The sequence below is a fragment of the Pseudofrankia coriaricola genome, assembly GCF_001854805.1.
Lineage (GTDB): Bacteria > Actinomycetota > Actinomycetes > Frankiales > Frankiaceae > Pseudofrankia.
Map to the genome: position 1 here is coordinate 57,672 of NZ_MBLO01000276.1, position 42,266 is coordinate 99,937.

The following is a 42,266-nucleotide window of genomic DNA, read 5'->3' on the forward strand; positions in this document are numbered from 1 at the left end:
AGGTCAGGGGCAGGTCCCGGGCCAGCGGGATCAGCCGGCCCAGCCGGGCCGCCGGCCGCCGCCGGCTTGCCTTCGGCCGCGCTCGCCCGTGCTCCGGCGCGGCCGTCGGCGGGCGCGGCCGGCCCGAAGCCAGGTACGAGGTTCGCCGCGTCCGAGGAGTAGCCGTCACCCGCGGCGGACCGGCGCGTGCCGCTGGCTCCGCCACGGCCGCCAGGGTGGTCCCGGCTGCGGCCGGCCCGACGGCCGCGCGGGCGGTCGTCCCGCCCGGGCTCGACGGTGGGTGGCCGCAGACCACCCGGGCCGTAGTGCGTCCGGCCCGAGCGGCTGGACAGCACGACGAAAACCGTGGCGCCCACGACGAGCACGACGATCAGCATGATCGGTAGCAGTGAGCTCTTCATGGCCTCCGTACCCCACCACCGCGCCGTCGATCAAGCCGACCTGACGCGGACCGCCATTCGGCGAAACTGATCGTGCCGGTCATGCTGCCAGATCGCGGGCATGCCCGACCGCCGGTATCTGTCCCGTTGGTCCTAACAAAGACGCCAGACCATGGCCCCGAGGGAAAGTGTCGGAACACCGACACCGGCTTGGTCATCTAGCCATCTTCCACCTGAACCGCCCGCGCGCATGACAACCCCCGCGTATTGGCGGGCCCGTCACCCTTTCGCGGTGCTCGAAGAGCGGTCTCAGGCCAAAGGCGCTTCCCAGGAGATCGGGCTGGCGCCGATCCGCGGATCTCCGTCCGGAGCCCGGGGTTTCGCCGGCCGGAGGCAGCCCCGGATACCCAGGGGCCGCCCGCGGCGACAAGGACGAGGCCTCGCGCGCGCCCGAAGGCCCGCACATATCGGCGCGCACGTTTTGTCAGTACGCACGTTTGTCAGTGCACGCGCTGGTCGGCAGGGCAGTCCAGGGCGCTGGCCTTGGTGAGGCCGTCGACGGACAGGCGCGCCGACAGCCGCACCGGTCCCGGGGACTCGGCAAGGATCCCGGTCCAGTCGCCGGCGGCGCGGAACACGCAGACGTTGCCCTCCGTGATCGACCAGAGCGAGGTGAAATGCACCAGGACAGTCGCCACGCCCGGCGACTGGAAGTCGACCGCGACGGAGCTGACGCCAAGCTCGGTCAGCGTGGCCGGCCCCCGCACCAGCCCGCTCGAGTCGGTGACGATCCAGACCTTCCAGTTGTCGTCCTGCCAGGCGAGGTCGAGGTAGGGCAGGCCGGAGCGCAGCAGCTTGGCCTCGGCCTGCCCCGACGCGTCGAGCGGCACATTCGGCAGCGCCACGTAGGTGACGCCCCGGGTCAGCAGCCAGTCGTGGTACGTGCTGGCCGTCAGTGTCCCGTCGTAGAAGAGCGCGTTGTCCTTCGTGTCCAGCTGCCGCAGCCAGCCGCGGGCCATCTCGGCGTGCGGCGCGACGTAGCGGGCCTCCCAGTGGGCCTTGGTGAACGGGATCTCGACCCGGCCGGCCGGGACCAGGCCGTCATCACGATCGAGATACGTGAGCAGCCCGGTGTAGTAGCCGGGGGAGGCGGATGGGTCGCCCTGGGTTATCAACGCGCCGTGTACCGGCCCGATCGACCAGCCGATCAGCGGTATCGCGACGACCAGCAGAACCCGCGGCCGGCGGGCGAGCAGCACGGCGGCCATCGGTCCGGCGAGCAGCGTCGCCGGACGGGTGATGTTGCCGCCGACGGACGAGGGCACAAAGAAGAACACCGTCGCCGACGCCGCCCACAGCAGCAGGCCGCGGCGCACGGCCCGCTCGCGGCGCGGCACCACCAGCAGGCCGCCGCCGATCAACGCCAGCAGGCAGAGATAGGTGAGCGCGGGAAAGGGCTGGACGCCCTCCTCGGGAAAGACCAGCGACACCACGAGGCCGCTGACCGCCCCCACCATCGGCAGGATCCGCCGCCACGGCAGGCTGCCGACCAGCGCCGCGGCCACCAGCAGCACGAACGCGCCGGCCAGCGGCGAGGACAGCGACGCGCCAATCGCCCCCACCCAGGCGACCCAGGCGCGCCGCTCCCGCACGCCCACCAGCGCGAGCGCGCCGAACGCCATCCCCAGCGCGAAGGCGCCGCGGCCGACGACGAGGTTCGCGACGGTCACGGCGGCGAACCAGAGGACCGCGAGGTCGTGGTGGCCGCGGCGGCGGCGCGGCCCGCGCAGCAGCCGCGCCACCAGCACCGTCGACGCGACACAGGACAGCGCCCCGAGCAGCCGCGTCCCGAACAGCGCTCCGAGCGGCGGGAACAGCACGCTGTAGCCGAGCACCGTGTGCCCGCCGTACCACTGGTTGTCCCAGAGCCGCGCGCCGCCGTGCTCGAACAGCCAGACCCGGTACTCCTGCGCCGGCGTGTCCGGCCCGGTGAGGCCGAGGCCCAGCGTCAGCGCGCACAGCGCGGCGGTCAGCAGCCAGGGCCGCGCCCGCACCGCCCGGCCGACGAACAGCCCGGACCGGACCACCGCTCGCCGGACGGCCCCCCAGCCGCCGGGGCGTCCGTAAGGGGGCCGGAACGCCCCGGGCGGCGTGGGCACCGATGATGGAAGCCCGGCCAGCGCCCCGACGGCGCCCGCGGCCGGGGCCGCCGGGGCCGGGGCCGCCGCCTCCAGAGCCGCGGCCGCCAGGATCCCGGCATCCGGGGCCCCGACGGCCGGGAGGCTGGCATCAACGAGTGAGGAGGTCGGCGGGAGTGACGGAGCCGGATCATCGCCAGGTGCGGCATGGCTTGGCCCCTGGTCCGTCCGCGGCTCCACGGCCTCAGGAGACGGCCCGGCCGGCGGCGCCGGCGGCGCGGGAGAGGCAGCCGGAGACGGCGCCTCCTCCTCGGGCTCCGACGGCGGGCGACGGCGATGAGGGCCCGTCGAGGATCCGGGTATGGCGAGCGGTCCTGCCACCCGGTGCTACCTCCCAGACGTTCCCAAGTCCTCGCCCACTCCCCGTCCGGGCGACCAAGCGGGCGACCTCCGCGACCGCCTGGCTGCTCGTCGCGGGCGCTGGCGCGGCCATTGCCGCAGTTACGGCGGAAGGCCGGCTCGGGCCGCGTGATCCGCGCGCAATCGACCCGACACCCTGGTGGGGCATTCTCCCACCAGCTCCGCCCACCGGCACCACAAGGGGCGCCCTTGCCGGAATCGCCGCACTCGCGGTCATCACCTTGTGCGTGTGCTGGATCACCCTGGTCCGGCGGGCATTGTCTGGCCGAGCGGGCCCACGCGCCGCCCTGACGGCCGCCATCGCCTGGGGAATGCCGTTCGCCCTCGGGCCGCCGCTGTTCAGCCGGGACGCCTACGCCTACGCCGCGCAGGGCGAGCTCGCCCGGCGCGGCCTCGACCCGGCGACCCACGGAGTGGCGGCCTTGGCGGCAGGCGGGCCCACCTCCCTGGGCGCCGCGTTCAGCAACGCCGTCGACCCGCGCTGGCGGGATACGCACACCCCATACGGCGGCGGGGCGGTGGCCGTGGAGAAGCTCGCCGCGACGGTCGGCCACCTGCTCGGCGGCGGGCCGACGGTGGCGCTGGTGACGTTGCGGGTCGTCGCGGTTCTCGCGGTGGTGGCGATGGTCGCGTGCACCGTCCGCCTCGTCGACCGCCTGCCGCGCGCCGCCGACCCGGCCGGCGACGCCGGGCGGGCGGGCGCGAAGGAGGGCGCATCAGGCCGGGCCGTCGTGCTCGCGCTCGTCGCCGCGAACCCGGTGACGGTGATCCACCTCGTCGGCGGGATGCACCTGGACGCCCTGGCCGCCGGAGCGCTGGCGGGCGCGCTGCTGATCGACCGACGCCGGGTCACGCACCGGCCTGGACGACCGCCGTTCACGCGGTTCCCGGGGTTCCCGTGGGGTCGGCGGTCCAACAGGTCCGCCGGCGGGCCCGTTCACCGGGCCGTTTCCGGCGCGGCCATGGCGGCGACGGCGCTGGCCTGCTTCGCGGGCACGATCAAGGTGACGACGCTGCTCGGATTCGCCTGGCTGGTCGTGGCGCACGCCCGCGACGCCGCACGGCACGACCCGCTCGCCGACGGCTCCCGGCCCGCGGTCTCGGGACTAGCGGTCTCGGGACTACCGGCGGCCGAGCCGGGCGGCCGGCCCCTGGCGGCCGGCCGGTGGGGGCTGGCGGCGGTGGCCGTGGCGGCCGACCTGGCCGTGGCGGCGGCCGTGCTCGGGCTGAGCGTGCTGGCCAGCGGGTTCCCACCGACCTGGATCAAGGCACTGGCCACCTCGGGGGAGCTGACGACGGGGATCGCGCCCGCGTCACTCCTCGCCTCACTCGTCGCGGCGGTGGCCGGTCTCGCGGACCAGCAGGTCTCGGCTGGGCGCGATTCGGCGCTGCTCACCGACTGTCGCACCGTGACCCTCGCGGCCGCCGCGGCCGTCGTCGTCGTCCTGTTGTGGCGGGCCTGGCGCCGCCCGGTCACCGGGGCGGCCGACGGGCGGGACGGGCTCGCCGTGCTGGGCATCGGCGGGTTCGCGGTGGCGCTCGGAAGCCCGGTGCTCTACCCCTGGTATCTGGGCCCGGCGCTGCCGATGCTCGCCATCCTCATCGCGGACGCGCACGTCGCCCACCAGCGCGGCGATGGTCCCATGATCCGGGAGGGCCTTCGGGGCGACGAGGCCGAAGAGCCCACCGGGTCACGGGACGAGGCCGGGTTGGCGCGGAGGCGGTGCCGGGTCGGCGCGGGGATCGTGTGCGCGACCTCGGTGTGGCTGTGCGGGGCGACGCTGTCTCCGCTGGCGCAGACCTGGCGGCTGCTCGGCCCTCACGGGCCGGCCTTCCCCGCTCCGCTGGTGGGGACGCTGGCCGCGGTGGCCGCGCTGCTCGTCACGGCCGCCGGCGCCGTGACGGCGCGGCGGCCTGGCTGGTGGGCCACGCCAGGCTGACCCGGACGGCGTGCCAGGTGGCGACGAGCAGCAGCACGTTGCGCCCCACGAGAACCAGGCTCATGACGATCCGGCCCTGGATGACGTCGTTGTACCGCCAGGGGTAGACCAGTTGGCTGACCGCGACCGCCGCCAGCAGCACGATCAGCCCCACCCACCGTCGCTCGCGGGCGTCCCGGCGATCCTGCCGGCAGATCTCGGGCCTCGCCGAACCGGGAGGGACCCCGCCGGTCCCGCCCGCGAGCGCGACGCCGGTGACCGCGACCGCCAGCACCCACAGCAGGTACTGCGGGCTGAGCACCCGCGATGTCATGAGTACGACGAGCAGCAGCGCCAGCAGCCGGTCGCAGGCCACCACCGCCCAGCCGGCCGAGGTTCCGTCGGCGTCGCCGGAGGCGGGCGATCTGGCGGGCAGCAGCCACCAGCGGACCACGACGGCCGCGACCACCACCAGCTCGACCACGGTGCAGACGGTGGCGACCGTGCGCGCGGCCGAGTCGCCGAACTGCAGGGAGCCGTAGGAATACCGGGCCGTCTCCCCCGCCCCGGACATCCGGATGACGACGAAGACGGTCGCCGGCACGGCCTCCAGCTGCAGCCCTCGGGCCCGCTGGGCGCCGAGGAAGCCGAGCAGGTCACCGCCCGCGCCGGCCGCGACGAGCACCAGCCCCACGGCCACGGCGGCGCAGGCCGCCCCGATGGCCATCCGGGCCAGTACGCGGGCCGACGGCCGGCCCACGGCGCCCAGCAGGAAGGCCGGCCAGACCTTGACCAGCGTGCCGGCCATGACGGCGAAGCCCACCCGGCCGGGCCGCCCGGCGCGCAGAGCGAGCAGTGCCGCGACGACGCAGGCCGCGGGTACCAGGTCGAACCGGGCGAGCGTCACCGGCCCGAGCAGGAGGGTGCCCACCAGCCATACCCGCGCCCCCGGCCCAGGAGGTCCCCCCTGGCAGACCCGCAGGATCGCCGACCTTCCAGTAGTGCTTCTGGGGACGGCGGCCTCCGGAGATGCGAAGGAGGAGCATTTTCGCACCTCCTTTGGCCCTCTAGGAATCCCAGGTGAAACCGGCTCGGCAGAGCTTCCGGTAGCTCTGCCGGCGGTTCCCTGACCGTCGGCCCCCCGGCCGGCTCGGGCGAGGGCGGCGGTCACCGCGGCGTCGACGGCGACCATGAACAGCGGGAAGCCGACCCGATAGGACAGGCCCGCCACCGCGCGCGCGAGCGCCGGGACCGCGAAGACGAGGACCGCGCCCGGTGGGTATTGCCAGGTCTCGTCGCCCACCGGCAGCCCATGGCCGTGGACGAACGACTCCCCCCAGCCGGCGTAGAGCCGGATGTCGCCGAGGACGCCCTGCTGGGCGCCGAGCACCCGGCCGGCGAAGACCAACGTCAGGAGAACCGCCCGGCTCACCGCCCAGAACGTCCACAACCGCCGCCGTGACCAGGGCTCGCGCCAGCGGCCCACCATCTGAGCAAACCCGCCGCGTCTCGCGCCGGCGCCCGCCGCCCCGGCCGGCGGGACCAGCCCGGTCCCGCCGGCCGCCGGAGTGCCGTCTCCGGACGGCACCGCGCCGCGGCCGTGAACGGCGAGATCGGCGGCACGCTCGGGGTCGACACGCTCGAGGTCCTTCACCACGCCACCGGCCGTGTCCCGATGTCGGCCACGGCCGCCGCCCGAGGGGTCGTCTCCCCTGCCGTCCGGCGGCGAGCGGCCGCGTCGCGCTCCGTCGGCGTGTTGTCTCGCCGTGGCGAATCAGGCCGCATATCGCGGACCGTACCGGCCGACCACGCCGGGCCGCGTGGAGGGGACCGCTCAAGGCGGGTACCGTGCGTGACCTAGTGCATCAACGGCGATGCGCTCGCGGGGGCTCTCCCGCCACGGGGTTCACGGGGTCCCCGGGATCGGCAGAGCCGGTCAGGTAGGTCGCGGGCCAGCCCGGCGCCACTACCTGCCGGGTGGCTCTCGCGGCGGGTCTTCGTCCCCGCGGGCCACATAGGAGGGCCAGTGAGCCTCGGGGCATCACCCTGGGACACCGCCTGCGTCCAGCTTGCGGACGCCGCGCGGCACCTGGGTCTAGACGACGGAATGCACGACCTGCTGCGCATGCCGCGGCGGTCGGTCACGGTCAGCGTCCCGCTGCAGCGCGATGACGGGCAGCTGCTGGTGCTGACGGGATACCGGGTTCAGCACAACCTGGCGCGGGGGCCGGCCAAGGGTGGCATCCGCTTCCATCCGTCCACCGACCTCGACGAGGTCAAGGCGCTCGCCATGTGGATGACCTGGAAATGCGCCCTGATGGGAATCCCCTACGGCGGCGCCAAGGGCGGGATCGCGGTGGAGCCCGCCATGCTCTCCGACCGGGAGCGGGAACGGATGACCCGCCGCTACGCCGCCGAGCTGGTGCCGCTGATCGGCCCGGACAAGGACATCCCGGCCCCGGATGTCGGCACGGACGAGCAGACCATGGCCTGGATCATGGACACCTACTCGACGCACACCGGCCACACGTCGCACGGCGTCGTGACCGGCAAGCCGCTGGCGGTCGGCGGTTCCGCGGGCCGGGCCGGCGCCACCAGCCGCGGCGTCCAGCTGGCGATGTTCGCCGCGCTGCGCGAGCGCGGCATCGACCCGAAGAGCATCACCGTGGCCGTGCAGGGCTTCGGAAAGGTCGGCGCGCTCGCCTCGCAGTACCTGCACGACGCGGGCTGCCGAGTGGTCGCGGTGTCCGACGTGAAGGGCGGGGTCTACAACCCGCGCGGGCTCAACCCGACGGCACTCATCCGCCATCTCGCCCGCGGCGCGGACACGGTGGTCGGCTATCCCGGTACCGACACCCTGACCAACGGCGAGCTGCTCGAGCTCGACGTGGACGTGCTGGTGCCGGCGGCGCTCGAGGGTGTGGTGACGGCGGAGAACGCTCCACGGGTGCGCGCCAAGATGATCGTCGAGGGCGCGAACGGCCCGGTGACGGCGCAGGCCGACCCGATCCTCGCCGACAAGGGCGTCGTCGTGGTGCCGGACATCCTGGCCAACGGCGGCGGCGTCGCCGTCTCGTACTTCGAGTGGGTGCAGGACCTGCAGGCCTATTTCTGGTCCGAGGACCAGGTGAACGAACGGCTGGCCGAGCTGATGGAGCGCGCCTACGCCCAGGTGTCGCGGCTCGCCACCGAGCGCGGGCTGACGCTGCGCGAGGCGGCGCACGTCATCGGTGTCGGGCGGGTCGCGGAGGCACACCGCACTCGCGGCCTCTACCCGTGAGGCGGCGGGCGCTGGACGTGCGGCGTGCGGCGCTGGACGCGCGCCCTGCCTGTCGGACGCTGAGCGTCCTCTCTGCGTGGTGCCGGGCATAGGCGTATGGCCGTGGTTCAGGTGGTGCCGGGCTGAGGACGTGGCTGGGTTGGCGCAGCGCTAATGGCGCCGTCACGAGCTGTGGCTGGGTGTCGCTTGCCGCTTGCTGGGGCGGTTCCGGGTTGGGGGGCCGCTTGCTGGGGCGGTGCCGGGCTGGGGGTGCCGCTTGCCGCTTGCTGGGGCAGTCCGGATGCTGGGGCGGTTCCGGGCTGAGGGGGCCGAGCGGGGTTCCGGGCTGAGGGGGGTGCTGGGCTGGGCGCGTCCGTACGATGAGCGGCTATCGCCGTCGGCGCCGTTCTCTGGCGCCGGCGGCGGCACTCGGCGCGGTGCTGTCGATGCCGCCGGCGATGGCGGCGCTCGCCGCCTCGGCCGCCAGGCTCAGCAGGGCGGGCTGGTCGTCCGCCGGCGAGGTCCGGTTGCGCCGACGGTGGCCGCAGCGCTCGCAGACGTGGGTGAGCACCGTGTCATGGGCACGGGACTCGACCGCGACCGGGCGCATCAGGCCGCCGCAGCCGGCCTCCCGGTCACCCGGCTGGACGTCGACGTGCCGGGACCACAGGCAGTGTGGGCAGTGGTTCGTGTACCCATCGCCTCGCACCGAGGCGCCGCACACCAGGCAGTCGAAGTCCTCGGTGGTGCGGGTGAACCGGCGTGCCACGGGTCCACGGTAGCCCGCGCGACGCGGCCCACGGCGGCTGGAACGGGCGATTCGCGCACTTCGGCGGACGAGGCAGCCACCGGCAGGCACGGTGCCACGACCGCCGCGGGCGGCGGGCGAGCCCCATCAGCACTCGGTAAGCGCCGGTTAACTGTCTAATTCTTCATCCAACATCAACAGAAGGTCTCTAGCACTCGGCAAACACGGGGTCACCTCGCGTCGCGACCAAACGCCGGACTATCGTCTGCCGGAATCGGCCAGGAGGTCAGAAGTGTCCCGTATGCGCCGCTCGCGCCCCCGACCCCGCACCGTCCGGCCGAAACGCCCGGGCCGGTTACGAATAACCGCGCTGCTCGCCACGGTCGCCACCACCGCCGCCCTCGCCGCCGGTTGTGGGACGTCTGGTAACGCAGCCTCCGGACCGGTGCCCTGCACCACCCCCGGCTTCAGCGCGGACGCAATCAAAATCGGCTGGGTCTACCCGGACACTGGGCCACTGGCCCAGGCTCTGGGAGCGGCCCGTTCGGGCTTCATCGCCCGGGTCGAGCAACAGAACGCCGCGGGCGGAATCCACGGCCGAAAACTCACGTTCGTGTGGCGCGACGACGCGGGCAGCGCGCCCCAGAACCTCGAGGCGATGCACGACCTCGTCGAGAACGAGCAGGTCTTCGGGGTCGTGGAGTCGACGACGGCCGCCTCGGGCAGCGCCGACTACCTGCACGCGAAGGGTGTGCCGGTGGCGGGCCTGCCGGCGGAGGCCCTCTGGGCCGACCACCGCTACGACAACATGTTCGCCCACGGCTATGTGATCACCGATGGCCCGTCGGTCGACACCTTCGGCACCTTCGTCAAGGCCCGGGGCGGCACGAAGGCCGCCATCGTGCTCAGCGACGCCGACCAGGTCTCCAACCAGATCAGCCAGAAGGTCGCCGACAGCCTGCGGGCGGCGGGCGTCGAGGTGTCCCCGGAGAAGTTCATCTACAACCCGACCCACACCGACCCGGTCCAGCTGGGCCAGCAGCTGAAGGAGGCCGGCGTGGACACGGTCGTCGGCGCCCTGTCCGCCGTGGACACCAGCGAGGTCATGGAGGGCGCGCGCGCCGCGGGTGCCACGGTGAAGGTTTTCCTGTCCGCCGCCGGCTATGACCGCGGTGTGCTCCAGGAGAAGGGCCCGGCGATGGCCGGGCTGTACACCTACATGAACTACGTGCCGTTCCTGAACCGAACCCCCGCTCACGACCTCTATATGGACGCGATGCGCGCGTATGCGCCGGAGCTGCAGCCGCCGGACCAGGAACTCGCCCTTGTCGCCTACCTCAGCACCGACATCTTCCTGACCGGCCTGCTCCGGGGCCCCGCCTGCCCGACCCGCGCCAGCTATATCGAGACCCTGCGGGGCGTCACCGACTACAACGCCGGCGGCCTGCTTCCCGGCCCGGTCGACTTCAAGAACTGGGGACAGCTGAACCTCTGCTACACCTTCGTGCGGGTCAACAACCAGGGCACCGACTACGAGCTGGTCAAGGACCCCGACGGCGCCGACCGTTGGTGCGGCAACCGCCTCCGGAGCAAGTAACCCACGCACTCGCCCGCCCCCCGGCGATCGCGCGCCGCGTCCCTGACCGTTCCCCGGCCGCGCCGCGCTCCCCCTCCTCCCAGCCCCGGCGGCGGCCGTGTGTGCCAGTGACGGGCACCGGCCTGCTTCCTGGGCTCCTGGCACCGGCGTGCGGGTGGGGCTCCTCGGTTTGTCGTGCCCGCGGGGTGAAATAGTGACGTCCAGCCCGATAGCCGCGTTCGCGGGAATCGGGCGGCGGGGCGGGAGCCAGTCCAGCCCACGCGGGTTCCGAGTCGCTTGAGAGGCCGAAGGGGGGTCGCGCCGTGGATGATGGCGAGCCGACGGCGGTCACCGGAATGTCCGGACCGGCCGTGCCGGGGCTGTCCGAGCGTGACAGCCGGGTGCTGCGGTTCGAGCAGCGCACCTGGCGGTACCCGGCGGCCAAGGATGAGGCCATCCGTGCCGAGTTCGGCCTGTCCCCCGCGCGCTACTACCAGCTCCTCAACGCGCTGATCGAGTCCCCCGCGGCTCTGGCCGCCGAGCCCATGCTGGTCGGCCGCCTGTCCCGCCTGCGCGCCGCCCGCCGCCAGGGCTGGTCCCCGGCCACATCCGCGCCGGTCACAGCTACCAACGGCTCCCAGGCGGACGACCGAGCATGAGCGAAGGCGACCCAACACCCGGCCCGCACGCCGGCGCCGCCCGCGCTGGCACCGGCACGGCCGGCGCCGCCCCCGGCCGCGACGGCTCCGCTGGCGCCGCGAGTGGTGGCGGCGGCCGCCCACCGCCCAGCCGTCCCGGGCTGCGCAGGCTCTGGGGCGGCCTGATCGCCATCATCGCCGTCGCCGCCGGCATCCTGCTGGTCAACCTGCTTCACAATCCGGACGACGGCGCCGATCAGGCGGCCGCCCGCCCGTCGGCGTCGGCCACCGCGGCGACCACCACCCCGGCCGGCACGGCCACCACCGCCGCGCCGGGAACGAGCCCGGCAGGCACCCCGTCGGCCGGCCCGGCCACCACCTCGGCGCCGACCACCCGCCCGCCCGCCCCAGCCGGGGGTGATCACGCCCTCGCCCCGGTTGTGATCCTCAACGACTCCAAGATCGAGGGACTCGCCGAAGCGGCCCGCAAGCCGGTAGAAGACGCGGGCTTCACCGTCGACCGCGTCGGAGGTTACGTCAGCACCTATGACGTGCCGGTCACCACGGTCTTCTACGAGGAGGGCCTCAAACCAGCGGCGGAGGCGCTCCAGCGGCTGGTCCCGGGGGTCACGAAGACCCAGCAGATCACCGCGAACTTCAAGCTGGTCGAACCCGGCAAGCTGATCCTCGTGGTCACCAGGGACTTCCCCACCCCCGCACCGTAAACGAGCACCCGACCGATGATCTCCCGTCTCGGGAGCATCGGCGACGCGGCCGGCCGGCCGGCCTTTCGACCAGGCGGGGTGGGGCGGGGCGGTTCGCCTGCACCCAGACCCTCCGAAGACCGCCGGCTGGGCATGCGGATCGGGCTTCCGACCGGCCGGTGACGCGTCCGGGACACGCTTGGCGGGGGCCGGGAGGGGCGACACGTGTGGCAACTCTGAGGTCTAGCGGGATGGTCGGTGCGTGGCCGGCCTGACGCCACCGGCACACTTGTTGCCATGGTCGCCCAGGTACGCCCAACTGAGGCAGCGTCATGACAACTCTTCCCGCCCCTGCCCCACGCACGCCCGCCGGTGGCGCCGGGCTCGCGGCATTGATCACGGCGCCGAAGACCGCGCTGGTCGCGCTGGACTATGACGGCACGCTCTCGCCGATCGTGCTCCGGCCGTCGGACGCGGTGCCCGTCCCCGGCGCCCTGGACGCTCTGCGAGTGCTCGCGGGTCGGGTGGGCACCTGCGCGATCATCACCGGTCGCCCGGTGGACGTGGTCCTCGAGCTCACCGGCCTCGTGTCCGGCGGTGCCCGCGCCCAGGGCGGTGGTTCCGGGAAGAACGCCGCCGCCGGCAACGGCGCCGCGCCGGAGGCGCTGACGAACCTGACGGTCCTCGGCCAGTACGGGCTGCAGCGCTGGGATGGCACGACCGGGGTCACGACCAGCCCCGAGCCGCTGCCGGGGGTCGCCCGCGTGCGCGCGCTGCTGCCCGAGGTGCTGCGCGACGCCCCGCCGGGCGTGACCGTCGAGGACAAGGTCCAGGCCCTGGTCGTGCACGTCCGGCGCGCGGCCGACCCGGACGCGGCGCTCGGCGCGCTGGCGCCGGCCCTGCGCCGCCTCGCCGAGGACCACGGGCTGGAGGCCGCGCCGGGCAAGAAGGTGCTGGAGCTGCGCCCCCCTCACCACGACAAGGGCAGGGCGCTGCGCGAGCTGGTCGCGGAGCGGGCCGCCCGCTCGGTGCTGGTCGCGGGCGACGATCTCGGTGACCTGCCGGCGTTCGACGCGGTCGACAGGCTGCGCTCCGCCGGCATCGCCGGTCTCACCGTCTGCAGCGACGGTCCGGAGGTCCCCGCCGTCCTGCGCGACCGCGCCGACCTGGTTGTGGACGGGCCCGCCGGTGTCGTCGCGCTTCTGCGCGTCCTCACCAACCGCCTTCGCTGACCCGGATCGGCCTCCGCTCGCCGCTGGCCCACGGACCCGTCACAACGGTCGGTCCACCAAGTTAACTTTTGGCACCGTCGTGTAGCGCTACTTGGTCAACGACGGGGTCTCACTCGTCTAGGGTGCCTATGTGCCATACCTGACCCGGGCCGCGGTGGCGGGGCCCGACCCGGAGACCGCCGGCACCGCGCGGGTGCTCGTCGCCTCCAACCGAGGTCCAGTCGCTTTCTCCTTCTCGGAAACCGGCGCGTTGGTGGCTCGGCGCGGCAGCGGCGGGCTCGTCAGCGGCATGCAGGAAGTGATCCGCGACGCCGCCGCGACCGCGGCGGGCGCCGTGGGCACAGCCGGGGCCGTGGGCACGGTCGCCGGGCTGGGCGACGCGGTCGAGGGCGACTGTGGTGATCACCCCTCCGGCATCGTGTGGGTCTGTGCGGCGCTCAGCGACGCCGACCGCAAGGCGGCGCGCGAGTCACCGGACGGGCGGCTGGACCGGGCGAGGTTCGACACCGGCGGCGCGGCGGTGCGGATGCTCGACGTCGACCGTGTCGTGTTCGACCGGGCCTACAACGGGGTCGCCAACCGCACGCTGTGGTTCGTCCTGCACCTGCTGTTCGCCCCGGCGGCCGAGCCGAGCTTCGGCGCGGTGTTCTGGCGGGACTGGGAGGCCTACGAGGCCTACAACGCGATGTTCGCCGACGCACTGGCCGCGGAGGCCGCGCCCGGCGCCGCGGTGCTGATCCAGGACTACCACCTGACGCTGGCCCCCGGCTTGCTGCGCAAGCTGCGTCCGGACCTGCGGATCTCGCACTTCACCCACACTCCATGGGCACCTCCGGACTACTTCCGCATCCTGCCGGATCGGGTGTCGCGCGCGGTGATCGGTGGCATGCTCGGCGCCGACCGACTCGGCTTCCTGACCGCCCGCTGGGCGACGGCGTTCCGCGACTGCGTCCGCGCGCTGTTCGGTGACGACATCGAGATCGAGATCGACGATCGGCTTCAGATCGACGGCGAAAGCCCGACCGTCGTCGCTGCGGTGGGGATCTCGGAGGCGGTCGCCGTCCATGAGCAGCTGGCGGTGAACGGCGAGCGGGCGCTCGTCATCGACCGCGGCGTGACCGAGAGCGTCCCCATCGTCGAGCAGCGGACCGCCCCCGATGAGGAGGACGGACACCGCGGTGGCCCGGACGGCCCGGACGGCCCACCGCGGCCGGCGGCGAACGGATGGGCCGCCGCGAACGGGCGCCCGCGGGCCGCGGACGGTCTCGGTCTCCCGGTCGAGACCGCCGGCCAGGCCAAGATCGCCCGGCCGGGCGCCGGGGGCGGGCACGGGGACCGCCGGGTCAGGATCGGAATCCACCCGCTAGGAGTCGACGCGGTCGCGCTTCGCGCGCGGGCCGCGGCGAAGGACGTGATCACCCGTGCGGCCGAGCTGCGCGAACTGGTCGGCGACCGACGGCTGATCGTGCGGGTCGACCGCACCGAGCTGTCGAAGAACATCGTCCGTGGCCTGGACGCCTATCGGGAGCTGTTGCGCAACCACCCGGTCTGGCGAGGCCGCGTGACCCACCTGGTCTGTGCGTACCCCTCCCGGCACGACCTGCCCGAGTACCGCGAGTACACGGCGGCGGTGCAGCGGATCGCGACCGAGATCGAGGACGAGTTCGCCACCGACGGCTGGCTGCCACTGCGCCTCGAGGTGACCGACGACTACCCGCGCTCACTGGCGGCGCTGACGCTGGCCGACGTCCTGGTCGTGAACCCCATTCGCGACGGCATGAACCTCATCGCCAAGGAGGGCCCCGCGGTCTCCGGCCGCGACGTCGCGCTGGTCCTGTCCCGGGAGGCCGGTGCCTACGCGGAACTCGCCGCGGACGCGCTGGTGGTCAACCCGTTCGACGTGGCCGAGACCGCCGAGGCGATGGACGCGGCCCTGCGCATGTCACCCGCCGAACGCCGCCGACGCGCGCTCCGCCTGGCCGCGCTCGCCGCCAGGCTCCCTCCCGGCGACTGGTTCCGCCAGCAGCTGGCCGCCCTCCCCGCCCCTCCCGACCTCCCCCAACCCCTGGCAACGAACTAGCGCTGTTCCCGCACCGTTTGCCCGGCCCTCGTCACGGAGGATCGCCGGGGCTGTACCCGGACCCGAGCTATTGGCCCCGCGGGGTCTTTCCGCGCCAGCCACTCCGCGGGGTCCCCGCCGATTGGCTGGCAGTTGGGGCGGGCGGCATCGAACTGATCAGGACCGAGCCAGCCCCTAGCCAATCGGTGGGGTAGGCCGGGTCGCGACCGCGGCGCGGACGGCGCTCGCCCAGCCGAGGGTGACCGGCTCCTTCTCCACGACGACGTTGTCGTAGGCGGAGAGCAGCGCCGCAATGTCCGGGTGGCGCAGGGCATTGGCAACCAGGTGCATCTGGCCCACGTGGCGCGCCATGGTCAGGTCGCTGGCGGAGTCTCCGATCGCGATGGCCTCCGACGGGTCGATGCCGCGCCGCTTGAGATCCCAGCCGACCGCCTCACCCTTGCCGACGCCGTCGGGCACGAGGTGGTAGACGTGCGGGTTGACGCCGAGGTCCGGCATGTGGGCCGGCGAGATCAGCCCGTTGTCGCGCAGCGAGAGCCAACCGTAACCGGCGGCGCGCAGCCAGGCGTCGGCGGCGACGATATCGATCTTGCCGCGGAACATCACGTCCAGCTCACGCCCGGTGTGCCATGGGGTGTGTAGTTCCAGACGGCCGGGATGGGCGGCGATCAGCTCGTGCAGTAGGTCCTCGGGTACCTGGGCGAAGCGCTCGGGCATCGCGCCGCGCAGGATCTCGCTCTGGCGGCCCTGGTCCCAGCCGACGATGGCGCCGAGCTCGCCGATGAATCCGTCGGCACCGAAGATCGCCGCGGCCTCGACCAGCTGCGGCCGGGTCCGCCCGCTGACCAGTACCAGCGTGATGCCGGCGGTGTGCAGGTCGACGAGCGCCCGCGCGGCCGCGAGCGTCAGCGTCCCCGGGGAGCCGCGACGTGCGTCGTCGGGGGTCGCTTCGGCCAGGAAGAACGAGCCCTTCGGGCCGACCATGGTCCCGTCGAGGTCGGTGTAGACGACACGGACGCTCACGCGCGCTGCTCCTCCCGAGGGCCCGCCTGCCGCGCGTCCGATCGTCGGACGCAGCGGCCCACAGGCCCGGATCTGCAATGTCCCAGCAACTCTGGTGGGCTTCCGGTGGGCTCGCGCTCGGCCCGGCAGTCCCATCCGACAGCATCCGCCAAGAGAGCCCGCCGATGCCCGGACGAGTGGACCGACGCAAGCCGCATCACAGTGCATACGACAAGAAGTGCGGTGCGCGCGATGGTGGGGCGGTCTAGAGTACGGAGACACAACTGAAGATGGCTCATCCAGAGGGGCAGAGGGAACGGCCCAGTGAAGCCCCGGCAACCGAGCGGATGAGTGTGCTCGCCGCCCTTCGGGCGGTTCGTCCTGGCCGCGATCTCCCCCCTGGGAGGCGGCCCCTGGACCCCGGTGTCGCGCTCCGCGCGATGGGGACAGGCAGGGCGACCGGACGAGGCGGGTACACCTCCGCGGCAGGTGCCAATTCCGACCCGTGGTGCCATGGCGGCCCCGGGAAAGATGAGGAGTTCCAATGACTCTTGCGCCGGAGCGCTCTGCCCAGTCGGGCTTCACCTCAGATGACACCGCGAACCCAGCCGTAGCCCTGTCCTGTCGCAACTGTGGCGCTATCTACCCGCTGGCACCATCGCACGTCTGCATCGAGTGCTTCGCTCCGCTGGAGATCTCCTACGACGAGGACCGGCTGCGCCGGGTGACCCGGGCGTCCATCGAGGCCGGCCCGCGCAACCTGTGGCGCTACGTCGGTCTGCTGCCCGCCGGGCACGACCCGGCCCGCCGCGTCTCGCTCGGCGCCGGCTTCACCCCGCTGCGCCCGGCACCACGGCTGGCCGCCGAGCTCGGCATGAAGACCCTCTGGGTCAAGGACGACAGCGCCAACCCGACGCACTCCTTCAAGGACCGGGTCGTCTCCGTCGCGCTGTCGGCCGCCCGCGATCTCGGCTTCACCACCGTCGCCTGCGCCTCCACCGGCAACCTGGCCCACTCCGTCGCCGCCCACGCCGCCCACGCCGGCCTGCGCTCGATCGTGCTGGTCCCGCACGACCTGGAGGACGGCAAGACCGTCTCGACCGCCGTCTACGGCGGCACCCTGGTCGCGGTCAAGGGCAACTACGACGACGTCAACAAGCTGTGCAGCCAGCTCGCCGACGAGTACGAGTGGGCGTTCGTCAACGTCAACGTCCGCCCGTTCTACGCCGAGGGCTCGAAGACGCTCGGTTACGAGGTCGCCGAACAGCTGGGCTGGCGCCTGCCCGAACAGGTCGTCGTGCCGATCGCGTCCGGCTCGCTGCTGACCAAGATCGACAAGGCGTTCCGTGAGCTGATCAAGCTGGGCCTGGTCGAGGAGACGCCGTACAAGGTGTTCGGCGCGCAGGCCGCCGGCTGCAACCCGGTCGCGTCGGCGTTCGCCCGCGGCACCGACACCGTCGCGCCGGTCCGCCCGTCGACGATCGCCAAGTCCCTCTCGATCGGCAACCCCGCCGACGGCCCGTACGCCCTCGACGTGGCCCGGCGCACCGGCGGCGCGATCACCGACGTCACCGACGACGAGATCGTCGAGTGCATGCGGCTGCTCGCCCGCACCGAGGGCATCTTCGGCGAGACCGCCGGCGGCGTCACCGTCGCCAACCTGCGCCGCCAGCTGCGCGAGGGCCAGCTCGACCCCGAGGCGGAGACCGTCATCTACAACACCGGCGACGGCCTGAAGACCCTCGACCCCCTCGTCGGCAACGCCCTCCCCACCGCCACCATCCCCCCGAGCCTGTCCGCATTCGAGGCGGCCGGGCTCGGCGACGACTGATACCGGGCACAAGCCCACACGCTGGCTGCGTCGAGTCGGCGCCCAACGTCCGGCCGGCCTGTCAGATCGGCTTCACCGATCTGACAGGCCGGCGACGCCAATCTGCCTTAACTTCGCGCCACTTTCGGCTAGCATGGACAGCGTGACCGTGCTGCCATTCACCGAGGCGCGCAACCGCCTGTCGGATCTCATCGATGAGGTGGAGCGGACGCACGACCGGGTCGAGATCACGCGACACGGCCGTGCCGTCGCCGTCCTCATCTCCCCCGACGACCTGGCGGCGATCGAGGAGACACTGGAGGTGCTCGCCAGTCGCGAGACGATGCGTCAGCTGGCGGAGTCCCGCGCGGCGGTCGAGGCCGGTGACGTTCTGGACGCCGAGGAGCTCGCCGCGCTCATGGCCAAGCGCGCCCGCGGCGCCGGCCGGCCGGAGGTGTGAACCACGGCGGCGAGCCCTACGAGCTACGGATCGCGGGCCCGGCGGCTCGCGCACTCGCCAGCCGGCTCCCGGAAAAGATCGCCGCCGCCGTTCACGAGTTCATCACGACGACTCTCCTGGAAAACCCGCATCGCCTGGGCAAGCCGTTACTCCTGCCGCCCTACCAGGGGACCTGGTCGGCACGCCGCGGCACCTACCGAGTTCTGTATGAGATCGACGACGAGAGTCGAACAGTACTAATCACCGCGGTCGAACACCGATCCGACGCATATCGATCACGCCGACGCACGACGACCAGCGACGACAGCCTGCGGACCCTCGACGGCGGAGTGCCGCGGCCAGGGCCGTGACGCGGGGGTCACCGAACCAGAGCGCTGGGACGCGAATCCGGTGGCATTGAGGGCGGGGCGCGACCAAGGCCCCGAAGAGATCCGGTTCAACGCGACAGCGCCGAAAAAATCGAAGCTAGAACGCGTTTCCACTTACCGAAAGAGTTACGAAAAGTACCAGTAGAAGAATCATGACGCCGGCGACAACCCAGCCGAGGTAGGACAAAATCAAGTTACTTTGCGCGAGTACCGTCCGATTGTCGGATCGATTTTTGGTGTGCCGGGAACCGGCACCATCGATTTCAGGATGGAGACTGGCCGCAGCACGGGACCGCGCTACCTTATCGAGCTCTTTCTGCTGGAGGAAAAAGGCAGCTTTGAGGGCCTCCAGTTCACTGTTAAGATCGTCGATCTGTCTACTGGAATTCACGAGGATCTCGGCGTAAGGGGTCTCCGGATTCTTCTCCTCCTGCCGCTGACGGAGTCGATCGATGAGAGGTTCGAGTTTCTTGTACTCGACTATCTTGCTTTCTATTATTTCGAGCTGCTCGCTCAAGGGGAGACTTGTGTCCAGGGATTCGTTCCTGGTGATTTTCTTGGTGATGCTGACGATGATTGGGTCCAGTTCGTGCTGAACCTGGCCCGACTGAGAGGAACGGCCGGTCTGCCGGCGGCCGGAAAATCCACCCGATGGCTGTCCGTCTGACCGGGTCTTCCTCCCGCGACTACCGGTCTCCGAGGGTGGCTGACCGCGACCACCACCCCGAGAACCTGCGTGACGCCGGTCCTGGTTGTCGTCGTAGCCAGTTAACGCTGGCTTCCAGCCTGAGATCTTTCCGCCGTGCCCGTGGTCTCCGGCGTAGTCGTCATCCCCGCCGCCGGCATCGCCATCAGTTTGCGGCGAGGCATAGCGGTCGTCCCGCGGCGGCGCGGCGCGGCCTGCCCGGGATCGCTGGCCACCACCGGTTCGTCGCGGCTCGGCCGGCGGCGCGGGGGTGGATGTCGTGTCGAGCCTAATTTGCTGGGTCGGTGGGTCTCGGGTGGCCGATCTCTGGCCGGTTGCCGTGGCGATCTCAGGGTCGACGGGGGCACCTGGCTGGTGGGGTCGGGCCTGTTCGGGAGCCACGTGCCCGAGCGGAGGCGCAATCGCGAGCTGTGGGCCGGTAACCGACCGCACCGGGCTCGGCGGGGGAAGCGGGGGAAGCGGGGGAAGCGGGGGAAGCGTGACGCCTTCTCTCCCGAGCAGCTTCGCGCACCAGTCGGCAACATCCTGGGCAGATGCCCAGACGATCGGACCGGCCGCCCGGAGATGCGCGGTGAGCGGCCGGCTGGCACTCGCCTCGGTGGACCACGCCGCGCGGCCACCGAAGTCGGACTCGATGTCCGGAGACGCGCCGCCATAGCGGGCAGCTTCGGGACCGCCGTAGTCATACCCCGGTGCGGGTTCGCCGTCGTGATGGCCGAACTCGCGGACGCCGTCGCTTAGAAGCCCGCTGGGGTAGGACTCGGAGCCGGTGGAGCCGACGCCATCGAGCCCGACATCGTCGAATCCGGTGTCATCAAAGCCGATGCTGCCCGGCGCGGGTTCGTCATAGCGGAAGAAGTCGTCGCGGTCGAAGATGGCCAGTTCGACTCGATAGTGGGCAGCGAGCATGGCACCGGCATCGTCGAAGATCTCGTGGTCGGCCCGCCAGCCCGGAGTGATCCGCGCGCACAGGTGCTCCTGGCCCTGCAGCTCGAACCTCGGCGGGTGGGTGCAGATCACCCGAGGGGCGAGGATGGCCGCCGCCCGAGGCAGCCGTCCCACCTGGGAGAGCGAGAAGGTCAGCTCGGCGTCCTCGCTGCTCTCGACGCCGTCATCGCCGGCCCGGCGGCCGAGACCACGAAAACGCCCGCGACCACCACCGTCCATGCCCTGCTCCCGTACCCGCCGGAGCAAATCGTCAAGGCACCACAGCAGGAGCTGGTTGTCGGCCGTCTGCCGGTCCGGCAGCAGCAGGTGCCAGTGCCGGTCCTGGGAGGACCCGTAGCGCAACGCGGCGGCGGCCAGCCGGCCCAGGTCGCCTTCGTCCACCGTGAAGCGCCGCGCGTCCAGCGCCGCGGCCCGCGAGGCGAGGCCGCGCAGGCTCTCGGCGGTTGGCGTCTCCGATCCTCTGACCTGGCTCAGCAGGCGGTCGATGGCATCGGCAAGGCTGCCGCCGGCGTCGACCTCGCCAGGTACGGTTCCGGCTGGGACCTCTGACGGTTGCAGCGACAACGCGAGCGTGGAGGTCAGGTCACTGGGGTGGCCGAGGAACAGGCATCCATAGCGCCCTGACCGGTCATCGGCAGGAGACGCGAGGCGGGTCGACTTGTACCGGTCTCGGATCCGTACGCCGACGACGGCCCACTGCCCGTCCCGCACCCGGCAGACGCTCACGTTGCCGCCGCCGGCGCCGGACGGGTTGGCGTACCGCTCGTATCGCCCGCTGCAGGCGGCCAGCGCGTCACCGGTCAGCGAGGAGGCGATGGGTATGAAGCCCTGACCGCCGACCTCCCGCACGCCGCGCGCACGATCGGTCTCATCCCGGTAGAGGATGTAATGGACCCGCGATGCCTCCGGCGTACCGAGTATTTCGTCCAGCGGCTGCGCGGCGGTCACGACCATCAGAGATCACCGCCCTGCGCTGTCCGCGGAGGTTCCGGCCAGACCCCGACCTGGAGCCCGGCCGGGCCGAAGAGCCCGCTCATCGCCAGCACGGACACGAGCGGGTCGAGCACCCTCTTCGGCCGCACTCCGTTGACGAACCGGACATACGGGGTGCCGAACTGGTCCTCGGCCCCAACGCCCTGCGAGCCGGTGGCGGAGACGAAGTGCATCGTCACTTGCCGGAACACCGAGTACGGCTCCAGCCACTTGCCCATATCTCGTTGGAAAAGGTATGCGTAGGCGTCCCGGCTCTCCTGCCAGAGCAGCTGGCGGTCCGGGTTGCGCGCCTGGCGGAAGGCCGCGAGCTGGGGCCGGCGAAGCCACCGCATCACCGGGTCCTCGAACCGCACCTCGTCACACTTGTTGATCGCGATCGCGACGGGGAGGTCGTGCCGGCGCCCGTCCTGGTTCTGCAGCCGGCGCAGGGTCCAGCTGACCGCGGCATGGATGTCCTCGCGCCCCACGCGAGTTCGGTCCCAGTCCGCGACCACGATCATCGCGTCGATGGCGAGCAGGAACTGGTTGCCGAGATCCCGGCCCGACGCGAGCACCTCGCCGGACACATCGAAGAACACCACCGGTCGGGTCACCGAGCCGTGCGTGACGACGAACCCGTCGAGGAACTCCGCCGGCGCGTTGCGCTCTGGCGTGGTCGACTCGATCGCCCGGTTGTACCGGAAAAGCGGGTCGACGAAGGTGGCGACGTAGTTGTCATGCTCCTCGTGGTCGAGCGCGTCGGCACGGGCCCCAATCGCGTCCAGCGCGCCGCGTTCGATCTCCCGCACCATAGCCGCGAGCAGGTGGGACTTGCCCGCGTTGCTGCCACCCACGAACGCGACGACCAGCGGGCGGCCGTACTGCCCGTAGCGCGCCGGGAGGAAGTGTGGGTTCTCGCTCTCCCGCAGCGGCGCGGCGCACTTCTTCCAGGCACCGAGCTGCCGGTCTCGGAGCACCCGTTCGGGCTCCCCGTCGAGTTGGAAGATCGGGATGAACTGGCGGCCTTTGGTCCGTTCGTACAGCGTCGGGTCGGCGTTCCAGTCGAACTCGTGCAGGCAGGTCGGGCAGAGGACGACGGTGGCGTCGTTCCTGGTGAACGGGGTGGTCATTCTCGCCAACTCCTGGATCCGCCGCCGCTTCCGCCAGCGCCGTCGCCACCGGACCGCGCACCTCCGGATCCTGCTGGCTCCTTGGCGCGGCTTATCCGGTCGAACTCGTCGATGCCCTGCCGGAACCGCCTCTCGTTCAGGACTGCCTCCGGGTAGCTGCCCGGAGGCACGAACTGGTCCGACGCGTTCAACTCCTCCATTATCAACTGAATCGACGGCCGGTCCCACGGTTCCGGCCGGAACACGCCATCCAGCGTCTGGTCGAGCCCGGCGGCGATCCCCCGCAGCTCCGGCGGGATCTCGTCGCCGTTGCGCAGCCGACCGTTGAGCACGTGCACCATGACCAGCCCGGCGCTCCAGAGGTCCTCTGCGGGGTCGGCAATCGCGTCGGGCTGGCGCGCCTCCGGCGCCGACCACAGCCAGTCGGGCGCCGGCCGGCATGGCTCACCGGTCAGCCGCGCGTTGCGGAAGTCTGTGATCTGAACGTTCTTCCCGGTCCAGCGGACCGTCATCGGCCAGATGCTGCGGTGCACCACGCCGGCCGTTTCCAACATCGACAGTGCCCGCAACAGGCTGACCTGGAAAGCCTCGACCGTCGGTATCCTCTCCACGAACCGCTCGACCGGGTCCCCGAGCTCCTCCCACAGCATGAACGGCGCGGCCTCGGCGGGGTTGTAGCCGATCAACCGGGACAGCTCCACCGGATAGCGCTGGCCGGCGGCAGTGGTCGCGCGGGCGAGCTGAAGACCGACCTGCACCTCGTTGTCGTACGCCTCGAACGCGTCGGCGGAACCGGATTCGGCGAGATCCTTCGGCAGCTTCTTGTAGAGGTAAGACCTCTTGGTGCCGACCTCGTCGACGATCAGGGTCTCCAACGGCCCCTGGCCTTGGCGGCCGGCCGAGCCGTTCCGGCTGGCGCGGGGCTCCAGCGGCCGCGGCTGGACGAGCAGTCTGCGCACGTTGCCTCGCGGGTCGACGTACTCGATCTCGTCCGGCTCGTCGAAGCCCCCGTCGCCGGCGCCGTATGGGACGTCCGAGCGCGGCCTGCGGCCGGCACCTGGTGGCGACGCCGCCATCACGCCTCCCCGGCGGTGGTCGTGCGCACCGCGCCAGGGCGCAGGCTGACCAGTCGCAGAACTCCGGCCACCTGGCCTCCCTCCGTCCACGCCAGGTCGGCGGGCACCGGCACCGCCGACGCGGGCTCGTGCCCGAGCCTGCCCAGCACGCCCCGCGCGGCCCGCGGGGCGAACCGGGCGACCGCCGCGCGCGCGGCGGAGACGTCGAGGAAGGAAAGGTCCTCGGCGCCGTTGAGCTGCAGGATGTCGTCGTCCGATACCTGGGCGCCAAGCACGTCGCCAACCCGGCGCGACCCGGTCCACACCGCGTCCACCAGCTCCTGGCGCGGCCCGTGGTCCTCGCGGCCGAACGGTGGCTGCTCGTGGATCCCCCGCAGCTGAAGGTGCTGGCCGTACACCTCGAGCAGCCAGTCCGCCTCCTCACGCAGCCACTGCGCTGGGGCATCGAGGGCGCGCCGCTCCAGATCGGTCCACACCCTGGTCAGTGCGGCGCGCACCAAGTCGACGAGGTCCTCGAGGACGACCCTGGAGATCTCGCCCACCCGCTGGTAGAGCAGTACCGCCACCTCGGTTTCCAGGCCCGGAACCGGCTCCGGCGGCGGGACGTCGACCCTGGGGTTGAGCTCGTCGGCGTAGTCGGCGATGGCTCCCTGGATGTCGAGCACCGCGCCACGCACCGCGTTGGTCAGCTCGTGCGCCGCGCGGCGCCGGTTGACCAGCATCCATTCGAACCGCGCCACGTGCTCGGCGAGCTCGGCCAAGCGCACCGCCGCCTCGCGCCCTTCGGACAGGGCAGTCTGCCACCGCCCGGCGGCCGACCGCCAGACCAGCGGCGGCCACAGGACCAGCCCCAGCGCGGCCAGCAGGAGGGTGACAGGGCGCAGCTGGCCGGGCAGCGGAGGGCCGCCGGTGAACCGGGTGAGCGCGCACCCCGCGGCCACTCCTGCCAAGCCGACGGCGCCGAGAGCCAGCCACTCACCCGCGGCGACGCGCTGGTCGGGCAGGCTGCCGGCGACCACCAGCAGCCGGGCACCGGCCAGCGCCAGCAGCCACGCGAGGACTCCGAGCACCGCGGCGGCCGCCAGCCCGCCGGTGCCGCTGGCGCCGACCGGCGACCAGAGGGAAGCGAGCGTGCACAGCAGGAAGACGGGGAGGACCAAGCCGGCCCCGGCAGGCCGGATACCCAGCGACGGCGGGCTCGCCAGCCGCGTCAGGGTGTCGTCCGGGCAGGCTTGGTCGAGCTGGTCGACGTACGCCGCACTGCCTGCGGGGAAGAGCGCCGACGCGATGCCGCCGAGCCAGCGCGCCAGTGTGCCGAGCGACACGCGTGTGTCCTCGTCCGGATCGACCAGGTCGAGCGAGTCGTGGGTGAAGCCGCGCAGACTGGCGACCACCGACCGGTCGTCGATGGTCGACGGCGGCTGCGCGACACCGAGGCGGGCCAACCGGTCGCGGGCGGCTGGGCCAAGGCCGCGCAGCCCGTCGAGGTCGGTGAAGTCGTCGGCCAGGTTGACGCGCAGCTGGCGCAGTTCGTCCGCCGCATCCGTCATCAGCGTCGCCGCAGTCGCCACCGGGCGCCGATCGACGCCGCCCTGTCCGGGCACGCGGCCGGTGAGCAGAGCGCGGGTACCGCGCAGGCCAGTCACCACGGCATCCGCGTCGTCGAGCAGATCGCGGCAGCGTCGCAGCGACGTGCCGAGCAGGCCGTCCGGCAGCAGGGCGCGCACCGAGCGGGGCCCGCGGGCGCCGGAGCGGGCGGCGGCCAGCCCTCGTTCGGGCGGTCCGGCTGGCAGCAGCAGCGACAGCGGCGGGCTGGGGAACAACCCGGCCGGCGGTGCGCCGCCGGCCGGAGTCTTGTCGTCGGATAGGGCCAGCCTGGCGATCGCGCGTTGCTGCGCCTCGTCGAGCACCCCAGTGTCGACCCGGCCGGAGACCGCCCGCAAACCTGGCGCCGCAACGGCGTCCGGCAGCTCGGCCACTAGGTTCGTCACCCGGTCAAACACTGACGGCTCGCGCAGCGCGTCGCGCAGCGCGATCAACTGGGCACTCTCAGACGTGTCTCGAAAGTCGGCGGAGGCGGCGGTCATCGAGCTCGGGCGCGTCTCGCCAAGACCCCAGCCGACACCGCGGCCGTCGCTCACCCACAGGGTGGCGATCGCGCGCTGCCCGAAGATGCTGGGCAGCCGCAGTGCGACGTCTCTGTCCTCGAAGGGCTCGGGGATGTCAGCGGCGCTGGCGCTGGCGCCGGGACCGCGCCAGCTGGCTGGCGCCTCGGTCCAGCCTTCGGCCTCCGGATCCACCCGGGTGGCGCGCCGGTCTGCCGCCGCGCCGGTGGTCGGTCGCTGGCCGTTGCGTGCCTCGCCCGCGCCCCTGCCGCGCCCCGGCCGACGCCCGTGGGTGGCGGGGTTTCCACCGTCGCCAGAGCGGCTGGGGCCATAGCTGTGCCGGTCAACGGCCGGCTCGTTCTCAGGGTCGTCGTCCGGAAGGCCGGAGTGCGCCACGCGCCGGCTCTGGGGGGCACCGCGCCCCGGCCGCCGGCCGGCGCGGCCCGGGTCGAACGACGTCGCGGAGGCGCCCCGACGCTCCTCCTGGAGGGCGGCCTCCCAGCGGGCCGCGGTCTCGGGGCTGCCCGTGCCGGGCGGCGTCGCCGTGCCGGGCCGCGGGCCCCGGCCCGGCCGGCCGGCATGCCGGGCCGTCTCGGGCGTCTCCCGCCGGTCGTCGGCCTCGTCTGGGTCCTGCGGCTCCGGCAGCCCGAGCGGAGTCGGCACGCCGCTGGCCGGGCCGACCAACAGGCACATCACCGAGCCGGCTGTCCTGGCCAACGCGACCTTGCGCACCCCCTTCACGTGCGCGGCGCGGCGCAGCTCGCGCGGGTTGTCGACGAGCAGCACCCGGCCCCAGTTGCCGGACCTGACCCCCTGCTCCCTGGCGAAGTCGCGCTGGAACTCGTCGAAGCTCGCGCAGTCGGCCAAGGCCTGGCGGACGTCGTCGTCACGCAGGTCGATCTCGACGACCAGGTCCTTGACGCCGTCAGGGGAGACGGGCATGCCCGACGGGGCGGTCATGGTCATCGCCACGGGTCCGTGTAGTTGTCGTCGTAGTCGTCGTCGCCGCGGCCGATCACCGGGTCCTGCTGGTCGGCCCGGGCAGAGCGGCCGCGCCGCACGGTGCTCACGTTCTCGACCAGCTCCCGCAGGTTCGCGAAGACCGGCAATGAGACGTTCTCGAACGGCAGGTCAAGGGCCGCCGGGAACGTCTTCGTCCAAAACTCCTGCACATGGCCGTGCGGGCCGGCCTTGCGCAGCGCGCGCCGCTCGTCCAGCTCGGTCTTCAGAGCTTCGGCCACCTTGTACAGCGTCAGGAACAGCTCGGCCGGCGGCACCGGGCCGCGGGCGATCCCATGGGGGGAGCTGTGCATGAGCTGCTCACAGAAGTCCCGCCGGATCACGTCGTCGTCGGCGAGGACCCATTCCTCATAGGAGCGCAGCAGGCTGCTCCACGACGACAGCCGGCCATACCTGGTCAGCGGGAGGGTCATCGCCACCCGGTCGCCGCCGTCGCCCAGCTGGACGCGCAGCCGGGCCGGGGACTCCGGGTCGTCGCCCTCACGCATCCCGATGTGGCCGTTCCACAGCGCGCACAGCAGGTGGTGCAGGATACGGACCCGGTCCTCCTCCGTAGTGACCGTCCAGGAAAAGTCGTAGCTGAGCCGCTGACGCCATTTCAGGAAGTCCTGCCGGAACTCGTTCGTGACGGCTTCCGACCAGAAGTGGATGATCTCCCGGACCTCCGGGACCTCGGTCAGGCCCATCGAGGTCCGGAACAGCACAACAGCGATCGACTCGGCGGTGATCGGGCGGAACTCCAGCGCCAGGCCGGAGTCGCGGGGCAGCCGCAGGCGGTCGCGCAGGAATCGCTCGATCCCCTCGTCCGCCGCGCCCGCCGGGTAGGAGATGAGCACCTTGAGATCGCCAGAGCCCTGCGGGGTGAAACCGGCGGGGACCAGACCGTGGATCTTCGCCTCAAACTGACGGATCTCGTCGCTGACGACGCCGCCACCGCCGTCCTCCGGCCGAGCGGCCCGCATTAGTAGGCTCGCCATCGTCGGGAGCAACGGCTGGGTCCCCGGCTGCACGTCCTGCGTGAAGAGGCGCTTGACCTCCTGCTTCAGCCGCTCACGCAGCGTGGCGACGGCCGCCGCCGGCGACTGCTGGCCGGCCTGCCAGGCGCGCAGCCAGCCGTCCGAGCCGAGCAGGGAGTTGACGATGTCCGCTTCCGTGGCCCGCTGCCGGGTGTGGTCGCGGTGGGCGAACCGGTCGAGCACGTCCCGGTAGAACGCGTCGAGGTCGCCATGCGGCGGCAGCAGGTAGGTCACGCCGACGCGGCTGCGGTAGAGCGCGGCGGTCCGCTGCGCGAACAGGCCCGGCTCCTCCTGGACGTGCTGCTCGAGCTCGTCGACTACCGCGGTGAGCTGGGAGCGCAGTCCATCGAAGGTCCTGCCCCACCGGCCGGCCTGATCGGACCAGGCAGCGCTCCACGCACGCTCCGCCTGCCAGGCATACCAGTTGTCCTGCTCGGTGAGCAGGCGCTGGACCCGGTCGTCGCTCCAGCGCATCTTCGACATACCCAGGAACTTGTTCCGCAGGTCACCGAGCTGTGGCGGCGCCTCGGCGATGCCGGCCGGCGGCCGCGGCGAGCGGCGCATCAGGTCGAGCAGCCCGGCGACCCCGGCGCGGCTGGGCGGCGACGCCAGCCTCCGCTCGCCTTCGATCACCCGCCGGGCCCGCAGCAGGTCCACCCCGCCGAGCAGGCTCTCCAGCGCCCGGTACGGGTCGAAGTCGGCGGCGATGCCGGCGACCTCGCGGCGCAGCCGGTCTTCCAGGAACTGGACGTTGCTCTCCATCGTCTGGCTGCGGGTCCGCAGCGCGGCGACGATGTCCTCCGCGCCGTTCACCGGCTCCACATCGGTGAACGGCGGTGGCCGGTGGCCGCGGACCGCGGCGAGGTTCGCGGCGGTGACGAAGCCGTCGACGAGTTCCCTGTTCTCCTCCGCTCCACCGGGCGGCGGGGTGGCCAGCTCGTCGAGCGCCCTGGCGAGCAGCCGCGAGGCGACGACGTCGGCCAGGTCGTCGACCGGGATCGTCATGGAGGCGACCAGACTGGTGGACACGCCCCGCAGGCCGACCCCCGACGAGGCCGGCACCTCCCGCTCCACGCCCCGGTTGATGAAGTCATCGGCGAACGACTGGTAGAAACGCTCCCCGCCCGCAGAGCCGGCGTCGGCGCGCTGCCCGGTGCCAACCAGCGACAGCATCAGGGACACGATGGAACGGTGCAGGTCGTCACGGCGCACCCCGGCGCTGCCGCTGAACAGGAACGCCGTCTGCACCGTCGACGGCAGCAGCGAGGTGGCCCGCTCCTGGCCGGGGTAGAGCACGCCGAGCGAGCCTGGGACGCCCCGGTGGGACAACTCCATGCTCGCCGACGAACCGTTCTGGCTGTCGACCAGGCGGAAGAGGTCCACCAGCGCGCGGGCCGAGTTCAGCCGAGCCCGGCGGCCGCCGCCCAGCTTGTCTTCGAACGCCGACGGCATCAGGACCAGCGGGTAGATCTGCGCCCGGTAGTCGGAACGCTGGAACGCGTCGCCGATGAGATACAGGTAGTCGTAGAAGATCCCGGCGCCGGTGCCGCCGGCGACCGAGAAGGCGACGAAGACGTCGCAGGACTGGCCGAGGCGACCGCCGAGCCGCAGCAGCGCGTCGCCTGAGTTGCTGATCGCCCCGATAGCGTCGTTGATCGGCCCCTGCGCCTGGCCGAGACCGCCGCGGAAGGTCTCGAACAGAGCCGCCCGCCCGACGGTCGGGAGCTGGCCGGCGCCCTTCAGCAGCGGGGCGATTTTCGGCTCGTGCTCGGTGCCCGGCAGCCAGCCGCGCACGTAGTCGGTGGCGTTCGCCCGCAGGCTCATCGCGACCTGGGGGTAGGTGTCGAACCGCGGCACCAGCCCGTGGGTGAGGTGCTGGGTGCGCCCGACTGCCGCCCGGTGCTCCTCGGAGCCGGCGCGGCCGGACAGCGCGGTGAGCTCACCTTCGTTAAGGTCCGCGTAGACGAACTGCAGCGGGGCTGGCAGCTGGTAAGGGAGATAGCCCGCCGAGGGGATCTTCGCCATGAGGTCCCGGCCGTCCGGGCCGCACAGCTCGTCGCGAAGCCGCCGTTCCAGCTCCGCGCCGACCGCGCAGCCTGTCCCCCCCAGGCCCACGAACATCATCGGCTGGTAGATGTTCATCCTCGGTTGCCTGTCTCCTTGCCATCTCCCGAACCGTGGTCCGGTCTGCCGCTCACCTGGCGCGATCCGCTACCAGGCGGTCCAACGTGCTGTCGCCGTCGACTGGTGGGCTGGCCACCGCGCCGGTCACGGCCGGCGGCCTCTGCCAGGCCGGCGGCCGGAGTCACCGCCGTCGCGGCCTCGCCCGCCGGGCGCCTCCTGGGTCGGGTGCTCGTGGACGTCGTCGGCGGGCCGCCGCTGGTGGCCGGCGAGGCCCTGACCCGTGTCGCGGGCCCCGCGGCCCCGGCTGGGCCGGGGGCCCCGGTCCGAGCCGGCGGTAAGGGTCTCGGCGTCACGGTCCGCGTCGCTGAACTGGGAATCGTCCCAGCGAGCGTCGTCCATGCCGCCAGACGAATACCCGTCGCCGGACCTCCTCGCCCAGAAGTCGTCCTCCGCCGGCGCCGGCGAGTCTGCGCGCGCGCCGGAGGTCGTCGGTCGCTGGCCGGCGGCGGTGGTGGTCACGCGGGTGTCCTCGTAGCCGACCTCGAGCCCGTCGCCCACCGACACTTTCTGACTGCCCCGAAGCGGGACCGCCCGGTTGTCCGGCTGGGTCACCACGAGGCCACCCATGTCACCGCGGCGCGCGACGTAACGCTTCTCGCCAGCGCGCGGCCGGTCGAGGGTGGGGCTTGCGCCGGCGGGTTCCCGGACCGCGAAGACCATCTCCGTGGCGCGCCGTGCCGGGGCGCGCAGCTGGTGAACGAGCTGGTCGCCGCGGTAGAGCTGGATCACCAGCCCGCGGACGTCAGCCCGCTCCCGCCGCGCGCCGACCAGCCGACTCACCATGAAGGTCCCGGCCAGCACGAGAACCGCTGCGACGATGTAGAGCCAGATCAGCTTCTTCCACAGCGGCGCCGGCTTGGCGATCGTGACGTTGAAGAAACTTTCGGCGTAGGCCTTCGACGGCTGGTCGGCGTCCACCGCGCGGACGGTGCCGCTGGTCCCGCCGAGCGGAGTCGCAGCGTTGAAGGAGATCTTGAAGGAGGCCTCGGTCCGGCCGGCCCCAGGGCTGTTGACGACCAGGTCGGCAGGGACGAGCTGGGCGAGCGCGCCGGGACTCAGGTCGTCGAGCACGAGGCGCAGCCGATGCGGCTGGCCGTCCTGGTTGGTAATCGTGATCTTTCCGGTCACGGTGCCGCCGGGATACACGGTGCCATCGCCCAGGGAGACGGCGGCGACCACTGGCGGCGGGCCGGTCGAGATCTCGGTCGAGTAGGTGCGCTCGTCGGGCAGCACGCCGGGGGCGTCGACGGTGCCGACGAACGTCAGCACACCGGTCGCTCCGGCGGGCACGGTGTACTGGCCGGAGAACTGGCCGTCGTTGGCCTTCTGGTCGGTTCCCTTACCGTCGTCGGTCAGCGTGAGGAGCTGAGGCGGGACCGTGTCACCGCTCACCCCCACCCCGACCCGCACCCCGCTGAGCACCTTGGGGTCGTCGATCTCGCCGGTGCGGGTCCGCAGCCGGATGTGGATCGCGACCCGCTCGCCGGCCCGCGGCGACGGCGGGTCGACGACGAGGGAGGCGCGAACGACGCCCTGCCAGATCGCCGCCGCGACGACCTCGGTGTCTTTCGTCGTGCCGGGGCCGGCCGTCAGCCGGATCGTCCACCTCCCTGGCCGCGGGTTGGCGACGCGCAGCGAGTCGACGCCGTCGCCCTGCGGGCCGCGGGTGAACGTCGAACCGTCGAAGCTGGCCTGGTCGCCAACCTCCCTACCCAGCGGGTCGAGGTAGCTGACCTGGACGGTCGGGTCACCTTTGAGCACGACGAACGCGCCGTCCGTGCTGATCTCGGGAACGCTCACGTGTAGGTCGACCGACTGACCGGGCCTCAGGTTGCCGCCGCCGAACTCGGCGTGAGCGCAGCGGGCCGACGCATAGGCACGGACCAGCGCCTGAAGGGTGTCGTTCGAGGAACTGACGATGGTCGCCCGCGGTTTCGCGTCTGGCAGGTTGTTACAGGTCTCCTGCGCGCCGCCCGCGGCAAGGGTGTCCAGGGCGTCCTTGTTGATCTTGTCGCCGAATCCCAGCGGCCAGATCTGCGCCCCGTCGGCCCGGGCATCGGCCAGCTCGCCGGTCAGCTCCCGCCGGGCCGCGTCGTTGCGCTCCGCCGGGGTCGCGCCGTACTGCGGGCTGTTCGGGACGTCGAGCTGGCCGTCGGTGAGCATGAAGACCACGTTGGCGCGCTGGATCGAGTCGGTCTTCTGGTCGAGGACGGACAGCGCCTGCCCGAGCGCGGCAGCGAAGTCGGTGTCGTTTCCCTCGTTGGCGTCGCGGCGATGCAGCTTTGCGATACAGCGGACCAGAAACGTCTGGTTCGCGGCGCTGCCGAGGTCGGTCAGCGGGCACACCGGGTCGACGGCCGACTGGCCGGGGCCGTTGGAGCTGCCGAAACCGATGACCGCTACCTGCGACTGGGATGACAGCTCGCCGAGAGCGAGCAACGTCGCCGCGCTGCGCTCCCGTTCCACGTCGGTGTCCGACTCGCTGCCCGACTCGTCGACGAGGATGACGACACGGATTGGCTTGGTCTGGAGGGCCTCGTCCTTGTTGCCCGAGCCGCCGGAATCGGACGCACTGGCCGTCGCGTTCACGCTGGGTGTCGAGAGCGCCCGCGGCCCGTTGGCGCTGGCGGCGGACGCGCCGAGAAGAAGCACCGCCGAACAGACCAAACCATAGGCCGCCGCGCGCTTCATCTGGCGACCGACCCAACCATAAGCGCTGGTCAGCGGCACCCGCCTCAGCTGACGCCGGAAACGAGCCTGGCTTCGACTCAATACCACTCGACGAGCTCCCCCCGGAGAAGCCGAACCGCTCGCTGAATTGTACGTTGCGGGCAAAGTCGGCGCCGCACCCGTGGTGTGTGGACAGCAGACGGTATCGCTGGCCGCCGAGCTGCTTCCGGTCGGTTCCGCCATCCTCCGCGAAGAACGGCCTGGCAGCAGCTCGGCGGGGAGCATGAAGGCCGGCGCCGCCGCTCCCTTAACCCGTTCCCGGCGGGTCGCCACCAAGCGTTGGGCTTGCTGAAGTCGATGCTCTCGTGGGCGCTGGGTGGGCATCCTCGAGTACGCCGGTTCGCGCGCTGAATGGTCACGTTTCTTGACGGCACGTAACGCAAGGTAACCGTCGCGACGTCACCCGTTCGGCGGTGAGCGGACCTTGTACCGAGGGTTTTCGCGCGACAGCCGGTCAGATGGCCGCGGTCAGGACCGGCCCGCACGGAAGGTCTCGCGCGGCGGCACGCCGCGCCGGGCCAGCCACAGGGTGTGCTCGCGGGAGATGGCCTGTTCGGCAGAGTCGACGAAGTCGGCCCACGTCTTGTCCGCGTCGTCGTAGGTGGCCCGCTTCGCCTCGACCTCGTCCAGTGCCTTCACGAGGTCCCGTTCGGTGTGCTGGTAGGCCCGCGCGATCGTCTCGAAGTCCTTCGACTGCGTCCACGCGAGGGCCGCGGCGGCCGCCGCCGCGGCGATACCCACGAAGTCGACGTCGAGGGAGGTCAGGACGCCGACGAGGCCGAGGACGATCCCAGCGAACGGGATGAAGATGGACACGCAGAGGAACCTGTCGGCGTTGGTCGCGTTCTTCCTCGCGTTCTTGCGGTACCAGTTCCGCTGGTTGTCGAGACGGCCGGCGACGTACTGGTCGATCCTCTTGATCAGGTCCTCCGTCCGCAGGTCCGTCATGCTCGGCGACGGCGTGCCCCCGCTTGGGCCATGGGTTATCAGCCGGTCAACTCCGACCTCCTTCATCCGTTCGAGCAGTTCGTCCATGCGGCCGCGGAAGACGTCCTCCGGGGACTTGCCGTCGGCCCGCTCGGCCTCCGCGAACTCGCCGCCACCCACGGCGAACTGCCAGCTCAGCGACTTGACCGACTCGGCGACCGCCCGGGCGTCGTACCAGGTGCGCTCGGGCCGCCTGAGGGCCAGGGCGAGGTTACAGACGAACACGCCGATGAAAGCCACTATGGCGATCCAGGTAGCAACGTCCACCTCGGTCTCCCCGACGTGCGGCTCGATGGGCAGCGCGCCGAAAAGCGCGGACAGGACGGCCAGGACGAGGGACGCCTTCGTCAGCCGGAACAACATGGCCTGCTGGGCCGCCGACGTGCTCGACGCCTCCTTGTGGAGCGCCGGGTAGACGATGCCGCTCATGGATTCCCTCAGTATCTCGGGTCGCTGCGTATCTCAAGCTGCTGCAACTTCTTTTCGCGTGCCCGTACGCCGCGCCGGATATGCGCGGGCCGACCACGCTACGACGCCGTGTCATCCAGTTGGTTCAGCTTCTTCTGGAGCCAGACGCAGTCGTGGACGCCGTACTTCCTGAGGGTATCCAGGTCCGTCCCGGTCGTTCTGACACTCCTGAGCTGAGCGTCACGCCGGCATTCCTCCCGACGGTCCATCAGGCCGAGCATGAAGTAGATCCAGAAGGCCTGCACAGCCGGACGGTGCCACTGGCTCGTCGGCCGGACAGCATTGTCCGGCAGGTCGTCCGGCCGGTAGCTCTTCCGCAGCATCCAGGCGAACGGCAACGAAACCTGCAACGCCAGCGGCGACAGCAGGTCCGCCGCGGGCCGGTACCGGTCCGGCATCGTGAGGTTTTCCCACCGGGTGCCGTCCGGCCTCTTGGCTTCCTTGAGCGTGTCGGACACCTTGTCCTGCTGCTCGGCGAGGGCACCCAGGTGGGTGAAGATGAGCACCCGGCGGTAGTCCGCGTCCATCGGATCTATCATCTTGCTCTGCTCGGCCTCTGCCAGGACGTCGAGCGCCTCGTGGAAGTAATCCTCCGCGAGATTGTGGCGGTGGCCGTCGTGAGCGGGCAGGAACAGGCGCAGTTGTTCGACGAGACCGAGTCCGCGGGTGGCCAGGAAGTAGGTCTCCACTCCGGTCGCGGTCGTCCGGCCAGCGTTACGGCAGGCCCGGCGGAAGTGCTCCTCTGCCTCGGTCAACGCGGCGGCGTTGGGGCGTTCCCGCTTCTGCAGTGCGATCAGCCCGAACTCGAGATCGCAACGCGCGACCAGGTCCGCGTCTCGCTGGCTCAGGCCGTCGGCCAGCATGCGCGCCGCGAGGCACTTGTCCTCGGCGTCCCCGAGGTCGTTGACGAGACGATCGAGGACGGCGGCTGCCAGCGACAGCCGTGCCAGCACGTCTAGCCGGAGAGGCCGGCCACGCAGCCGGTCGATGGCTGCGGCCACCCCCTGCGCCTCATCCTTGAAGCTGTCCGACTCCGACAGCTTCAACAGCCGGCCCACTGGCTCCACGACCAGGTCGCGCTCGTCAAGCCGCAGGACGGCGTCGGCGGCCGCGGTCGCGAGCTGTGCCGCTCGCTCATGGGCCTTCTCCGCGCTGTCCCGTGCGACCCGGATCTCGGCCGCCGCCTGCAGGAATCCGGCGAGCGCCTCCTTCAGCGCGTCGCCGAGATCCCTCGCCACCTCGACCGCCTCCTTGAGCTGGCCCACCGCGGCGGGTTCCTCCTTCTGCTGGTTGGCGAGCGCGAGAAGATACTGAAAGCGCGTGACGGAATCCCCGTCAGTGGCTTTTCTTCTCGCGGTCCGCCGCTCGGCGGCCTCCCTGTCGTCGAGCACGACCGGGGGCAACGGGAACTCGGGTTCGGGCTCGTTCTGCTCCTCCGGCACGTCGTACCGGTCCGCGATCGACCTGAGCAGGGTGGCGCGGGCCTCCTCGCGTCTGCCGAAGGCCAGGGCGGACGCGAGCTCGACACACTCGACGGGCCGGTCGAAGGGAGGGAGACGCGCGAACTGCTCGGTCCGGACGGGGAGAAGGACCTCCCGCCCGCCCTTGGTGACCCGGGGGCGGGCCCACTCCCAGGCCTCCTTGGCCAGATCGAGGCTGATGTAGTCCTCCCTGAGCAGCGGCATGACACACAGCGTTCCGCCGGACCGGGTATTCGTCGGGTTGCCATGGGCCGTCCGCAGCTCCTGCTCGAGGATTCGCGTGTCCAGGTGGTAGGCGCGCTGGCGCCGAACGCTCAGCCCATGTTCCTTGAGCAGCCACTCCACCCACACGGCCACGGCCTCGTCCTCGGCGCTGTGGCTGAGGACCACCCGGGTGTAGTCCGCGTCAATCGGCGGCCGCTCGAAGCTGTCTGTGAACGTCTTCCACTGGTCTCGCGGTACGGTGAACTTCACCGGCTCGCTCAACGTGACGTTCTCTGCCAGGAACTCGACTGCCTTCAGCACCTCGTCGTAGTCCGAGCTAGCCTCCCGCGGCGGTGTCTCGGTATACGCGTAGCGGGGGCTGTAGGGGACGATGGCGCGGTCCCAGTAATCGCGATCATCCTTGCCGACATGATTGCCGATGAGCCCCTCGAATTTGCTCTCGTAGCGCAGCCGCGCCTTCCTCAGCTGTGGGTTGTCACTGAGCTCGACTCGACAGGGAAGCGGGAGAACTCGGGTTCCGGGGCTTTCTTCGTGAATCTGCGCGGCGATCTCCGCCGAGTTGTCGATATTCTGGTCGTTCAGTGAGAAGCACGTCACAACAGTGTCGGGAAGAATTCTGGTAGCGATTCCCGAGGTGTCACTGATACCGGTGCGATTGTCGATGAGCACGTGTTGGAAATCGTGCTTCATCCTGGCCCGGACCGCCTTCAGGAAGTCGCCGCCGCGCAGGTTCCGGAAGAAGTGCCCCCAGTCTAATGAGACGACTTCGTTGTCGTAGTCGGGGTTGAGGTACCCCGCCGGCATGAATTCGATCATGCCGGCGATGCCACCGGCGCTTGTCTCGACCTGCACGGAGAGCTCCTCGAGGGAGGTCAGGTCGTCAAGCTCATCCTGGTTCTCGTGGATCTCGTCCACGGCCGCGCGCAGCAGCGCCGGCGTGTCCACCCCGCGCTCCCGGATGTCCCGTACGGCCTCGGTGACCTTCGCGGTGACCTTCGCGGTCAGATCCTGTTCGAACACGGCCTCGGCTTCCCCGCCCAGCCTGGCGAAGACGTCACCCGCCACGGTGAGAAGCTGTGCGGTCAGGGCTTTCGCCAGTTCCTGATCACCGTGGCCCTTGGGCGACGCCCCGCGACCGTCGACGAGCTGGTCACGGACAGCGGCGGCCGCCGTGGTGAGGGCGCGGCGAAAATCCGGTTCGGAGTACCCCTCCGGAGGGAAGGGGGTCGCGGCGACGATCTCGGCAAAGATCTCGGCGAACCCGCGGCGCAACTCGCCGCGGAGTTCCGCAAGCAGGTCGGCCTCCGCCTGCCGGAATTTCTGCTTGTAGAGCTCGCTGACACGACCCGTATAGCGCGAGATCAGTCCGAGTACGCCACTGGCGTCGCCCCCCGGAGGTCCTTCTTCGGTCGGAATGTTCGGGTAGAAATACTCGCGTAGCCCGGGTGCCTCGAGATCCCAGTCGACGACGAGGACGCGACAGCCCTGGGACGCCAGCACCCACGCCAGTTGGGCCAGCACCATCGTCCGACCGACGCCGCCCTTAAACGAATAGAAGCTGGTGATGGCGCCGACGTCGCTCGTCTGGCCAATATTCGTCGTCATATTACCGCCTGCGGTTTGGCTTGACGTGGTCAAGACCAGGGTCGCTGCCGCCGTCCAGAAGTGTTCGCATCGCCCATATTCCCTTGACCAGCGCCGTCGTGAGCTGGTCCGGGCTGCTGAACGCGTAGACCTCGCCCCCCTGATCGAGAAGGGTCATCACGAAGAGCTGGCGGCTCGTGGATTTCGGCCTCCTGTTGATGGTCAGGGTGTTCACCCAGCTGGTACGAGAGGGCTGCCCAGACAGGTCCTCCCGCCTGAGCTGATCCTTCAGCCAGTCCTCCATGTCAAGATCTGTGACCGGGATGGTGTCGCTGAGGGCGGCCACGGCCTGCTGGCGTTTCCACCCCTCTATCTCCGTCCAGTCTTTTTCTGGGAGAAGAGGATCGGCCTGGGCGACCGCGTTGAAGCGCCGCAGGACCCTGTCGACGATTCTTTCCGGGTAGAGTTCCTCCTTATTCCACTCGGTGTCGACAGGCGACGAATGCCCGAACGGGCACCAGTCGGCCGGGTCGTCTCTGACCGCGTAGATGAGGTTCGTCTCCAGCGTCTTCCGCTGGGCGGCCTCCGGAGAGAACGCGGGTTCCAGTGACTTGAAGTTCGTCAGGCCCAGCGGGTCGAGGGGGTCTGGCCGCCTGGCGAAGTCGGTATGGATCAGTTCCGCGATGGTCTCTACGTACGCGTGGTACTTGGCGGGGTTCGAGCGGAGGAGCCTCTGCAAGCCGGGTCGCTCCGGCGTGTCGTCGGGATAGCCGACGTGGTATGGCGTGAGCACCGGGTGGAGGTTTTCCTTGTCCTTCTTCCTCCCGTCGCCGATCTTTCGCCACCACACTGGAATCAGCCGGTCGAGGGCGCGCTGCCCGGCGGGCGTGGAGGAAAGGAGCCGGCGGCGGAAATAGGACCATTCCTTCGAGCACCAGGGCGAGCCGAAGAAGTTGGCCGAGCAGAGGGGGAGGAAGTAGTCGCACCGGTCGAGTTCCTTCAGAAGCTCGCTCTCCCAGGTCTGCCCGTTTTTCAGCGACTTGTTCGAGTAGAACACGTGGGGTTTCTTGGTACCGGGAAACTTCTCCGCCAGCCGTGCGGTCAGATCGCTCACGAACGTCGTCGCGCTCTGGTTCACGTTGTCGTGGGACGAGAAGCTGACGAAGACCTTCGGCGATCTGGTCCCGGGAGCATTCCCGCTGTTGGTCGCGACGCCGGGTGCCGCGGCGCTCAGGGCCGGGACACCGTTGGCGACACCGTTGGCCGGAACGGGGGCCGTTACCACGTTGGAACTACTCATCTCACCTGCTCCAACTGCATGGGCTGCTCGGCGTTCAGGGCCGGGGCGTCGACGACGGACAGGGTGACGCCGGCGCCGAGGTCGTACTGGTTCTCGGTGCCGGCGGGGATGGCGTGCGAGCTGTCCTCGGCTGACCTCTTCAGTCTGAAGCCGCCGTTGCTGTCGCGGGTGAGCTGAAGATTCCAGCCGGCCTCGCCGGTGGCGGACAGTCTCGGCTGGGTGCTAAGATCGCGTACCTTCAGGTACAGGGTGTCGCCCAGGTCGGGATCCGCCTGGAAGAATGCCACTGCTTTCGGGCCCCGGCGTAGATAGACGGTCACCCCCGAAAGAGTGGGCGGCGCGATCGGAACCGTGGTTGACACATCGAGGAGGCTCACCGGGGTCGACCTCCCCCGGAGGAGATGCATGATGAACGCCACGACCAGCGCCACCAGTAGGAAGCCAACGACTCCGATAGTGACCTGATAGGGCCGCAGCGCATCGTGTCCGTCAGGGGGCACCGGCTGCTCGGTCGGCGACGGCACCGTCGTTGGCGGGGCGGTCGTTGGCGGAGCGGTGCAGACAGTTGTCAGCGACGCCGCCTGCAACACCTGGCCCGCGGCCGCCTTCAGGCCGTCGACGCTGCCGGCGAAGACGGCCTGAGCGCCTGAGCCGCAGGCGGGCTGGCCGGCCCCCGTGGCCAGGTCCGTCAAGGCCTGCTGGTCCTTGTCGACCGCCGTGCCGGCGCCGACCGGGAATCCGACGGGCCAGACCTCGATCCGTGCAGCCCGAAGCTCCGAGGCAACCACTCCGGGCAGGTCCCGGCGAGCGTTCTCGGCTCGGACGGCGGAGTTCGGTGGGTTTCCGTCCGATCCGGCCGCGCCGAGCGGCTCACCGGCCAGCAGAAAGATTATCTTCCGCACGCTGTCGGGGCTGGGCCTGCCGAGGACCGGTTGTTCGAGGATGGTTTTCGCGAGGTCCAGGGCGAGAACGGGATTGGCGCCGTCGCCCGCACTGGTCCAGCGGTGTTGGAGTCTGTCGACGCAGTTGTGCAGGAACTGTGCCGATGAGCCTGGGCCAATCACGCTTGTCGGGCAGATGACCTCGGCGGCTGGCCCCTCCCTGGGTTCACTGCCGTACTCGACGACGGTCACGAGGGAGCCGCGCACGCTCTGGGCCGTCATGTAGGTGTCGACCGCTTGGCGCACCTGGTCCAGGGTTCCCTCACCGATCCGGGCCGAGACGTCGACGACGACGACAATGGCCACGGGCGGGGGATCCGTGGTCGATACCCCGCTGACCCCGCCCGCCGCGGTGACGACGCCGGCGAGTTGGCCACGGTTGCCTAGGGCTGCTCGCGGCGACGCGACGGGAGCGGCCCGCGAGTGGTCGTCGGCCGTGGTCAGCCGGACGTCCGAGACCTGGTGGTTGACAAGTGCAGGGCCCATGACCAGCACAAATGCTGTAAGGGCCACGATGGCTGAACCCATAATTCGCCGGCGCGGCGTATTACCGCGCGCTCGCGACAGCTCTCGTAGCAATGGCCACCCCCGTAGGACCGGCTATCGAGATTTGCCACAATACAGCACACGAACCGGTCGATGGTGACAGGTCCGGCCATTTCCGTCGCGACGGTCGAAGATCGTGTCTTCGGTGGGACTGCATGGCCGCCGGTGCACTGGCGCTGGTGATCCGATCATTGTTGTGACCAGGCATTATTGTGGCCGACGACTACTTCACCGCCCGTCCTGCGCTGACGGTCTGCATGGAGCGAAGGCGTACGAGTCCGCGCATCGGCCGCGGTCGAGCTTGAAGCAGCCATGCTCGTCGAGTGGGCCGCGGCGTTGCTGCGGCGGCCTTAGCTTGTCGCTTAGCTTGCCCGTCCCTCAGGTCCTGCGGCTGTTGACGTGCCGGTGGCCTTCCGGACCGGTTGGATGATCGCCCGTTGTCGGTGGCGGAGTGTCAAGGTCGACCTGCGTCGGGCTGACGTCGGGGGTCAAGCGCCACAGCCACAGTGGATTTGGTTCCGTTCGCCGGGCCACCGTGGGACGGCCAGGCGGATCAGCGCGCCTGCCAGGATCGGCAGCTGGCCCGCCTGCCCTTCCCAGCTGCGCAGCGGGTCAGCCTCGAGTAGAGCCGGTCCCAGGCGGCCGCGGCCGTCCGTCCGTCGCGGGTGGTGTCGGTACTCGCATGGCGGCTGTTTCCCCTGCTTCGCCGCAGGAAGATCTCATCGGCCGAAACGGATACGGTCAGGTACTCACGCTGTCGGGACGACAAGCGGACATGGCGGGTCCGACTACAGGTCGCCGGTGCCGCCCGCAGGCTTGTCACAGTTGACCGTCCGGGTGCCGGGGCCGGATGACGGGTGCCGGGGCCGGATGCGGAGAGCGAGCTTGCACTCACCGGGGTCGAGTGCTAAACAGGGAGCTGGCACTCGGGTAGTCTGAGTGCCAGCAGGCTGAAACGACGAGGCTGTCTCGATCAGTCATCCGGGCCGATCCGCGGATCGGCCCGTTGAGCGCCCGCTCTGGGGCTGCGGCCCCAGGGGACGGGCGCCGGTGCGCGGGTCGTGGCGTGAAGCCGTCCGTCGCGGGCGTCGTTGTGGCCAGGCCATCACATTGCCATATCCCTGTGGGAGGACTCCGACACCATGCCGAAGATCATTGCCTTCGATGAGGAGGCGCGGCGCGGCCTGGAGCGCGGCATGAACCAGCTGGCCGACGCCGTGAAGGTCACGCTTGGTCCGAAGGGCCGTAACGTCGTTCTGGAGAAGAAGTGGGGCGTACCCACGATCACCAACGACGGTGTCTCCATCGCCAAGGAGATCGAGCTCGAGGACCCGTACGAGAAGATCGGCGCCGAGCTCGTCAAGGAAGTCGCGAAGAAGACCAACGACGTCGCGGGTGACGGCACGACCACCGCGACGATCCTGGCCCAGGCGCTGGTCCGTGAGGGCCTGCGCAACGTGGCCGCGGGTGCGAACCCGCTGAGCCTGAAGAAGGGCATCGAGGTCGCTGTCGAGAGTGTCTCCGAGGAGCTCTCGAAGCAGGCCAAGGAGGTCGAGACCAAGGAGCAGATCGCCTCGACCGCGTCGATCTCCGCGGGTGACCCGGCGATCGGTGCCCTGATCGCCGAGGCGCTCGACAAGGTCGGCAAGGAAGGCGTCGTCACTGTCGAGGAGAGCAACACCTTCGGGTTGGAGCTTGAGCTCACCGAGGGTATGCGCTTCGACAAGGGCTACATCTCGCCGTACTTCGTCACGGACGCCGACCGTCAGGAGGCCGTCCTCGACGACCCGTACATCCTGATCGTCAACAGCAAGATCTCGGCGGTCAAGGACCTGCTCCCGTTGCTGGAGAAGGTCATGCAGGCGAGCAAGCCGCTGGCGATCATCGCTGAGGACGTCGAGGGTGAGGCGCTGGCGACCCTGGTGGTCAACAAGATCCGTGGCACGTTCAAGAGYGTCGCGGTGAAGGCCCCCGGTTTCGGTGACCGCCGTAAGGCGATGCTTGGTGACATCGCGATCCTGACCGGTGGCCAGGTGATCTCCGAGGATGTCGGCCTCAAGCTCGAGGGCACCACCGTCGATCTGCTGGGCAAGGCCCGCAAGGTCGTCGTCAC

At 71.0% G+C, this 42,266-nt stretch carries 26 protein-coding genes, 1 pseudogene and 1 riboswitch (1 of these 28 only partly in view); of the genes and pseudogenes, 11 read left to right on the forward strand and 16 right to left on the reverse strand.

The window, feature by feature from the left end; all coding sequences use genetic code 11:
• Nucleotides 1-401: the 5' end (the start) of a PP2C family protein-serine/threonine phosphatase gene (locus BCD48_RS43850; protein ID WP_071054615.1), read on the reverse strand. It extends 1,141 nt beyond the left edge of the window; 401 of the gene's 1,542 nt are visible here — the first part of the coding sequence; the start codon lies at nt 399-401; the stop codon falls past the left edge of the window.
• 479 nt (nt 402-880) lie between these two features.
• Nucleotides 881-2,539, reverse strand: a complete 1,659-nt coding sequence (locus BCD48_RS43855) for a hypothetical protein (RefSeq protein WP_491677210.1) — start codon at nt 2,537-2,539, stop codon at nt 881-883.
• 626 nt (nt 2,540-3,165) lie between these two features.
• Between BCD48_RS43855 and mptB the strand changes: the two genes are divergently transcribed.
• Nucleotides 3,166-4,878, forward strand: coding sequence for a polyprenol phosphomannose-dependent alpha 1,6 mannosyltransferase MptB (mptB, locus tag BCD48_RS43860; protein ID WP_241842458.1), 1,713 nt, complete (start codon nt 3,166-3,168; stop codon nt 4,876-4,878).
• Here the strand turns inward: mptB and BCD48_RS50385 are convergent.
• On the reverse strand, nt 4,820-6,511 hold the full coding sequence (locus BCD48_RS50385; protein WP_116271863.1) for a DUF2029 domain-containing protein: 1,692 nt from the start codon (nt 6,509-6,511) through the stop codon (nt 4,820-4,822). The two genes, mptB and BCD48_RS50385, sit on opposite strands and share 59 nt — an antisense overlap.
• Nucleotides 6,512-6,883: 372 nt before the next feature.
• On the opposite strand from BCD48_RS50385, the gene BCD48_RS43870 reads away from it, so the two are divergent.
• Nucleotides 6,884-8,137 carry a Glu/Leu/Phe/Val family dehydrogenase gene (locus BCD48_RS43870; protein WP_071054621.1) on the forward strand — a complete coding sequence of 418 codons (1,254 nt, stop codon included), beginning with the start codon at nt 6,884-6,886 and terminating at the stop codon, nt 8,135-8,137.
• A 367-nt stretch (nt 8,138-8,504) separates the two neighbouring features.
• On the opposite strand, the gene BCD48_RS43875 is transcribed toward BCD48_RS43870, so the two are convergent.
• Nucleotides 8,505-8,885 carry an RNHCP domain-containing protein gene (locus BCD48_RS43875; RefSeq protein WP_071054622.1) on the reverse strand — a complete coding sequence of 127 codons (381 nt, stop codon included), beginning with the start codon at nt 8,883-8,885 and terminating at the stop codon, nt 8,505-8,507.
• Nucleotides 8,886-9,165: 280 nt separating this feature from the next.
• On the opposite strand from BCD48_RS43875, the gene BCD48_RS43880 reads away from it, so the two are divergent.
• The 5 genes from BCD48_RS43880 (at nt 9,166) to BCD48_RS54665 (ending at nt 15,094) form a co-directional block, all read left to right on the forward strand.
• Nucleotides 9,166-10,461, forward strand: coding sequence for an ABC transporter substrate-binding protein (locus tag BCD48_RS43880; RefSeq protein ID WP_083420131.1), 1,296 nt, complete (start codon nt 9,166-9,168; stop codon nt 10,459-10,461).
• Between the two features lie 335 nt (nt 10,462-10,796).
• Complete coding sequence (locus BCD48_RS43885; RefSeq protein WP_071054673.1) at nt 10,797-11,099, forward strand: DUF3263 domain-containing protein; 303 nt, start codon at nt 10,797-10,799, stop codon at nt 11,097-11,099.
• Entirely contained in the window at nt 11,096-11,803 is a 708-nt protein-coding gene (locus tag BCD48_RS43890) for a LytR C-terminal domain-containing protein (protein ID WP_083420132.1), read from the forward strand. The genes BCD48_RS43885 and BCD48_RS43890 overlap by 4 nt, the downstream gene beginning before the upstream one ends.
• Before the next feature lie 311 nt (nt 11,804-12,114).
• Complete coding sequence (gene otsB, locus BCD48_RS43895) at nt 12,115-13,014, forward strand: trehalose-phosphatase (RefSeq protein WP_071054624.1); 900 nt, start codon at nt 12,115-12,117, stop codon at nt 13,012-13,014.
• A 289-nt stretch (nt 13,015-13,303) separates the two neighbouring features.
• Nucleotides 13,304-15,094: an alpha,alpha-trehalose-phosphate synthase (UDP-forming) gene (locus BCD48_RS54665; RefSeq protein WP_241842459.1), complete on the forward strand. Its 1,791-nt coding sequence runs from the start codon at nt 13,304-13,306 to the stop codon at nt 15,092-15,094.
• 174 nt (nt 15,095-15,268) lie between these two features.
• Here BCD48_RS54665 and BCD48_RS43910 read toward each other — a convergent pair whose 3' ends face one another.
• A complete protein-coding gene (locus BCD48_RS43910) occupies nt 15,269-16,117 on the reverse strand; it encodes an HAD family hydrolase (RefSeq protein WP_071054626.1) in 849 nt (282 codons plus the stop codon).
• A 271-nt stretch (nt 16,118-16,388) separates the two neighbouring features.
• Nucleotides 16,389-16,450: riboswitch (SAM riboswitch) on the forward strand.
• A gap of 190 nt (nt 16,451-16,640) precedes the next feature.
• Between BCD48_RS43910 and thrC the strand changes: the two genes are divergently transcribed.
• From thrC to BCD48_RS43925, 3 genes are all read left to right on the forward strand, one after another.
• On the forward strand, nt 16,641-17,927 hold the full coding sequence (gene thrC / locus BCD48_RS43915) for a threonine synthase (RefSeq protein ID WP_071054628.1): 1,287 nt from the start codon (nt 16,641-16,643) through the stop codon (nt 17,925-17,927).
• 142 nt (nt 17,928-18,069) lie between these two features.
• The gene (locus tag BCD48_RS43920) at nt 18,070-18,366 is read left to right on the forward strand and encodes a type II toxin-antitoxin system Phd/YefM family antitoxin (RefSeq protein WP_071054677.1); all 297 of its coding nucleotides are present in this window, start codon (nt 18,070-18,072) and stop codon (nt 18,364-18,366) included.
• The gene (locus BCD48_RS43925; RefSeq protein WP_083420133.1) at nt 18,363-18,716 is read left to right on the forward strand and encodes a type II toxin-antitoxin system RelE family toxin; all 354 of its coding nucleotides are present in this window, start codon (nt 18,363-18,365) and stop codon (nt 18,714-18,716) included. The genes BCD48_RS43920 and BCD48_RS43925 overlap by 4 nt, the downstream gene beginning before the upstream one ends.
• A gap of 115 nt (nt 18,717-18,831) precedes the next feature.
• Here BCD48_RS43925 and BCD48_RS43930 read toward each other — a convergent pair whose 3' ends face one another.
• The 11 genes and pseudogenes from BCD48_RS43930 to BCD48_RS50390 all read right to left on the reverse strand — a co-directional run.
• A complete protein-coding gene (locus BCD48_RS43930) occupies nt 18,832-21,342 on the reverse strand; it encodes a hypothetical protein (RefSeq protein WP_071054630.1) in 2,511 nt (836 codons plus the stop codon).
• Nucleotides 21,342-22,490, reverse strand: coding sequence for a TRAFAC clade GTPase domain-containing protein (locus BCD48_RS43935; RefSeq protein WP_071054633.1), 1,149 nt, complete (start codon nt 22,488-22,490; stop codon nt 21,342-21,344). The genes BCD48_RS43930 and BCD48_RS43935 overlap by 1 nt, the downstream gene beginning before the upstream one ends.
• Nucleotides 22,487-23,566: a protein kinase family protein gene (locus BCD48_RS43940; protein ID WP_071054635.1), complete on the reverse strand. Its 1,080-nt coding sequence runs from the start codon at nt 23,564-23,566 to the stop codon at nt 22,487-22,489. Before BCD48_RS43940 ends, BCD48_RS43935 begins: the two co-directional genes overlap by 4 nt.
• Nucleotides 23,566-26,637 carry a hypothetical protein gene (locus tag BCD48_RS43945; RefSeq protein ID WP_131804242.1) on the reverse strand — a complete coding sequence of 1,024 codons (3,072 nt, stop codon included), beginning with the start codon at nt 26,635-26,637 and terminating at the stop codon, nt 23,566-23,568. Before BCD48_RS43945 ends, BCD48_RS43940 begins: the two co-directional genes overlap by 1 nt.
• A complete protein-coding gene (locus BCD48_RS43950; RefSeq protein ID WP_071054639.1) occupies nt 26,634-29,849 on the reverse strand; it encodes a tubulin-like doman-containing protein in 3,216 nt (1,071 codons plus the stop codon). Before BCD48_RS43950 ends, BCD48_RS43945 begins: the two co-directional genes overlap by 4 nt.
• Nucleotides 29,850-29,975: 126 nt before the next feature.
• Entirely contained in the window at nt 29,976-32,582 is a 2,607-nt protein-coding gene (locus BCD48_RS43955) for a vWA domain-containing protein (RefSeq protein ID WP_071054641.1), read from the reverse strand.
• Between the two features lie 507 nt (nt 32,583-33,089).
• Nucleotides 33,090-34,037: a DUF4231 domain-containing protein gene (locus tag BCD48_RS43960; RefSeq protein WP_071054643.1), complete on the reverse strand. Its 948-nt coding sequence runs from the start codon at nt 34,035-34,037 to the stop codon at nt 33,090-33,092.
• A gap of 98 nt (nt 34,038-34,135) precedes the next feature.
• Entirely contained in the window at nt 34,136-37,387 is a 3,252-nt protein-coding gene (locus BCD48_RS43965) for a nucleotide-binding protein (protein ID WP_071054645.1), read from the reverse strand.
• Nucleotide 37,388: 1 nt separating this feature from the next.
• Nucleotides 37,389-38,666, reverse strand: a complete 1,278-nt coding sequence (locus tag BCD48_RS43970) for a toll/interleukin-1 receptor domain-containing protein (RefSeq protein ID WP_083420135.1) — start codon at nt 38,664-38,666, stop codon at nt 37,389-37,391.
• Nucleotides 38,663-40,093: a vWA domain-containing protein gene (locus BCD48_RS43975; protein ID WP_157910640.1), complete on the reverse strand. Its 1,431-nt coding sequence runs from the start codon at nt 40,091-40,093 to the stop codon at nt 38,663-38,665. Before BCD48_RS43975 ends, BCD48_RS43970 begins: the two co-directional genes overlap by 4 nt.
• A 289-nt stretch (nt 40,094-40,382) precedes the next feature.
• A pseudogene (locus BCD48_RS50390) lies at nt 40,383-40,460 on the reverse strand (IS6 family transposase); the annotation flags it as partial.
• 835 nt (nt 40,461-41,295) lie between these two features.
• Between BCD48_RS50390 and groEL the strand changes: the two are divergent.
• The coding region (gene groEL, locus BCD48_RS43980) for a chaperonin GroEL (RefSeq protein ID WP_116271861.1) at nt 41,296-42,266 on the forward strand (971 nt) is incomplete at its 3' end.

Excerpts from the sequence above, each read along its gene's own strand:
- otsB (WP_071054624.1), top strand. The coding sequence starts at position 12,115 with ATGACAACTCTTCCCGCCCCTGCCCCACGCACGCCCGCCGGTGGCGCC.
- BCD48_RS43970 (WP_083420135.1), bottom strand. The coding sequence starts at position 38,666 with ATGAGTAGTTCCAACGTGGTAACGGCCCCCGTTCCGGCCAACGGTGTC.
- BCD48_RS43890 (WP_083420132.1), top strand. The coding sequence starts at position 11,096 with ATGAGCGAAGGCGACCCAACACCCGGCCCGCACGCCGGCGCCGCCCGC.
- BCD48_RS43885 (WP_071054673.1), top strand. The coding sequence starts at position 10,797 with ATGTCCGGACCGGCCGTGCCGGGGCTGTCCGAGCGTGACAGCCGGGTG.
- BCD48_RS43960 (WP_071054643.1), bottom strand. The coding sequence starts at position 34,037 with ATGAGCGGCATCGTCTACCCGGCGCTCCACAAGGAGGCGTCGAGCACG.
- BCD48_RS43945 (WP_131804242.1), bottom strand. The coding sequence starts at position 26,637 with ATGACCATGACCGCCCCGTCGGGCATGCCCGTCTCCCCTGACGGCGTC.
- BCD48_RS43955 (WP_071054641.1), bottom strand. The coding sequence starts at position 32,582 with ATGAAGCGCGCGGCGGCCTATGGTTTGGTCTGTTCGGCGGTGCTTCTT.
- BCD48_RS54665 (WP_241842459.1), top strand. The coding sequence starts at position 13,304 with ATGCAGGAAGTGATCCGCGACGCCGCCGCGACCGCGGCGGGCGCCGTG.
- thrC (WP_071054628.1), top strand. The coding sequence starts at position 16,641 with ATGACTCTTGCGCCGGAGCGCTCTGCCCAGTCGGGCTTCACCTCAGAT.
- BCD48_RS43940 (WP_071054635.1), bottom strand. The coding sequence starts at position 23,566 with ATGGCGGCGTCGCCACCAGGTGCCGGCCGCAGGCCGCGCTCGGACGTC.
- BCD48_RS43975 (WP_157910640.1), bottom strand. The coding sequence starts at position 40,093 with ATGGGCCCTGCACTTGTCAACCACCAGGTCTCGGACGTCCGGCTGACC.
- BCD48_RS43950 (WP_071054639.1), bottom strand. The coding sequence starts at position 29,849 with ATGAACATCTACCAGCCGATGATGTTCGTGGGCCTGGGGGGGACAGGC.
- BCD48_RS43965 (WP_071054645.1), bottom strand. The coding sequence starts at position 37,387 with ATGACGACGAATATTGGCCAGACGAGCGACGTCGGCGCCATCACCAGC.
- BCD48_RS43880 (WP_083420131.1), top strand. The coding sequence starts at position 9,166 with ATGCGCCGCTCGCGCCCCCGACCCCGCACCGTCCGGCCGAAACGCCCG.
- BCD48_RS43930 (WP_071054630.1), bottom strand. The coding sequence starts at position 21,342 with ATGGTCGTGACCGCCGCGCAGCCGCTGGACGAAATACTCGGTACGCCG.
- BCD48_RS43935 (WP_071054633.1), bottom strand. The coding sequence starts at position 22,490 with ATGACCACCCCGTTCACCAGGAACGACGCCACCGTCGTCCTCTGCCCG.